General features: G+C 71.2%; 45 protein-coding genes (1 of these 45 running past the window's edge). 23 read left to right on the top strand and 22 right to left on the bottom strand.

Features of this window, described 5'->3' with window-relative positions; all coding sequences use genetic code 11:
• Positions 1-395: 395 nt before the first annotated feature.
• Positions 396-1640, bottom strand: a complete 1245-nt coding sequence (locus tag ACWEFL_RS05305; RefSeq protein ID WP_451707689.1) for a cytochrome P450 family protein — start codon at positions 1638-1640, stop codon at positions 396-398.
• A 230-nt stretch (positions 1641-1870) separates the two neighbouring features.
• Between ACWEFL_RS05305 and ACWEFL_RS05300 the strand changes: the two genes are divergently transcribed.
• Both ACWEFL_RS05300 and ACWEFL_RS05295 read left to right on the top strand, forming a co-directional pair.
• Positions 1871-2428 (top strand): TetR/AcrR family transcriptional regulator, encoded by a 558-nt coding sequence (locus ACWEFL_RS05300; protein WP_451707687.1) that lies wholly within the window; start codon positions 1871-1873, stop codon positions 2426-2428.
• A gap of 55 nt (positions 2429-2483) precedes the next feature.
• A complete protein-coding gene (locus ACWEFL_RS05295) occupies positions 2484-2834 on the top strand; it encodes a hypothetical protein (protein WP_451707685.1) in 351 nt (116 codons plus the stop codon).
• A 64-nt stretch (positions 2835-2898) separates the two neighbouring features.
• Here the strand turns inward: ACWEFL_RS05295 and ACWEFL_RS05290 are convergent, their stop codons facing one another.
• Positions 2899-3885 carry an AraC-like ligand-binding domain-containing protein gene (locus tag ACWEFL_RS05290; protein ID WP_451707684.1) on the bottom strand — a complete coding sequence of 329 codons (987 nt, stop codon included), beginning with the start codon at positions 3883-3885 and terminating at the stop codon, positions 2899-2901.
• Positions 3886-4311: 426 nt separating this feature from the next.
• The gene (locus ACWEFL_RS05285; RefSeq protein WP_451707681.1) at positions 4312-5961 is read right to left on the bottom strand and encodes a purine-cytosine permease family protein; all 1650 of its coding nucleotides are present in this window, start codon (positions 5959-5961) and stop codon (positions 4312-4314) included.
• 625 nt (positions 5962-6586) lie between these two features.
• Here ACWEFL_RS05285 and ACWEFL_RS05280 point away from each other — a divergent pair.
• The 3 genes from ACWEFL_RS05280 (at position 6587) to ACWEFL_RS05270 (ending at position 9823) form a co-directional block, all read left to right on the top strand.
• Positions 6587-7081 (top strand): RidA family protein, encoded by a 495-nt coding sequence (locus ACWEFL_RS05280; RefSeq protein ID WP_451707679.1) that lies wholly within the window; start codon positions 6587-6589, stop codon positions 7079-7081.
• 96 nt (positions 7082-7177) lie between these two features.
• On the top strand, positions 7178-7921 hold the full coding sequence (locus ACWEFL_RS05275; protein WP_451707677.1) for a FadR/GntR family transcriptional regulator: 744 nt from the start codon (positions 7178-7180) through the stop codon (positions 7919-7921).
• A gap of 294 nt (positions 7922-8215) precedes the next feature.
• A complete protein-coding gene (locus ACWEFL_RS05270; RefSeq protein ID WP_451707674.1) occupies positions 8216-9823 on the top strand; it encodes a gamma-glutamyltransferase family protein in 1608 nt (535 codons plus the stop codon).
• 197 nt (positions 9824-10020) lie between these two features.
• Here the strand turns inward: ACWEFL_RS05270 and pstS are convergent, their stop codons facing one another.
• The 10 genes from pstS to ACWEFL_RS05220 all read right to left on the bottom strand — a co-directional run bounded on the left by pstS (position 10021) and on the right by ACWEFL_RS05220 (position 23268).
• On the bottom strand, positions 10021-11142 hold the full coding sequence (gene pstS, locus ACWEFL_RS05265) for a phosphate ABC transporter substrate-binding protein PstS (RefSeq protein ID WP_451707672.1): 1122 nt from the start codon (positions 11140-11142) through the stop codon (positions 10021-10023).
• A 334-nt stretch (positions 11143-11476) separates the two neighbouring features.
• Positions 11477-11710, bottom strand: coding sequence for a hypothetical protein (locus tag ACWEFL_RS05260; protein WP_451707669.1), 234 nt, complete (start codon positions 11708-11710; stop codon positions 11477-11479).
• Positions 11711-11935: 225 nt separating this feature from the next.
• A complete protein-coding gene (locus tag ACWEFL_RS05255) occupies positions 11936-13465 on the bottom strand; it encodes an amino acid permease (protein WP_451707668.1) in 1530 nt (509 codons plus the stop codon).
• Positions 13466-13519: 54 nt separating this feature from the next.
• Positions 13520-14515 carry a hypothetical protein gene (locus ACWEFL_RS05250; protein ID WP_451707665.1) on the bottom strand — a complete coding sequence of 332 codons (996 nt, stop codon included), beginning with the start codon at positions 14513-14515 and terminating at the stop codon, positions 13520-13522.
• A 1044-nt stretch (positions 14516-15559) separates the two neighbouring features.
• Positions 15560-16348 carry an ABC transporter ATP-binding protein gene (locus ACWEFL_RS05245; RefSeq protein WP_451707664.1) on the bottom strand — a complete coding sequence of 263 codons (789 nt, stop codon included), beginning with the start codon at positions 16346-16348 and terminating at the stop codon, positions 15560-15562.
• On the bottom strand, positions 16345-17370 hold the full coding sequence (locus tag ACWEFL_RS05240; RefSeq protein WP_451707662.1) for an ABC transporter ATP-binding protein: 1026 nt from the start codon (positions 17368-17370) through the stop codon (positions 16345-16347). Before ACWEFL_RS05240 ends, ACWEFL_RS05245 begins: the two co-directional genes overlap by 4 nt.
• A complete protein-coding gene (locus ACWEFL_RS05235) occupies positions 17367-18329 on the bottom strand; it encodes an ABC transporter permease (RefSeq protein WP_451707660.1) in 963 nt (320 codons plus the stop codon). Before ACWEFL_RS05235 ends, ACWEFL_RS05240 begins: the two co-directional genes overlap by 4 nt.
• A gap of 59 nt (positions 18330-18388) precedes the next feature.
• Positions 18389-19354, bottom strand: a complete 966-nt coding sequence (locus tag ACWEFL_RS05230) for an ABC transporter permease (protein WP_451707658.1) — start codon at positions 19352-19354, stop codon at positions 18389-18391.
• Positions 19355-19369: 15 nt separating this feature from the next.
• Positions 19370-21208: an ABC transporter substrate-binding protein gene (locus tag ACWEFL_RS05225; RefSeq protein ID WP_451707655.1), complete on the bottom strand. Its 1839-nt coding sequence runs from the start codon at positions 21206-21208 to the stop codon at positions 19370-19372.
• Positions 21209-21276: 68 nt separating this feature from the next.
• Entirely contained in the window at positions 21277-23268 is a 1992-nt protein-coding gene (locus ACWEFL_RS05220) for a S9 family peptidase (RefSeq protein WP_451707652.1), read from the bottom strand.
• A gap of 116 nt (positions 23269-23384) precedes the next feature.
• Between ACWEFL_RS05220 and ACWEFL_RS05215 the strand changes: the two genes are divergently transcribed.
• The 3 genes from ACWEFL_RS05215 to ACWEFL_RS05205 all read left to right on the top strand — a co-directional run bounded on the left by ACWEFL_RS05215 (position 23385) and on the right by ACWEFL_RS05205 (position 27455).
• Positions 23385-24356 carry an Lrp/AsnC family transcriptional regulator gene (locus ACWEFL_RS05215; protein ID WP_451707650.1) on the top strand — a complete coding sequence of 324 codons (972 nt, stop codon included), beginning with the start codon at positions 23385-23387 and terminating at the stop codon, positions 24354-24356.
• A complete protein-coding gene (locus ACWEFL_RS05210; RefSeq protein WP_451707649.1) occupies positions 24353-25816 on the top strand; it encodes a M20/M25/M40 family metallo-hydrolase in 1464 nt (487 codons plus the stop codon). Before ACWEFL_RS05215 ends, ACWEFL_RS05210 begins: the two co-directional genes overlap by 4 nt.
• 139 nt (positions 25817-25955) lie before the next feature.
• Positions 25956-27455 carry an acyltransferase family protein gene (locus tag ACWEFL_RS05205; protein ID WP_451707647.1) on the top strand — a complete coding sequence of 500 codons (1500 nt, stop codon included), beginning with the start codon at positions 25956-25958 and terminating at the stop codon, positions 27453-27455.
• Here ACWEFL_RS05205 and ACWEFL_RS05200 read toward each other — a convergent pair.
• On the bottom strand, positions 27368-29218 hold the full coding sequence (locus ACWEFL_RS05200; RefSeq protein WP_451708100.1) for an APC family permease: 1851 nt from the start codon (positions 29216-29218) through the stop codon (positions 27368-27370). The two genes, ACWEFL_RS05205 and ACWEFL_RS05200, sit on opposite strands and share 88 nt — an antisense overlap.
• A gap of 822 nt (positions 29219-30040) precedes the next feature.
• On the opposite strand from ACWEFL_RS05200, the gene ACWEFL_RS05195 reads away from it, so the two are divergent.
• Positions 30041-31627 (top strand): serine/threonine-protein kinase, encoded by a 1587-nt coding sequence (locus tag ACWEFL_RS05195; RefSeq protein WP_451707645.1) that lies wholly within the window; start codon positions 30041-30043, stop codon positions 31625-31627.
• Between the two features lie 298 nt (positions 31628-31925).
• Here the strand turns inward: ACWEFL_RS05195 and ACWEFL_RS05190 are convergent, their stop codons facing one another.
• On the bottom strand, positions 31926-33371 hold the full coding sequence (locus ACWEFL_RS05190) for a glyceraldehyde-3-phosphate dehydrogenase (RefSeq protein ID WP_451707642.1): 1446 nt from the start codon (positions 33369-33371) through the stop codon (positions 31926-31928).
• 471 nt (positions 33372-33842) lie between these two features.
• On the opposite strand from ACWEFL_RS05190, the gene ACWEFL_RS05185 reads away from it, so the two are divergent.
• Entirely contained in the window at positions 33843-34406 is a 564-nt protein-coding gene (locus ACWEFL_RS05185) for an RICIN domain-containing protein (protein ID WP_451707640.1), read from the top strand.
• A 191-nt stretch (positions 34407-34597) separates the two neighbouring features.
• On the opposite strand, the gene ACWEFL_RS05180 is transcribed toward ACWEFL_RS05185, so the two are convergent.
• On the bottom strand, positions 34598-35218 hold the full coding sequence (locus ACWEFL_RS05180; RefSeq protein WP_451707637.1) for a TetR/AcrR family transcriptional regulator: 621 nt from the start codon (positions 35216-35218) through the stop codon (positions 34598-34600).
• Between the two features lie 157 nt (positions 35219-35375).
• Between ACWEFL_RS05180 and ACWEFL_RS05175 the strand changes: the two genes are divergently transcribed.
• From ACWEFL_RS05175 to ACWEFL_RS05165, 3 genes are all read left to right on the top strand, one after another.
• Positions 35376-36395 (top strand): aldo/keto reductase, encoded by a 1020-nt coding sequence (locus tag ACWEFL_RS05175; protein WP_451707634.1) that lies wholly within the window; start codon positions 35376-35378, stop codon positions 36393-36395.
• A gap of 12 nt (positions 36396-36407) precedes the next feature.
• Entirely contained in the window at positions 36408-37148 is a 741-nt protein-coding gene (locus ACWEFL_RS05170; protein WP_451707631.1) for an SDR family NAD(P)-dependent oxidoreductase, read from the top strand.
• A 123-nt stretch (positions 37149-37271) separates the two neighbouring features.
• Positions 37272-40649, top strand: coding sequence for a S8 family peptidase (locus ACWEFL_RS05165; RefSeq protein WP_451707629.1), 3378 nt, complete (start codon positions 37272-37274; stop codon positions 40647-40649).
• A gap of 364 nt (positions 40650-41013) precedes the next feature.
• Here the strand turns inward: ACWEFL_RS05165 and ACWEFL_RS05160 are convergent, their stop codons facing one another.
• Entirely contained in the window at positions 41014-41559 is a 546-nt protein-coding gene (locus tag ACWEFL_RS05160) for a maleylpyruvate isomerase N-terminal domain-containing protein (RefSeq protein WP_451707626.1), read from the bottom strand.
• A gap of 386 nt (positions 41560-41945) precedes the next feature.
• On the opposite strand from ACWEFL_RS05160, the gene panD reads away from it, so the two are divergent.
• The 3 genes from panD to ACWEFL_RS05145 all read left to right on the top strand — a co-directional run bounded on the left by panD (position 41946) and on the right by ACWEFL_RS05145 (position 43513).
• Positions 41946-42362 carry an aspartate 1-decarboxylase gene (gene panD, locus ACWEFL_RS05155; protein WP_451707623.1) on the top strand — a complete coding sequence of 139 codons (417 nt, stop codon included), beginning with the start codon at positions 41946-41948 and terminating at the stop codon, positions 42360-42362.
• Between the two features lie 81 nt (positions 42363-42443).
• A complete protein-coding gene (locus ACWEFL_RS05150) occupies positions 42444-42794 on the top strand; it encodes a GNAT family N-acetyltransferase (protein WP_451707621.1) in 351 nt (116 codons plus the stop codon).
• A gap of 83 nt (positions 42795-42877) precedes the next feature.
• Complete coding sequence (locus ACWEFL_RS05145; RefSeq protein ID WP_451707618.1) at positions 42878-43513, top strand: aspartate/glutamate racemase family protein; 636 nt, start codon at positions 42878-42880, stop codon at positions 43511-43513.
• A gap of 485 nt (positions 43514-43998) precedes the next feature.
• Here ACWEFL_RS05145 and gndA read toward each other — a convergent pair whose 3' ends face one another.
• Positions 43999-45441 (bottom strand): NADP-dependent phosphogluconate dehydrogenase, encoded by a 1443-nt coding sequence (gndA, locus tag ACWEFL_RS05140; RefSeq protein WP_451707615.1) that lies wholly within the window; start codon positions 45439-45441, stop codon positions 43999-44001.
• A gap of 308 nt (positions 45442-45749) precedes the next feature.
• Here gndA and ACWEFL_RS05135 point away from each other — a divergent pair, with 308 nt between their 5' ends.
• Positions 45750-47081, top strand: coding sequence for a transglycosylase family protein (locus ACWEFL_RS05135; protein WP_451707613.1), 1332 nt, complete (start codon positions 45750-45752; stop codon positions 47079-47081).
• Here the strand turns inward: ACWEFL_RS05135 and ACWEFL_RS05130 are convergent.
• Entirely contained in the window at positions 46983-48164 is a 1182-nt protein-coding gene (locus ACWEFL_RS05130; protein ID WP_451707610.1) for a DMT family transporter, read from the bottom strand. The genes ACWEFL_RS05135 and ACWEFL_RS05130 overlap by 99 nt on opposite strands.
• A gap of 207 nt (positions 48165-48371) precedes the next feature.
• On the opposite strand from ACWEFL_RS05130, the gene ACWEFL_RS05125 reads away from it, so the two are divergent.
• From ACWEFL_RS05125 to ACWEFL_RS05110, 4 genes are all read left to right on the top strand, one after another.
• Positions 48372-49160, top strand: coding sequence for an IucA/IucC family C-terminal-domain containing protein (locus tag ACWEFL_RS05125; RefSeq protein ID WP_451707608.1), 789 nt, complete (start codon positions 48372-48374; stop codon positions 49158-49160).
• Positions 49161-49170: 10 nt separating this feature from the next.
• Positions 49171-50334, top strand: coding sequence for a glycogen synthase (gene glgA, locus ACWEFL_RS05120; protein ID WP_451707605.1), 1164 nt, complete (start codon positions 49171-49173; stop codon positions 50332-50334).
• A 385-nt stretch (positions 50335-50719) separates the two neighbouring features.
• Positions 50720-52183: an SDR family NAD(P)-dependent oxidoreductase gene (locus tag ACWEFL_RS05115; protein WP_451707603.1), complete on the top strand. Its 1464-nt coding sequence runs from the start codon at positions 50720-50722 to the stop codon at positions 52181-52183.
• Positions 52184-52677: 494 nt separating this feature from the next.
• Positions 52678-52851 carry a hypothetical protein gene (locus tag ACWEFL_RS05110; protein WP_451707600.1) on the top strand — a complete coding sequence of 58 codons (174 nt, stop codon included), beginning with the start codon at positions 52678-52680 and terminating at the stop codon, positions 52849-52851.
• A 224-nt stretch (positions 52852-53075) separates the two neighbouring features.
• Here the strand turns inward: ACWEFL_RS05110 and ACWEFL_RS05105 are convergent, their stop codons facing one another.
• The 3 genes from ACWEFL_RS05105 to ACWEFL_RS05095 form a co-directional block, all read right to left on the bottom strand.
• Complete coding sequence (locus ACWEFL_RS05105; protein WP_451707597.1) at positions 53076-53429, bottom strand: DUF6087 family protein; 354 nt, start codon at positions 53427-53429, stop codon at positions 53076-53078.
• Between the two features lie 158 nt (positions 53430-53587).
• On the bottom strand, positions 53588-54994 hold the full coding sequence (locus tag ACWEFL_RS05100; protein WP_451707594.1) for a lipase maturation factor family protein: 1407 nt from the start codon (positions 54992-54994) through the stop codon (positions 53588-53590).
• Entirely contained in the window at positions 54994-55521 is a 528-nt protein-coding gene (locus ACWEFL_RS05095; RefSeq protein WP_451708097.1) for a DUF1990 family protein, read from the bottom strand. The genes ACWEFL_RS05100 and ACWEFL_RS05095 overlap by 1 nt, the downstream gene beginning before the upstream one ends.
• A gap of 240 nt (positions 55522-55761) precedes the next feature.
• Here ACWEFL_RS05095 and ACWEFL_RS05090 point away from each other — a divergent pair, with 240 nt between their 5' ends.
• On the top strand, positions 55762-57030 hold the full coding sequence (locus ACWEFL_RS05090; protein ID WP_451707591.1) for a DUF6777 domain-containing protein: 1269 nt from the start codon (positions 55762-55764) through the stop codon (positions 57028-57030).
• Between the two features lie 57 nt (positions 57031-57087).
• On the top strand, positions 57088-57671 hold the 5' portion of the coding sequence (locus tag ACWEFL_RS05085; protein WP_451707588.1) for a SpoIIE family protein phosphatase. Its footprint extends 1525 nt past the window's final position; the window shows 584 of its 2109 coding nt (coding positions 1-584); its start codon is at positions 57088-57090; the stop codon falls past the right edge of the window.

The raw sequence follows: 57671 nt of genomic DNA, 5'->3' as shown, positions 1-57671 counted from the left end.
AACGTTCCACCGGCCGGGCGGCCCATGCGCGCCGGGGCGGGGGAGGGCCGTCCGCTCCGGGAGGAGTGGTGGTGGTCTCGCGCAGTGCCACACTTCCGCTTTCCGAGTCGACCGGCGACGGTCACGGGCGCGGAGAGTTCAAGCGCCCCGTGGAGCGGCGGACCCCTCGGACCGTACGGCCGGGAGGACCCGCCCACGGCCACACCAACGCGACCACCCGCCGGGGAGTCGCGCACCGGATCGGGCTGGTCGCGCGGGTGCGCCGGGCGCCCCCGGAGCGCGGTACGGGGAGGCTGTGCCGCGGGGCGCGTCCCGTGGCGCGGGCGGTCCTTCCTGCCGCCTTGTCCCGGTCGCCGAGACGTGGTCGGGCCGCTGTCGTCACCCCGTGGGCGGGGTCAGTCGGCGGTAAGGGACCGAGGGCCGAGACGGACGGGCAGTTCGGTGATGTCGTTGCCTATGAAGGAACGCTGTGGCCGGATGTGCTCCGGGGCGACGGCGAGCGCGAGGCCGGGGAAGCGGCCGAACAGGGCGGGCAGCGCCACTTCGGCTTCGAGGCGTCCCAGAGGCGCTCCGAGGCAGTAGTGGACGCCGTGCCCGAAGGCGAGATGCGCCTTGTCCTCGCGGCCGGCGTCGAAGGCGCCGGGATCGTCGTGGACGCCGGGGTCACGGCCGGGTGCCCCGAACGCGATCAGCATCGACTCGCCCGTCCGGATGACCACTCCCTCGCCGAGATCGATGTCCTGGGTGGCCCAGCGCATCGGCATATGCATGACGGAGGAGTGCAGTCGCAGGGTCTCCTCGACGACCTCCGTCCACGGGGTCGCTCCGGAGAGGACCGCTTCGAGTTGTTCGCGATGGGTGAGGAGTTCCCGTACGGCGTTGTCGATGAGGGAGATCGCGGTCTGGCTGCCCGCGCCGATCATCAGGAACAGCGTCGAGATCAGCTCCTGTTCGCTGAGGCGGTCCGCGTCCTCTTCGCGTGCGGCCAGGAGAAGGCTGGTCATGTCGTCACCGGGGTCGCGGCGTTTGGCGTCGATCAGAGCCCGTACCAGGGTGAGCAGGTCCTGGTTGAGGGCGGCGGCCTCCTCCGCGGTGGCTCCGGTGTCCGCGACGGCGCCGAAGCTTCGTAACATCGCGGGCCGCTGCTCCGCCGGGACCCCGAAGAGATCGCAGATCACCCGGGTCGGCACCTCGTGCGAGAATCCGGCCCGGAGATCGAGAGGTTCGGCGTCGCCCCGTGCTTCCAGCGCGTCGAGCAGACCGTTGACCACGGCCTGGATCCGTGGACGCATGGCCTCGATCCGCCGAGGGGCGAACGCGGGTCCGACGAGTTTGCGGAGCCTGCGGTGGTCCTGGCCCTCGGCATTGAACATGGACTCGACGTCCACCCAGGGGAAGAGCCAGCCGACGGCTCCGGGCCGGTAGCCGGGTACGGACTTGCGGGCGTCGCGGGAGACGCCCGGGTGCGTGAGCAGGCGCTTGATGACATCGCCTCGGGTGACGGACCAGGCCACGACGCCTTCGGGTAGCCGGACCCGCACCGCGGGCCCGGCCGCGCGGAGCCTGTCCACCTGCTCGTACATCCTCCGGCCGCCGCCGCTGTCGAGCGTCACGGTGTCGCGGGTGCCGGGACTGGTCATGGTGTACCTCCCGTGGCAGTGATGAAGGTCTGGGGGCGTGCCGGGGCGGGGCGTGCGCCGTTCCCCGTGAAAAGCGCCGTTTCCCATGAAAAAGGAGGGGTCGGCACCGCGCCAGACGCGCGAACCCGATTCCCCGACCGCGCCGGAGCCGCCCCCTTCGATGACCGTGGGACCGAATTAAGGAACGATTGTTCTTGACTGATCGTTCCTTAATTGTCTACGGTCGTCTCATGGGTCGCCCAAGAGGTTTCGACGAGGCCGAAGTGGTCCGTTCGGCGGCGGAGTTGTTCGCCGGCCGGAGCTACGACGGCACTTCCATCGATGAACTGGTCGCTCACCTCGGTGTGCACCGCAACAGCCTGTACAAGACGTTCGGCAGTAAACGGGGGCTCTATCTGGCCGCGCTGCGATGGTCGCTCGAGTCCGAGATCACCCCCCTGTTCGACCGCGTCGCCGGATCCGGGCGTCCCGTCGACGGAGTGCGCGAGGCCCTCGCCGTCCCGGCGACGGCGGCGAGCTTCGACCTGCTGCTGCTGGCCGCGGTCGAACGAGCCCCGGCGGACCCCGAGGTGGCCGGCCTGGTGAGCCGGGCGTTCGACGCGCTGGACCGGGCGATCGGCGCATCCGCCCGCACGGACGACGACACCGGCCACACCGACGCCACGGCCGTGGCGACGGCGCTCACCGCGGCGATCCTCGGGCTCCGGATCCGGGCCAGGGCCGGATCCGCGCCCGACGCCCTCGCCGGGGCGGGCGCCGCACTGGCGCACCGCCTCGACCGGAACTGAACCCCCCTCTGAAGCTCTACGGACCCTCCGACAGCTCTACGGACATGGAGTCGACATGGCGCAGGTCAGCATCGACGGCGACAATCTGCTGGTCGAGATCGAAGGGCTCGGCAAGTTCTGGGCCCTCAAGAGCCGACTGGTCATCCCTCTGGCCAACGTCCGGGGAGCGACCATCGATCCCGGCATCGTCAGAGAGCCGAAGGGACTGCGGTCGCCCGGTACCCACTTCCCCGGCGTCATCGTCGCCGGCACCTTCCGCACCAAGGGCGGGCAGGTCTTCTGGGATGTCCGCGACCCGGCCAAGGCCGTGGTCATCGAACTCGCCGACGAGCGGTACACCCGCCTCGTCGTCCAGGTCCAGGACCCGCGTGCGACGGTGGCGCTCATCGAGCGGGCCACCCTGTGAACCGCACCGGCGCCCGTGTGGGTGCCGTTCACGGGGTGCCCCGCCAGGCTCGCCGTCGCCCGGTTCAGCATCCGTCCCCGGGCTCGGGGCGTCTCTCGCGGGCGGTACGACGGTAGTCGCTGGGGGGAAGCCCGTACGCGGTGCGGAAGGCGCGGGTGAAGTCGGCGGGCCGGGGGAAGCCCCAGGCCGCGGCGATGGTGTGGATGGGGGTGGCCGCGAGGTGGGGCGCGGTGAGGTCGCGGCGGGCGTGTTCGAGGCGCCGGCGGCGGATGTGGGCGGCGACGCTGGTGCCCTGGTTCCGGAAGTGACGGTGCAGAGAACGGAGGGAGATGTGATGGGCCGCCGCGATCAGGTCAGGCGTGAGACCGGGGTCGCCCAGACGGCGGTCGATGAAGTCCTTCACCCGCAGCATCAGCGCATGCGGGTGCGCCTCGGCCGGTGACGGAGCGGGCGCGTGATGCGCCAGGAACGCGGTCGCCAGATCGAGGGTGACGTCCGCCAGCCGGGGGATGTCCGCTGGGGTGTAGGCGGACGCGTCGTCCGCGAGCTGGGCGACGAACCGGGTGAGCAGGGCTCCCGTGCCGCGCCGCGCCGGCAACCGTGTGACGAGCAGCCGGTCGACGGCCGCCGGGGGCAGCGGGACGAGGGCTCTGGGGAGGATGATCTCCATCATGGTGGTGCGGCGCGTCGGCGCGAGCACTCCCCGGTGGGGGTGCGACATGCTGTACAGCAGCATGTCGCCCACGCCGATGGACGCCTGCCGCTCCTCGTCGTCGACCCCGGCCGTTCCGGTCCGCACGAAGGACAGGAAGTAGAGCTCGGGGTCGGACTGCCGGATCTGCTTGGCGGTACGGTGCGACCGGACCTCCGGGGAGTCGAACTCCGATATCCGCACCGGCCCCAGATCGAGTAGCCGCTGCGTGGCCCGGAAGTCACCCGTGCGGTCCGTCCACACATCGACGGGCGCATGGCTGGAGCAGACCATCGCCCGCCAGCTCTCGAACCGGTCCCGCGCCGGTAACTGATCACCCCGGAACACCGTCTCGATCACCGCTCCCCCTTCTGCCCGCCCGGCGACGCCGGGCCGATGGGCACGACAGGACTCCGGAAATGAAATCAGGGGAAATGAAATCAGGAAGCCCGACGACGGGCGGGGGAGCGGCGGACCGGACGACCGGAAGCGAGCGGTCGCGTGGGCGGCGTGGCGTGGCGGATACGGAGGAGGGGGCCGGGCGGATACGGAGGAGAGCGGCCGGGCGGACACCGAGGAGGGGCGGGCCGGGTGAGGCGGCGGTGGGCGGCGTGGCGGCGGGGGCGTCGGCCCACCGAAGTGGTCGACGCCCCCGCCGCCGTCACCGGGTGTCCCGACCGGCGCGGGCGGGCTCGATCCGCGGACCGTGCGGCCCATCGGCCGTCCGCGTTCCGCACACCGGCCGCCTACGGCCTCCCACCGGTCTGGCGGGAACCGGACCCGAGGTCAGAGCTTCCCGGCACGCGCCGACCCGGCGGAGGCGGCACCGCTTCCGGCGGCCCTCGCCTGGGCCAGCGCCGCACGGCGGAATCCACTGCTTCGGCCGGCGCAGTCGGCGCAGATCGCCGGGCTGCCCTCGACCGACGGATCGCGGTCCATCTCCGCCGCGATGTACGAGTGGTCGCAGCGGTGGCAGCGAACGCGTGCCTCCCAGATGTCTTCCACCTCGTCGCGGGGGTCCTGGCCGCGGTTCAGCACCGGTGAGCCGGCGTTACGGGTGGCCAGCCAGTACAGCACGACACTGAGGACCAGGGTGACCGGTGAGGACCAGGTCGTACCGAAGGTGCCCGTGTTCTCGAGGATCACGATGCCGGTGAGCGACGAGATCAGCCAGACCACCGCGCCGGGCGCGAAGGTGGCGACCCGTCCGGGCCGGAACTCGGGCAGACCGTCCCGGTCGATCCCGCGCGTCCGCGCCAGGTGCGTCAGCATGATGCCGACCCAGGCGACGACGAACGCGCCCTGCCATGCCAGCGCGGTGAGCACATAGCTGAGCACATCGGTCAGCATGATCAGATAAGTGACGACGCTGGCCAGCGCGAGGGCGGCGACGCGAGGCACGCGGATGTGGAAGAGCCGGGCGACCGCGGACTCCAGGTTGGTGGAGGCGACGTAGTAGTTCGCGGTGTTGATCCGTGACTGGGTCAGCCAGACCACACCGAGACCCCAGGCGCCCATCAGGGCCACGATGGTGTCGCCGATGGCCGTCTTCGTGGGCGAGCCCGCGTTCTGCGCGACCAGCACCAGGAAGATGCCGATGAGACCGTTGACGAAGTAGCAGAAGAAGTAGAAGACCGGACCGAAGGTGACGACACCGTGGTACCGGGCGTCCTTCGGCTTTCCGAAGCGCGCGAAGTCGATCGTGTACATCATGAACACGAACACGCCCAGGTACACGAAGAACGCGTAGAGCCAGCCGGGCGCGCCGAGGTCCGGGGCGACATCCGGGGTGTAGCTCAGCCAGCCGGACGGCGGGTACTCCCTGACGGCCAGCACGACGACGATGATCAGACCGGTCCAGTACAGCGGCAGCAGCGCTCCGTTGAACTTGTCGAGCCACCGCCGTACGCCGCCGATCACCATCGGCACATTGGTCAGGATCGCGATCGCGTACCAGACCTCGATGTTGAGGGCACCGGTGTAGGAGTGCAGTGCGTGGGCGATGACCGAGCCCTCGAAGACCGCGTAGTAGATCGCGGTCGCGGCCAGGACGAGCGGCGCGAGGATGGAGCCGACGTAGCCGAAGACCCGCTGGGAGATCAGGGCCACCGTCAGGCCGGTGCGCGCCGCGTAGACGGAGAAGACGTAGTTGACCGCTCCGAAGCAGGCGACCGCGAGCAGGATGCCGATGAGCGCGTTGACGGTGCCCACGGTCACGGCCAGGGTCGCCGCCGTGACCAGGTAGAACATGCCGCTGACCAGGGCGTACCAGGCCATGGTCAGCGACAGCCGGCCGCTGCGCCAGGTGAGCGGGACGATATGCGTCGAGTAGTCCTCGTTCGCGGCTTCCTTGACCACACGAGGGTCGTCGGTGAAGGAGATGTCCAGTGGGGCCAACGGGGTGGGGGGAGAGGCATCCGGGCGTGGAGAAGTCACGGGGAGTCCTTGATGACAGGCCGCCTGGGGAGAGCGGAAGGGAAGCGTCGTGCGGGACGACACGGGGGCGGCTTGGTCGAGCCCGAGGCTCTCTCCGGCATGGCGGCCTCGTGCGGCCAAGGTGAGCTGCGCCGCCCCCGCTTGTCAACGGTCTCGCCTGAAAATCTGCCGGAGACAACGGAAAACATCGTTTAAACCCGTTCCTGACTGCGCATTTCGTCGTGCGTGCGGAAGTGGGTCGTTCTGCGATGGATGCGATCGGTGTGGACCAGGTCCCCGTGCGTGTGTGGTCGTCGGCGCGGTCGGGTCGATGCGAAGGTCGGCGGGCCCGGCGTTGCCCGTGGCGGAAGTGCGCGGGGGTGTCGGCGGATGTCCGTGGTGAACGCTTCGCCGGGGCTGTCGCGAGGGTGCGGGGGCGGCTTTCGGTGGGGGATCCGCGGGGCTGTGCCGCGCATGGGCGGACGCCTCGCCGCCCCCGGCTTCTGCCGCCGCACACCGCGCGTGGTGGCATGTCGGGGGTTGACAGCTGGGGAATGCATGCAAACAATGAGCCCAACTTGGTCGGACCATCTGACTATCTTGGCCCACCGGCAGGGCCCACGTGATCACTCGAAGGCATAGGCACATGGCTCAAACTGATCCCGAGACCCGCGTTCGCGAACTCGGTCTCGTCATCCCCGACTTCTCCGCCCGGCCGTACTACGGCGGCGACTACGGGTCGATGAAGCCCCACCACATCAGCGGCAACCTCCTGTTCCTGGGCGGCCACACCGCGGACGACGCGGACGGCAACGTACGCCACCCGGGCCGGCTGGGAGCGGATCTCACCGTCGAGGAGGGCTACGAGGCCGCCCGGCTGACCGGCCTGAACTGTCTGGGCGGCATCCGTCTGGCACTCGGTTCCCTCAATCGGGTGCGGTCCCTTGTACGCTCACTTTGTTTCGTCGTCAGCACCCCGGAGTTCGAGGACGTGCACAAGGTGTCATCGGGCGCGACCGATCTCTTCCGGGATGTCTTCGGCCCCGAGGCGGGGCTGGGCGGTCGTGCCACCATCGGCGTGATGAGCCTGGCCAGGCGCAGTTCCTTCGAGAACTGGCTCACGGTCGAGATCGACGACTGAAACCTCCCGCGGCCCACGGTCGCCGCCCGACCACGGTGGGCGGCGACCGTGCGGCGCGGGACCACCGCCCACCCGACCGACAGGAAAGGCCCTCCGGTGCCCGTCGACTGGACCCTGATCGCTCCCGAGGCCACTCTCGGCCCGCACCGGCTCGCCGGGCGTCTCCAAGGGCTCATCGAGGAGGGGCGACTGGCTCCCGGCGAGCGCATCCCGGCCGAGCGCGAACTGGCCGGGCAGCTCCGGATTTCGCGCGCTTCCGTACGAGAGGCGCTGCGGGAACTCGAACTGCGCGGGCTGGTGAACCGCAAGCCCGGCCGGGGCACCATCGTCACGGACACCACCCGCCCGGATCTGCACCCCCGCCAGCTCGGGGACATGAACGACGCGGCGCGACTGGTGCACGAGGTGATGGATCTGCGCTCGGCCGTGGAGCCGCCCGTCGCGGCTCGGGCTGCCGTCCGAGCCACCGCGAGCGACCTCCAGCACCTGGCCGAACTGCTGTCACAGGCCGAACTGGAGCGGGACCGGGACAATCTGGCCGCGCTCATCGAACTGGACGGCGCGTTCCACGTGGCCGTCGCCAAGGCGGCCCACAACCCCATGCTCACCCGGCTGCTCGAAGCCACCAACGAATGGGTCGGCCCCTCGCGCGACCCCCAGTACCAGAGCACCGAACGTCTGGTGGCCTCACTGCGCGGCCACCGACGCATCCTCGCGGCGCTCATCGGTCATGACGGCGACGCCGCCGCGCAGGCCATGGCCGACCACCTCAGCGAGGTGCAGGGCATGATCATCGACACCCTCGGCCGCGGAGCGCACGATTCCGCCGACACCGCCTGACCGGGCACTCCGCCCGACAGAGCACCCGCCGGACAGAGCACCCACAACCGGCAGGGCGGCGGCCGCCGGGGCCGACGGCGCGCGGAGCACACACGTCCGTGCGCGCCGCCGTCACCGGGCCGCACGGCCCGCGCACCGCCGTGGTCCGTGCGGCCCCCGCGCCGGGTCACACCGAGTGCGAGAAGCAGTTCCGTGTCGATCGCGTTCGGCACGACCCCACCGCCCGTATCCATCACTCCGTTCCCGCCGCACCCGCTCTACCGCCCGAACTCGAAACCCAGGAAAGCCATCACCATGTCCGCAGCAACGCCCCCGTCCGACCGCATCCGCCCCTACGGACTGGCCACCCCGCACGCTCTGGCCACCGGCGCGGGTGACGCCGTACGGAGAGAAGGGGGCAACGCCGTCGACGCGGCGCTCGCCGCGGCGATCGCGTTGACGGTGGTCTATCCGCACCAGTGCGCCGTGGGAGGCGACCTCATCGCCCTCGTCGCCCTGCCCGACCAGCGGATCGTCGCGGTCAACGGCAGCGGCGCGGCACCTCGTGGCATGGACCCGGACTCGCTGTCCGGGGAACGTATGCCGGTGACGGGACCGCTCACCGTCACGGTCCCCGGAGTGGTCGCCGGCTGGGCCACCCTCTCCGAACTCGCCGGCCGCCTGCCCTGGCACCGCCTGTTCGCGGAGGCCGTCGCGTACGCCCGTGACGGCGTCCCCACCGCGCCCGGCGTCGCCACGGCACTGCGCGAGGAGGCCGCGACGCTGACGGCCGACGACGGCATGCGCGCCGTCTTCTTCCCCGACGGCAGTCCCCTCGAAGCCGGGGTGCCCATGCGTCAGCCCGCGCTCGCCCGGTCCCTGGCCCAACTCGCCGCCGAGGGACCGAGCGCGCTGTACGAGGGGTCGCTCGGCGCCGGAATCGTCAGCAGGCTCCGAGAACTCGGCTCGCCCATCACCGCGGACGACCTCGCGGCCCACGCGACCGAACTGACCGAGCCGCTGTCCGCCTCCTTCCGCGGCGAGGAGTACCTCACCGCGCCTCCCAACTCCCAGGGCATCCATCTCCTCCAGGCCCTCGGTCTGATCGAGCGGATGCCCGGCACCGCCGAACTCCTCGGACGCGACGCCCATCTGACGGCACGCGTCTTCGACGCCATCACCCGCGACCGGGACCGGTGGCTGGCCGACCCCCGGCAGGTCCCCGTCCCGGTCCGCGAACTTCTCGGCGACGCCCACCTCGACGCACTCGCCGCCGAGATCCTCGACGGCCCGGTCCCCACCCCGCAGACCGGACCCGTGCCGCGTGCCGCGGCCGCACGCCCCAGCGGGGACACCGTCGCCGTGGTCGCCGCCGACGACGAGGGATACGCGGTCTCCCTCATCCAGAGCCTCTTCCACAGCTTCGGCTCCGGCATCATGGATCCCGGAAGCGGCATCCTGCTGCACAACCGCGGCTCGTTCTTCGACCTCGCCCCCGGGTCGCTCAACCGGCTCGCCGGGGGACGGCGGCCCGCTCACACCCTGATGCCGGTGCTCACACGCCGCGACGGATTCATCACCGGTGCGCACGGCACCATGGGCGGCAAGGCCCAGCCGCAGATCCACGCCCACCTGGCGCTGCGCCTGCACTCCGGAGACGATCCCGCGACCGCGCTCGCCCGTCCGCGCTGGGTGGTCGGCGGCCTCGGAGTGGACGAACCCGCGGGTGTCGCCTCCGTCGAGAACGGGGTACCCGGCGAGGCGGTCGCGGCGCTGCGCGGCAGCGGCTACCGCACCAGCATCTGCGCCGATCTGGACGAGCAGGTCGGACACGGGCAGCTCGTTCGCCGTACACCGCAGGGCTCCGTCGCCGCGGCCACCGACCCGCGCAGCGACGGAGCCGCGACCGCCGTATCCGGCTGACCGCTCCACACCGGTCGCGGCGCACCGGCTCCTTCGACGGGCCGGCGGAGGCCGACGGGCAGACCGGCCCACCGGGCAGACCGGGCCACCGGGCGGACCGAGCCGCGCGGCACGGGACCGACCGCCGTCGGCCCCGCGCGCCGGTCAGGACGGGCCGGCCCCGCGCGCCGATCAGGACGGGCCGGCCCGGCGCGCGGTCAGGACAGGGAGTCGACGACCGTCCTGACCTGCGCGCCCATCTCGTCCGGCAGCGCCGCGTAGTGAAGGCCCGCGAGGGCGCTCTGGCCTTCGGCGCTCGCGGTGTAGGAGAGGAAGGACTTCAGCGCGGGCAGGGCCTCGGCCGTGGTCCCCTTGTCGCAGACGATGACGTAGGTCATCTGAACGATGGGGTACGCGCCCGGCGCACTGGTCCGGTAGTCGAACTCCAGCCCCATGTCCTTGCCGCGGCCGGTGATCCGGGCCGCCGCGATACCGGCGGACGCCGTCCGTGAGGAGACGGCCACGGGCTCGGCCGCACCCGTGTCGAGGCGTACGGTCGAAAGCCGCTCCGACGCGGCGAAGGACAGCTCGAAGTAGCCGATGGCGCCCTCGGTACCGCTGACCTGTGACGCGACTCCACTGGATCCCGCCGCGGAGTGGCCCGCCCTGGCCTGCCACGCCTTCTCCTTCGGATACGGCCAGTCGCGCGGCGCCGCAACGGCGAGATAGGAGTTGAGGTTCTGCGTCGTGCCCGACTCATCGGAGCGGTGCACCGCGACGATGGGCGTGGGAGGCAGCTGGACTCCCGGATTCAGACGCTTGACCGCCTCATCGTCCCACCTGGTGATCTTCAGGTCGAAGATCTTCGCCAGGGTCGGGGCGTCCAGGACCAGGCTGTCGACTCCGGTGATGTTGTAGCCGATGGCGATGGGGCCGCTCACCATCGGCAGATCGATGGCTCTGCCGCCTTGGCACACCTCGCCGGAGATCTCGACCTCTTCGGGCGTGAGCGGGCTGTCGGAGCCGCCCATGACGGTCGCGCCGCGCAGGAACTGCGCCACGCCGCCGCCCGAACCGATGGGAACGTAGCGGATCTTCACCCCCTGGCAGACCTGCTGGTACTCCTCCATCCAGTACCGCATCGCGTTCTCCTGCGCTGTGGAGCCCGACGCCGCCAACTGCCCCCGCTCCGCGCACACGATCCGGTCGGCCGCCGTGCGCTCGGGCGCGGGGTCGTCCTCCGAGGCGCCCAGCCCGCATGCCGTCAGCAGCAGGAGCCCCGCCGCTGTTCCTCCCGCATTGAACAGCTGTTTGCGCGGAGTTTGCCGATAGTGCGCCATGCGTTCCCTCCCAGCAGGTCAGGGAGTAGATGCTCTGTCATGCCGGGCGCGTCTGTCGTGGCGCGGAGATGAACATCAGGGGTCGTTCTGTCTTCACCCGGATAGCGTGACGGTGACATGCGCCCTCCCTCGAGGGGCGGCCGTGTCGACGGGCGGCCGGAGAGACGCGTACGTCATGTCTCGCCGCCGTGCTCCACGCGGCCTCCCTCGTCCCGCTGGTGCTGTTCGTCCAGGCGGACGCGCCCGTGTACGCGACGCCGGCGGCGGCCGGGGCGGGGCTCCGGTGAGGCGCCCCCGCGCACCGGGGGACACGCCGGTGAACGCGTCCGGCCGCTCACGGCCCCCGGTAGTCCTCGCACACCACCGGCTGAAGCCTGGCCACCAGCCGGAAGAACTCCGCCTCGTTGCCCGCCATGCCCAGGACGTCCAGCGCCTCGTCGGCCTCGGCGATCGGCGCCGTCAGCAGTGGCAGCGCCGACAGGGGCCTTCGCGTGTCGGCGAGGACCGCGCGGGTGGCGCTGAGCAGCCGTACATACGCCTGCGCCGCCGCGAGTTCGGGATCGTTCATTTCGGCTTCCCCCTTCGGAAGGTGTCGGACCGTCAAGCATCTCGCGCGGCACTGACAATCGACCGCCGACGGCTCGACACCGCCCCTGGCCAGGCGCTTTCGAGGTCCGGCGGTCTCCGTACGACGGGTTCGCGGAACCCGCGCGCGCTCGGGGGCGCGATGACACGACAGCCGGGGCCGGATCCATTCGGCGGGACCGGCCCCGGCTGTCGTACAGGGGGAGCGTCAGACGATCTGGTCGGTGAGTTCCGCCTGTTCACGGGCGGATCCGTACGCCTGCGGAGTGCCGTACGAACGGCGCGCCACGAACCACCAGACGGTCGCCAGGGTGAGGACGGCGACCAGCGCCACGGAGGCGTAGTTCATGGTGTCGACGGTGACCGGACTGGACTGCGGCAGCAGGAAGAGAACGGTCACACAGACCACCCACACCACGGCGATCCATCCGATGGGCTTGCTCCACTTGCCCAGAGTCCACGGCCCCGGCTGGAACCGGTCGCCGGCCCGCAGTTTGAGATAGACCGGGATGATGTAGGCGGGTGTGATGCCGATGACGTTGATCGCGGTCACCGCGCCGTAGGCCGTCGTGGACCACAGCGACGGCAGGGCCAGCAGCGCGGCGAAGCCCACCGAGAGCCACACCGCGGGCACCGGGGTCTGCGTCTTGCTGCTGACCTTGCGCCACAGGGCCGAACCCGGCAGCGCGTTGTCGCGGCTGAACGCGAAGACCATCCGGCTCGCCGCGGCGACCTCGGCGTTGCCGCAGAAGAGCTGAGCCACGATGACCACCAGCAGCAGCGCCGTGGCGCCGCCCGTGCCCAGCGCGTCCAGCAGAATCTGGGCGGGCGGCACACCGGTCGAGGTGTCCTGGGTGCCCGCGTAGTCCTGGATGGCGAAGGTCAGACCCGCGAGCAGGGCGAAACCGGCGATCCACGAGACCCAGATGGCCCGGACGATGCCCCGCGCCGCGGTGACGGACGCGTTGGACGTCTCCTCCGACAGATGCGCGGAGGCGTCATAGCCGGAGAACGTGTACTGCGCGAGCAGCAGGCCGATCGCCGCGACGTAGATGGGGTTCTCCCAGCCCGTGCCGTTCACGAACTCGGTGAACACGAACTCCGGGGACTGGTGGTTCTTCGGAACGATGGCGAGCGCGCCGACGATCACCGCCACACCGCCGATGTGCCACCAGACGCTGATCGAGTTCAGCACGCTGACCAGCTTCACGCCGAAGAGGTTGAGGGTGGCGTGAAGAAGCAGAATGCACAGGAAGATGATCATCGTGGAGCCGGGTGTGGGATCGAATCCCCACTGGAGGTTGAGGAACGCACCCGTGAACAGGGCCGCGCCGTAGTCGATACCGGCGATCGCGCCCAGCAGACCCAGCAGATTGAGCCAGCCCGTGTACCAGCCCCACTTGCGTCCGCCGAGCCGGTCGGCCATGTAGTAGAGCGCGCCCGAGGTCGGGTAGGCGCTGGTCACCTCGGCCAGCGCCATGCCGACGCACAGGACGAAGAGACCGACGCCCAGCCAGCCCCACATCATCACCGCGGGACCGCCGGTGTTCATGCCGAAGCCGTACAGCGTCATGCAGCCGGAGAGGATGGAGATCACGGAGAAGCTGATGGCGAAGTTGCCGAAGCCTCCCATACGGCGGGCGAGAACCGGTTGATAGCCGAGCTCGCGCAGCCGCTCCTCCTCGTCGATGGGTGGCTGTTTGTCCGAACCCGACCATCTTGGCGGGGATATGGACATGGTTGAACCTCCGAGGGGCAGGTGGGTAGTGCACTGATCGTTTCGGTGGTGCGGTCAGTAGCCCGCGTCTCGCGCGGCGGTGAAACTGCGGCTCCGGGCGCGGAGGAAGATCTCCTCCGCCGTGCCCGGGTCGGCCGGGTTCTGGGAGCGGTACTGCCAGGGCGGAGCGGTGAAGTACGAGCCCAGCGCGTCGAACACCCGGGCAGCCTCGATGAACCGGCCGGCGCCCCAGAGGGCATGGGCCAGATGGTTGAGATCCAGCAGCGAGGACTCGATCGGGTTCGTGTGGTCGAACCAGCCTTCCAGGGCGAGCATGGCCTCCCGGATCGCGTCCTCGGTCACCCAGTGCAGATCGAGCGCCCGTTCATGGCCTCTGTCCCGGCGGTAGCGCTCCACCCGGACATGCAGCGGCAGCACCAGCAGCGCCGAACCCGCGGGCGCGGCCGAAGCCGCCCACTGGACGAAGTTGACCGCCTCCGACAGATGACCGCCCGCTCTGCGCGCGTACACGAACTGGAGCATCCGGTGGTACGCCTCGCGGTTGAACGGGTCCCGCTTGTGCGCCTCGGCCAGCAGCCCCCACGGCCCGGGGAACAGCATCGGGCCGGGGGGAACCTGCCGGTGCTCGTCGAGACGCTGCTTCTCGTCGAGTTGTGCCAGCGCCAGCAGGCAGACCCAGGGCACCGGGTCGTCGGGCGCGTGATGGGCCGCGATCCGGCATGCCTCCCACGCCTCGTGCCACAGCTCCTGGGTACGCGGGTGCTCCTCGCGGTGCGCGCGCAGGGCGCGCTCGACCGCGACCCGGCACTGCATCACGATCGCCGCGAGGGAGTCGGGCTCCTCCGTACGCCATGCCTGAACGGTGTCGGAACCCGCGGCCACGGCCGCGAGTACCTGCGTCCGCTGGGTCCACAGTCCCCAGCCGGGGGTGGAGTTCAGCAGATTCCGCATCGACAGCCAGCGACCGGTTCGTAAATCCTGCATGGCCGTACGCAACTCATTGTCGTGGCCGGCTGGGTGGTAGACCGGGCGGAACTGTTCCTGAGCCATCAGCTGGCCGCCGCCCCCGCCGGCCTGCGCCGGAGTGAATGTCTCAAAGTGATCGTCATGGGTCCTCTTGGGACGGTGGGGGGCCGATTCAGTGGGCGGCGAAGCAGCCCCACTGCTGTTTGCGCGCCGATCTTACTCAACAAGACGCATACGACAAGAAGTTGAAGCGGAACGGTCACCAGGCGAGACGGCCATGGGGTTTACCGGCGCATTTGACCGTTCCTTGACGGACGAGTCTCTCCTGATCCACTCTGTGCTGTCATCAACTGCCGGGGTGTTCCTGACGCTTCATTGACGGTCGAGCGGTCATCCCGATGAAGGGCCGATGGCCGGTGTCAAGAGCCCGTACTCGCCGTCGGCCGGGGCGGACCGGGTGTGTGGCCCTGGCAGCCGGCCTCGGGCGCGGGGTGGTCGCGACCGTTCGCAGCGGTGAATCCGCGAGGGGATCGGAGGGCGCGAGGGAGGCGGATCCATGGAGTACCCCTCTCCTCCGTCGCCGGTACCGGAGGCCGGGCGCCGGCCGAAGTGGGGGAGCCGTACGCCTCCGTGGGGGTCCGCCGATCGGGACGGAACCGTGCTCGCGGGGTCCGGGCGAACGGCGGGCCGCGCTCCGGGGTCATCCTCCGGCAGAGTCGGCGACCGGCGTCCGTATATACCTGAATGCGCCCGACTCGCCCAATGTGAGAGTGATTTGACGAGACTCTCCGGACCTTCCCCGAGTTGCGGCCTGCTCTACCCGTCATGGCTTGTATGTGCCGTGAGCCGACCCGGCAAGGTGTACTGGCCACCGGTGAGGGTCTCGGTCGATCAACCCTCTGACCGGCGCTTCTGGCGCCAGTGCCGTGACAGCGGGCGGCGTGCGATTCCCCGTTCACGACCGCGCAGGCCCGCCTTCACCACGCCCGCCGTCTCCGGTCGCACCGATCAACGCGTGTCCTGAGTTGTCGATGTCGACAGAATCGCCGCAATGTCAACGAATTTCGGCCAACCGGGAACGCGTTGTTCTGGCGCGCCGAATCCGCCGCGGCGACGCGGAACGCGACCTCAGCCGCGCGGTGCCGGTGCCGCCGCCAGGAGTTCGCGGGTGTAGGGGTGCCGCGGCGAGCCGAGGACGTCCTCCACATCGCCGTACTCGACCATCTCGCCCTGATGGAGGACCGCGACCCGGTCGCACAGGGCCCAGGCCAGGCCCACGTCGTGGGTGATGAACAGCAGGGCGATGCCCTCCTCCCGGCGCAACTCCGCGAGCAGTCCCAACACCTGGGAGCGGATCGAGACATCCAGAGCGGAGACCGGCTCGTCGCAGATCAGCGCCTCGGGGCCGAGGGCGACCGCGGCGGCGATGACCACGCGCTGGCGCTGGCCGCCCGAGAGCTGGTGCGGATAGCGGTGCCAGTAGCGGTCGACGGGGGCCAGCCCGCAGCGCTCCATGGCGGCGACCGCGAGGGCGGTGCGCTCCTCGCCGGGCGTGCCGATGCCGTGGACCTCCAGCCCCTCGAGCACCTGCGCACCCACCGTCCGGCGCGGGTTGAGGGACTGGTACGGGTCCTGGAAGACCATCTGCACCCTGCGCCGGAAGGCGGGCCCGCGCGGCCCGGTCAGCGGCTCGCCGCGGAACCGGAGGGTGCCGCGGCTGGGCTGCTGGAGTCCCGTCAGCGTCCGGCCCAGGGTGGACTTGCCGCTCCCCGACGCCCCGACCAGGCCCAGCACCTCTCCCTCGGCCCAGGTCAGACGCACATCGCGGAGCGCGTCGACGGATGTGCCGCGGGTCCGGCCGCGGCCGGGGAAGGACACTCCGAGGCCCTCGGCCTCGAACAGCGGATGCTCGGTCATCGTGCGCTCTCCGGGGTCATGTTCGGCGGCCAGGGGGCGAGATGGCAGCGGGCGGTGTGACCGCCGCCGGTGTCCGCGCGGAGGGCCGGGTCCGTGGTGCGGCACCGGTCCTCCACCCGGTGGCAGCGCGGGGCGAAGGCGCAGCCGGGCTCCGGCGCGGCCGGATCGGGAGGCGTGCCGGGGATCGGCGGCGGCAGCTCGCGCGGGCCGCCGACCACCGGGAACGAGGCCAGCAGCCGCTGGGTGTACGGGTGTGCGGGCGCGCCGTAGACCTCGTCCACCGTGCCCGTCTCGACGACCCGTCCGCCGTACATCACGGCGATCCGGTCGCAGGTCTCGGCGAGGACGGAGAGATCATGGGTGATCAGCAGCACCGAGAGATCCAGCTCGCGCCGCAACTCGTCCAGGAGCTCCAGGATCTGGCGCTGGGTGATGACGTCCAGCGCGGTGGTCGGCTCGTCGCCGACGACGAGGTCGGGTTCGCAGGCGAGTGCGAGGGCGATCATGAGCCGCTGGCGCTGACCGCCGGAGAACTCGTGCGGATAGGAGCGGATCCGCGCCGGGTCGAGCCGTACCTGTGTGAAGAGATCACGGACCCGGGCATCGGCGGCGGTCCGGTCGAGTTCGGGACGGTGCAGGCGGACGGCCTCACGGATCTGGTCGCCTACGCGCATCACCGGGTCCAGGGCGTTCATCGCGCCTTGGAACACCATGGAGACGCGCCGCCAGCGCACGGCGCGCATGCCCCGCGGCGACAGGGTGTGCAGCGGGCGCGGTCCGCGCTCGGTGTCGAGGTGGAGTTCACCGCCGGTGCGCACCAGGCCGTCGGGGAGCAGGCCCAGCAGGGCCAGCGCGGTCGTCGTCTTGCCGCAGCCGGACTCTCCCGCGAGCCCGAGGGCCTCACCCCGGTAGAGGTCGAAGCCGACGGAGTCGACGATTCTCGCGGTGTGCAGATCCCGGCGTACGACCGTCAGATCCCGGACCGAGAGGAGGGGACGGGTGGTGGTGGACGGGGGTGTCATCGCTGCTCCCTGAGGCGTGGGTCGACGCGGCTCTCGACGGCGTGGCCGAGCAGGGAGAACCCCAGCACGACGAGGGTGATGCCCAGACCGGGCGCGAGGAAGTAGCCCCAGGCCCCGGCGCTCATCGCTCCGGCGTCCTGCGCGGACTGGAGCATTCCGCCCCAGGAGAAGCGGTCGGGGTCGCCGAGGCCGAGATAGGACAGGGTCGACTCGGTGAGCACCGCCAGCGCGACGTAGACCACGGCGTTGGCGAGGACCAGCGGCATCACATTGGGCAGGATCTGGGTGCGGATCACCCGCAGGCGTCCGGCGCCCAGCACCACGGAACGTTCCACGAACGCCCTGCGTTTGAGCGACATCACCTCGGCGCGCACGATCCGTGAGGTGCCGGCCCAGCCGAAGAGCCCGATGACCAGGATCAGTACGCTGGTGCGGCCCAGCGGGAGGTCCGCGGCGCGGTTGCCGAGCAGGCTCGCGGCCAGCACCGTCACCGGGATCATCGGCAGCACCAGGAACCAGTCGTTCAGGACGCTGAGCACCCGGTCGACCCAGCCGCCGAAGTACCCCGCCGCGATGCCCACGGCGGTGCCGATCACCGAGGACACCAGGGCGGCCGTGAAGCCGACCAGCATGGTGTCCTGGGTGCCGAGGATCAGCTGGGAGAGCAGGTCGCGTCCGTTCTCGTCGGTGCCGAGCCAGTGCGCCGCGCTGGGGTCGGCCAGGATGTCCGACGAGAAGGATCCGGCGGCCTTCGGATCCTGGGGTGCGAGCCAGGGCGCGAAGACGGCGACCAGCCCGAACACGGCGAGCAGCCCGGCGCCGATGGCGCCCCGCCGGTCCCGCAGCACGGGCCGGACGGCCTCGGCGGCGCGTGCGCCCAGCCCGCCGCGTCCCTCGCCGAGGAGCCGCCGGGCGGTGGCGCGATGCTCCTCGGTCGCTGCCAGGGTGGATGCGTTCATCGGCTCCTCCGTCATGCGCGGCTTCTCCGTCGTGCGCGGTTCCTCCGCCATGGGCGCCATCAGTCCCGGATCCGGGGGTCGAGCCTGCCGTACAGCAGATCGGTGGCCAGGTTCATCGCGATCACCAGGGCGGACGAGAGCAGGAACAGGCCCTGCAGCATGGGGTAGTCCTTGCCGTGGATGCCCTCCATGGTCAGCTGGCCGATGCCGGGCCAGGAGAACAGCGCCTCCACCGTGATCGCGCCGCCGAGCACGAAGCCCAGGTTGAGCCCGATCACGGTGACCACGGGCAGCATGGCGTTGCGGACGATGTGGCGGCCGCGGACCGCGCGCGGGGTGAGCCCGATGGCGCGTGCCGTCAGCACGTAGTCCTCCTGCATGGTGTCCACCACGGCGCTGCGCATGTTGACCGCGTACTGGGCGAGGAGACCGAGGGTCAGCGTCGCGACCGGCAGCACGGCGTGCCGGGCCGTGTCGGCGAAGGCGTCCCAACCGGTGGCGGTCGATCCCGGAGTGGAGGCGAGCCCGGTGGGCAGGAGCTGCCACCCCTGGGCGAAGACCGCGATCAGCACCATGCCCAGCCAGAAGCTCGGCATGGAGTACAGCACCACCGAGCCCTGGGTGAGCACGGTGTCGCGGGTGCGACCGCGTTTCCACGCGGCGAGCAGGCCGATCCACGGGCCGAGCAGCGAGGCCAGCACGGTGGAGACCCCGACCACGATCAGCGTGTTGGGCAGGGCCTGGAGCAGTTCCTCGCTCACCGGACGGTTGGTGATGAAGGAGGTGCCGAGGTCCCCGGTGAGGGTGTCCTTGATGTAGCGGACGAACTGGGTCCATTGGCTCTGGTCCAGGCCGCGCTGCTCGATCAGGGCGGCCTGCGCTTCCTCGGTGAGGTTCGGATTGCGGGCCAGATCGTGCTTCGGATCGCCCATCGCGCGGAAGATCACGAAGTTGAGCACCAGCACGAACGCGAGGGTCCCCAGTGCGGTGAGGACACGGCCGGCGAGGCGGCGGAGGGTCGTCATGTCGTCGCTCCCGCGCTACTCGTCGGTCCAGTCGCGGACCTCGGCGGGGCGGGTGCCCTGCCGACGGCCGAGCAGATAGCCGCCGGCGGCCGTGAGCAGGGCGAGCGCCAGCCAGGCCGGGGTGCTCAGGCTCGTGCCGGAGGACGCCGAGGCGGAGGCGGTGCCCGGCTGCGGGCCCGGCCGCAGCCCCGTCAGCTGGAGCCAGTTGGCCCCGAAGGGCACACCGGCGCCGGTGCCGGGGGAGGGCTGGTACCCGTGCCAGGTGTCGTTGCGGGTGAGCACGATGTCGGCGGAGAAGACCGTGGGGATGTAGGGCAGGTCGGTGAGGGCGATCCGCTGGGCGTCCTGCATGGCGGCGACGCGCTTCGGCAGATCCATGGTGCGTACGGAGGCGAGCGAGGCCGCGTCGTACGCCGGGTTGGAGTAGTACGAGTCGGACCAGGAGTTGCCGGTGCGCAGCACCTCCAGATTGAGGTCGGGGGTGACCTCGCCGCTCCAGGCCCAGTAGAAGGAGTCGTAGCTGGGGGCGTACTTTCCCTTCACGGTGCTCGGGTTGTAGACCGTGTTGTTGAGCGCGTCCTCGGTCACCACGCTCATATCGATGGTGATGCCGATCTGCGCGGCCCAGGCCCGGATACGGCGGACGGCGTTCTGGTCCTGGGTGGAGGTGGAGCGGACGAGCATCTCGAACTCGGCCTTGACGCCGTCCTTCACACACGGCTTGCTCTCGCAGTTCCAGCCGCCGGCCTCGAGGATGGCGCGTGCCTTGGCGGGGTCGTAGCCGTAGCCGACCTCCGGGTCCTCGGCGAAGCTGCGGTAGTACGGCGTGTAGTAGGGCGAGATCAGCCCGTCGGCGGGCAGGTTCTGTCCGGCGTAGATGGTCTTGGAGAGGTCGGAGCGGTCGATGCCCCAGGCCAGCGCCCGGCGGATGGCCGGGTCCTGCACGACGGCGGTCTTCACGTTCTTCGCCGGTCCGGAGCAGGCTCCGGCCCCCTTCGGCGGACAGGAGTTGAAGGCGATCTCGGAGAAGCCGGGCGCGGGGGCGCTCCAGACCTTGATGTCGCGGTCGGTCTTCAGCTTGGCGACCCAGCTGCTGTCGCCGTCGGCGACCATGTCCAGGCTGCCCAGCTTGATGTCGCGCAGCGCGGCCTCACTGGCCTGGTAGTGGACGAACAGCAGGCGTTTCATCGCCGGGGGGCTGCCCCGGAAGGACGGGTTGGCGGAGAGGACGGTGGTGCCGCCCTTGTCGTACGAGGTGAGACGGAAGGGCGCGGTGGTCACCGCGGGCAGAGGGATCGGCGCCTTGTCGAGCGAGGCGATCGGGTACTTGCCGAAGATGTGCTCCGGCAGGATCGGAATGGCCGCGGACTCCAGCCGGGCGTCCGGCTCGGAGAGCTGGAGCACGACGGTGTGCGCGTCCGGCGCGGTGACCTTCTCGATGTTCTCGACCGTGCCGCGCAGCACGTTGGTCTCGTTGGTCAGCGCGGCCTGATAGGTCCACTTGACGTCGGCGCTGGTGAACGGCTTGCCATCGGACCAGGTGATGCCGGACCTGAGCTTGAAACTCCAGGTGAGACCGTCGGCGGAGGTCTTGTACGACTCGGTGAGGGAGTTCTCCAGGTCCGGACGGCCGTCCGAGGTGCGGTAGTTGAGGAGCAGGTCGTAGCCGAGCAGGCTGACCGTGTTGGAGACGGCGTTGAGCTGCCCGTAGGGATTGACGCTGTCGATCGGCTGGGAGTGGCCGATGCGGTAGTCGCCGCTGCTCGCGGCCGCGCTCGCGGCGGATTTCGGCTCGGGACTCGGGGGCGGGGAGGCGGCGGTCGTCGCGAGGGTGAGCCCCACGACGATCGGCACGGCCCATCTCAGGGGCGGGCGAATTCTTCGGAACTCTGCGGCGCGGGACATGGTGGCGCTGGCCTCTCTCACTTGCTGTCGAGGGGAAGGTGGGTGCCGAACCAGTTCAGGAGCCGCCGGTGGCGGTCCAGACGGCGGTCGAAGCGCCCGGTGCCCTGATACAGATGGCTGGACTCGGGATAGAGCACATAGCGCACGGTCCGGCGCAGCTTCCGCAGCGCCAGGAACAGTTGCTCGTTGTCGGCGGCCGGGCAGCGCAGATCGTCCTCCGCCTGGAGCATCAGCAGCGGAGTGCGGATCCGGGACGCGAGCCGCAGCGGTGACGCCGCCCAGAGCCGGGCCGCGCCCTCCTCGTCCAGCGGGTCGCCCATGCCGGAGGCCGCGCCGTAGGACGGTCCGATGTCGCAGTTGGCCCAGACGGACACCTGGTTGCTGACCCCGTTCTCCGCCACGGCGGCGGCGAAGCGGTCGCTGGTGGCGATCAGCCAGTGCGTCAGGAACCCGCCGTACGAGAGTCCGCAGACACCGAGGCGGCCGGCCGTCGACCTTCCGGTGGCGAGCAGATGGTCCGCGACCGCGTGGACGTCCTCGGCATCGGCCCGCCCCCAGGCCCCGTGGAGTCCGGCGACCCAGGCGCTGCCCCGGTCGGTGGAGCCGCGAGGGTTGGGCAGCGCCACCCGGTAGCCGGCCGAGGCCAGCAGCAGCGCTTCGAGGTTGGGCAGGGGACCCCACTGGCCGGTGGGCCCGCCGTGCAGGGACAGTACGGTGGGCAGCGGCGCGGACGGGTCGGAGCCGGGCGGATGCAGCAGGCGGACCGTGACGGGTCCGGCCGGGCCCGGTGCCTCGATCCGCTCCACGGCGGGCAGTTCGCACCCCTCCAGCCAGGCGGAGCCGACGGTGGTGAGCCGCCGGGCGGGGCCCTCGTCGTCCAGCGCGTACACCTCCGGGGCGGATATCGCGCCGGGCGGCACCAGCACGGCGGCGGTCAGCGTGCCGTGCCGCGCCAGCGAGGCGACCACCGTGCCGGGCTCCGCCAGCGGACGGCCGGTGACCAGGTCGTACGGGAGCACACCGTCGTCGTGGGCGACCGCGGTGACCTCGGCGGCGTCCTCGGGCTCGGTCCACCAGTCGTGCAGATCGCTCGGGCCGTCCAGGTCGCCCACCCACCGGTCCGCGTACCGCGGCAGCAGCCGGACGCAGCTCTCCGCGGCCGGGTCGATGTGGAAGACCTGCGGCGGGTCCTGGTCCCTCGGGTCGGCCACCGCCCGGCCGATCACCGTGAGCGTGCCGTCCGCGCGGACGTGGTGGCGTACCACGCCTCCGTCCAGCGCAGTGATCCGGCGCAGACCTTCGCCCGTCGCCGTGTCGGCGGGCGCCTCGGGCCGCACTGCGTGCACCTGCGGGCAGGGAGCGAGGTCCGCTTCGGGGCCGGAGTCGGCGAGGACGTACACCGCGCCGTCCGGGCCGACGCGGGGGCGGGAGACCGGGCGGGGGCCGCCGGTGAGCCGCCGCGGCCGGCCGTCGACGGGTACATGATGCACATGACGGGGGTGGAGCAGCAGGCCCTCGCCGTCCAGGCGCCAGCCGGCCCGCTCCAGGACCCGGCAGGTCGGCGGTTCGCCGTCGGTGTCGTGCGGGGGGTCCTCGCGCCGTTCCTCGGGAGCGTGCTCGTCCTCGGCCAGTACGGCGAGCCAGTCGCCGTCCGGACCCCAGTCGAAGTCCCGTACTCCGCGCGGGAAGTCCGCCACCCGCCGAGGCTCCCCGCCGGGCAACTCCAGCAGATGCAGCTGGGAGTCGCGGAGGAAGGCCACACGCCGGCCGTCGGGGGAGAAGCGCGGATGGGTGTCGCACCACGGGCCGTCGGTGAGCACGCGCGCCCGGCCGCCGGCATGGGGCTGCGCCCAGAGACCGATCCGGTCCCGTCCGCCGACCACCGTGCGCCGGGTGAACACGACCAGCCCGCCCTCCGCGCCCGAGTGGACGGCGAGTCGGCCGATCGCCGCCTGGGTGTGCAGCAGCTCGGGAACGAACGGGCCGCGCGGCGTGCCGGGCGAGGTCATCCGGGTACTCCTCTCCTCGGTTGTCGTTGGATTGCGCACACTTTGCCACTACATCCATATTCAGACAAGAGATCGCTTGAGATTGATGGAATCAGACACGTAAGATTCTGACTGTGATGGAACCAGACAGTCTCGATTCTCTCGATCGGCGTATCGTCGCGGCGCTGCAGATCGACGCCCGGCTGCCCTACGGCTCACTCGCCCAGGCCCTGGGCGAGGTGGAACGCACGGTCGCCCGCCGGGTCCAGCGGCTCGTGGACGCGGACGCCCTGCGGTTCACCGCCTTCGTCGACGAGTTGCGCACCGGTCTCGGGCAGTCGGTCAACCTGCGGATCCGAGTGGAACCGGGGAGCGCCGACCAGGTCGCGCAGGCCCTCGCGCTGCGGACCGACACCCGCTGGGTGGCCGTGATCACCGGTGAAGCGGATGTCTCCTGCGAACTGGTGGCCGACGGGCGCGCGGCGCTGCACCGCGTGGTCTCCGAGGAACTGCCGGCCATCCCCGGCGTCCGCAGCACGCACAGCTACCCGGTGCTGCGCCACCTCAAGCCCACCACCGCCTGGCACGCCGGACTTCTGACGCCGAAGGAGGCCGAGGCGGTGTCCTCGGGCCGAGCGGCCGCACCCGACTCCGGTGTACGGGTCGAGCTGCAGCCCAGCGACCACCGGCTGATCGAGCTGCTGGTCGAGAACGCCCGCTACAGCTGGGTCGAACTGGCCGAACGCCTCGGAGTGGTCCCGGCCACGGCCAGGCGCTGGACGGAGCGCCTGCTGGGCAGCGGCGCGGTGGCGCTGCGCGCCGAGATCGAGCCCGAACTGCTCGGCTACGCGGTCGAGACGGAACTGTGGCTGGAGACGGCGCCCTCCGCGATCGAGCCGACCGCCGCGGCTCTGGCACTGCACCCGGCCGTCCGCTACTGCGGTGTGGTGGTCGGCGGCCAGGCCGTCAACATCCTCGCCGTACTCCCGGCCATGGACGACCTCTTCGACTTCCAGGTCGAGGTCCTGGGCCGGCTTCCGGGGCTGGTCCGCTGCGAGGCGACCCTGGTCACCCGAGCCCACAAGCGCGGATTCGTGGTCAAGCGATGAACCCCGGCGCGACCGAACTCGGCACCACAGACCTGGGCACCACAGGCCCCGGCACCACGGGCCCCAGACCGGCGGGCCCCGGCGGGGAGGCGCCCGGCGCGACGGATCCCGGCGTCGTCCCCCCTCCCGTTCCCACGGCAGGGCCCGAGACGACGTACCCCGGTACCCCGGACGCGGTCGCCCTGCTCACCGACCTGATACGGATCGACACCTCCAACCCCGGTGACGGCAGCGGGCCCGGAGAACGCCGGGCGGCCGAGTACGTCGCCGAGAAGCTCGGCGACGCCGGACTCGACCCGGTCTACCTGGAGTCCGCACCACGGCGCGGCAATGTCGTCCTGCGCATCCCCGGCCAGGACCCCACCCTCCCCGCTCTCCTGGTGCACGGCCATCTCGACGTGGTGCCCGCCGACCCGTCCGAGTGGTCCGTGCCGCCCTTCGCCGGGGAACACCTCGACGGCGCGATCTGGGGCCGGGGCGCGATCGACATGAAGGACATGGACGCGATGATGCTCGCCCTGGCCCGCTCCTGGGCCAGGACCGGCAGGCGTCCGCGCCGGAACCTGGTGTTCGCGTGGATGGCCGACGAGGAGGCGGGCAGCGCGCTCGGCTCCCGCTACCTCACCGAGCACCACCGGGACCTCTTCGACGGCTGCGCCGAGGCGATCAGCGAGGTCGGCGGCTTCTCGATGGAGATCAGCCCCGAACGCCGGCTCTATCTGGTCGAGACCGCCCAGAAGGGGCTGCACTGGCTGCGCCTGGTCGTGGAGGGCAAGCCCGGCCACGGCTCGATGCTGCATACCGACAGCGCGGTGGCCGAACTCGCCGCCGCGGTGACGAGGATCGCCGCCCACCGCTGGCCCCTGGTGCTCACCCCCACCACCCGGGCCTTCCTGGCCGAGGCGGCGGAGGCGTTCGGCGTGCCCTTCGACGGCGATTCCCCCGACCCGGCCCAGGTACTGGAGTGCCTCGGCCCGCTGGCGCGGCTCATCGGCGCGTCCCTGCACCACACCGCCAATCCGACCAGGCTGACCGCCGGGTACAAGACCAATGTGGTGCCCGGACACGCCTCGGCCGAGATCGACGGACGCTTTCTGCCGGGGCTGGAGGACGAGTTCGACCGGTCGCTCGCCGAACTCGCCGGACCGAGGGTCAGGCTGGAGACCATCGAACGCGACATCGCGGTGTCGGCCCCCTTCGACACCCCGCTCGTGTCCGCCATGACCGAGGCGCTGCTCAGCGAGGACGAGGGGGCCAGGACCGTCCCCTACTGTCTGTCGGCGGGAACGGACAACAAGTCCTTCGCCGCGCTCGGCATCAAGGGTTACGGCTTCGTCCCCCGGCGGCTGCCGCCGGGTCTGGACTTCTCGGCGCTCTTCCACGGCATCGACGAGAGGGTGCCGGTCTCCGCCGTCGACTTCGGCATGCGCGTCCTGGACCGGCTGCTCACCCGGTACTGACCGGCCTCCGACGCCCTTGTGTCCCGGTCGCCGGAACGGCCGGCTCACCGGCGGTCACCGGGAGAACCGTCGCCGACGCGCGGGGAACCGGGTCCGGCCCGCCCGGTGAGCGTTCCCCTCCCGCGCGATCATCGAAGGTGTGAGGACGGAACGGAACCGCTGCGTGGATCTGCTGCGGGTCTGCGCCATCGGCGCGGTGGTGCTCGGCCACTGGCTGCTGGTCGACGTCACCTACCGCGACGGTCTGCTGTCGGGTCTCGACGCCCTCGACTTCGTCGGCTGGGCACGGTGGGTGACCTTGCTCCTCCAGGTCATGCCGGTCTTCTTCCTGGTCGGCGGATACGCCAACGCGGTCTCCTGGACGGCCCACCGGGAGCGGGGCGAGGACTGGCGGTGCTGGGTACGCGGCCGGGCAGCGCGGCTGCTGTGGCCGACGGCGCTGTACGTCGCGGTGTGCGCGCTCGCCGTCGTCACGGCCGGGCTCGCCGGTGCGGAACCGTCCGTACTGGCCCTCGCCGGCTGGCTGGTCGCCCTGCATCTGTGGTTCCTGCCGGTCTATCTGCTGCTGATCGCCCTGACTCCGGCCCTGCACGCGGCGCACCGGCGGTGGGGCGCCGCGGTGCCGGCGGCGATGGCGCTGGGGGCCGCGGGGGTGGACGTGCTGGTCCTGGGACCGCGTCTGCCCGTGGTCGGCCTCGCGAACTATCTGCTGGTGTGGGGGTCCATGCACCAGTGGGGGTTCGCCTGGCAGGACGGCTCGCTTACCACCCCCCGGTGGCGGTGCCGTGCCCTGGCGCTGGCCGGCGGGGCGCTCCTCGTCGCGCTGGTCGGCTGGGGCCCCTTCCCCGTCGACATGATCGGCACGGGCGCGCGCGTGGGGAACACGACCCCGCCGTCGATCGCCCTGCTGGCGTTCGCCGCCGCCCAGACCGGTCTCCTCCTCATGGCCGAACCCGCCCTGCGGCGGCTCCTCGCCCGCCCCCGGCTCTGGGCACGGGTCTCCCGCCTCAACCGCGCGGTCATGACCGTCTATCTGTGGCACATGGTCCCGGTGATCGTGGTGGCACTCGCCTTCTACCCCACGGGTCTCGCCCCCCAGCCGGCCATCGGATCCGTTCCATGGCTGGCCCTGCGCCTGCCCTGGCTGGTCCTCCTGACCGCCGTCCTCGTCCCGCTCACCCTGGCTCTCCAGTGGGCGCAGCGCCCGCTCCTCCTGCTGCCGGCGGGGCTGGGCGCCGCGGGCTGGTGGTCGCCGGTGCTTCTGCTCTGCGGTCTGGGAGCCGTCACTCCGGCCCTCACCGTCCTCGCCGCCCGCGGCTTCGCCCCGGCCGGACATCTCGCCGCGTACCCACTGACGTTCTACGCCCTGGGGCTCCTGGCCGTGATGTGCTCCGGGCGGCCACCGCCGGGACGTGCCAGCACCGGGGATCCGGAGGTGCCGGGGGACTCCGGAGCGGCAGCGCGTACGGCCGACCGGCCCGGACGTCCGGCACGGTGGGCCGCTCGACGCCGGGCCAGGCACTACGGCAGCGCTCGAAGGCGGGCCAGGCGCTACGGCAGATGGAAGGGAACGGAGGTGACGACGATCTTGGGGAGCGGGCGCAGGGCGTGCCGCAGACGTCTGGCGGTGCGGCTGTGAAGGAACTGGTGTCTGCGGTGCCGGGTGACGATCTCGGGGACGATGACGGTGAGCGTGAGGTCCGGATGCTGCCGGTGGAGGGCTTCGAGGTAGTGGACCAAGGGGGCGACGACGGCCCGGTAGGGCGAGACGAGGATCTCCAGCGGGAGATGGTCGCCCCACAGAGTCCAGTAGCCGCGGAACCGGTGGGCCTCGTCCTCGGAGAGGCTGATGTGGAGGGCGAGGACGGGCTGTTGGAGTGAGGCGGCGTAGGCGAGGGTGCGCATGCTCGCGAGGTCCAGGGTCGCGATGGCGACGACGGACAGATGCTGGACCTCCTCGGGGAGTTCCTCGCTCTCCTGGTCGGTCCCGGTCCGGCCGGGTCGCTGCTCGGGCGGTACGGGCGGTCTCCGTGCCGGGGGCGGCCCCGCGATGACGTGCGCGGGCACTTCGATGGCGTGCGGATGCAGTTGGAGGGCCGCGCGGGCCGATTCGTAGTGCCGACGGATCCCCGTGGTCACGGCGAGGAACAGCGCGACGGCGACGATGGCCACCCAGGCGCCCGAGGTGAACTTGCTGATGCCGGCCGTGATGAAGACGACGGCGGACAGGAGTCCCCCGGTGGCGTTGAAGACCAGGCTCTTGCGCCAGTGCCGGTCGCGCAGCCGCCACCAGTGGACGACCATTCCGGCCTGCGAGAGGGTGAAGGCGAGGAAGACCCCGACGGCGTACAGCGGGATCAGCGCCCCGGTCTGGCCGTTGAACGCGACGAAGACCAGGGCCGCGGTCAGGGAGAGCAGGACGATGCCGTTGCTGTAGGCGAGGCGGTCGCCCAGGCGCATGAAGGCGCGCGGCGCGTATCCGTCCCGCGCGAGGAGGGACAGCACGCGGGGGAAGTCGTTGTACGCGGTGTTCGCGGCCAGCAGCAGGATCGCGGCGGTGGCCGCCTGGATGAAGACGTACATCCATCCCGAGCCGAAGCTCAGGTGCGCGAGTTGGGAGAGCACCGTCTCGCCGGCGCTGGGCACGACCCCGGTGAGGTGGATGAGGACGACGATTCCGGCGAACATCACGATGAGGAGACCGACCATCCAGCTCAGGGTGGTGCGGGCATTGCGCCACTCGACGGGGCTGAACGCCGGCACGGCATTGGAGATCGCCTCGATACCGGTCATCGCCGTCGCGCCCGAGGAGAAGGCCCGCATGATCAGGAGCAGCCCGACGGTCTCGGTGACGGGCAGGGGCGGGGCGGTGTGCGGCCGGAAGTCCTGGCCCGCCGAGTCGGCGAGTCCGCCGGCGATGAGCGCGAACATGGCGGCGATGAAGGCGTAGGTCGGTGCGGCGAAGAGGATGCCCGCCTGCCGGATGCCGCGCAGATTGCCCGCGAGGAGCAGCACGATCACTCCGACGCCGATGGGCACGGCCTCGGGGGCGAGGGACGGAATCGCCGAGGTGATGGCCGCCACCCCGGAGGCGATCGACACCGCCACGGTGAGGACGTAGTCGGTCATCAGCCCGGCCGCGGCCACGAGGCCGGGCACCCGGCCCAGGTTGTCGCCGGCGACGATGTACGAGCCGCCGCCGTGCGGATAGGCCCGGATCGTCTGACGGTACGACAGTCCGACGGCCAGCATCAGGAAGACGATGGTCCCGGCGACGGGGAACGAGTAGGCGAGCCCGGCCGTGCCGGCCAGTACGAGGACGGCGAGCATCGCCTCGGGGCCGTACGCGACCGAGGAGAGCGCGTCCGCGGACAGCACGGGCAGCGCCACCAGCTTGCGCATCCGCTCGGTCACCATGGCGGAGCTCTTCAGCGCCGCCCCCACCAGTAACCTCCGGGCCAGGGCCCCGGCCCCCGTCGGCCGCTCGGCGGACGGTTCCTGAGCCTCGGCCCGCTCCTCCGCGGAACGCGGCCCGAGCGGAGGAAGGGGCACCAGACGCCCGAACCGGGCCGGACGGATCTCGTGCGGAGGCGGGAACCGCCCCAGATCGGGATCCACGGGCAGGGCACGGCGCCACACCTCGGGAGCCGCCAAGACGCGCCCCCACGCACGCCCCACCCGGCGCAGCACACGCACCTGTTCCTCGTCCAGACTCGGCAACTGTTCGGCCGGGCCGGGCGGGCCGACCGCGCCGGGGCCTCGACGCCTGCGCGTATCCGCCACAGCACGCAGTGTCGCCGATGGCGGAAGACCGGAGCGGGACCGACATGGCCCAGGTGGCCCGCGGTCCCCCCACCGGGGCAGGGCCTTCGGCCCACGGTCCCAAGGCCGGCCGCGCGGCCCCTGGTCCGAAGCGGGAGACGGGAGGAACGGAAGCAGGGCCGCAGGCGGGCGCTCCGTGACTCCGACAGGATCGAGGGGGCTCGGCAGTACGTGTGCCGGTCGGCGCCGGCGCTTCTCGGGGGCGGGGACCGACGGTGCCGCCTTCTCCGTCTGCTCGCTCCGGGACAAGTTCCGTACCTGATTCCGCCTTCGCCGGGAATCCGCGTCAGGGCCGGTTCCGGGGGTGTTCGTGCGTACTAACATGGCGCGGTCCCGCAGCGTTGGCAGGGTCGGCGAGGTCTGCGGAGCCGGTGGGGTGTGTGGGGCGGGGGAGTGGTTGTGGTGGTGGGTGTGCTGGGTTCGGGGGATCCGGACCGGATCGGGGACTACCGCTTGCTGGGGCGGCTGGGCGAGGGGGGTATGGGCCGGGTGTATCTGGCCCGGTCGGTGCGGGGCCGGATGGTGGCGGTGAAGACGATCCGTGCGGAGTTCGCGCGGGTGGCGGATTTCCGGCGGCGTTTCGCGCGGGAGATCGACGCGGCGCGGAGGGTGGGGGGTGAGTGGACGGCTCCTGTTCTGGACGCTGATCCGGAGGCCGCGGTGCCGTGGGTGGCGACGGGTTTCGTGGCGGGGCCGGATCTGTACCGGACGGTGGCGGTGGAGTACGGGCCGCTGCCGGAGGCGTCGCTGTGGGGGCTGGCGTCGGGGCTGTGCCGGGCGCTGGGGGACATCCACGGTGCGGGGCTGGTGCACCGGGACCTGAAGCCGTCGAATATCCTGGTGACGATCGGCGGTCCGAGGGTGATCGACTTCGGGATCGTGCGTGCGCTGGAGGCTTCCACGGCCGGGGGGCTCACGGCGACGGGTTCGGTGGTGGGTTCTCCGGGTTTCATGTCGCCGGAGCAGATCCGGGGTGAGCCGCTGACCGGGGCGAGTGATGTGTTCAGTCTGGGTGCGGTGCTGGTGTTCGCGGCAACCGGCCGTCTCGCGTTCGGGACGGCGGACGCCGGTGTGCACGCGCTGATGTACCGGGTGGTCGCCGAGCCGCCGGATCTGACGGGGGTGCCCGAAGCGCTGGCCGGCCTGGTCGGGAGGTGTCTCGCGAAGGAGCCCGGTGACCGGCCCGGACTCGCGGAACTGCGGGCGCATCCGATGGCCGGCGGCGAGGTCACCGGCACCTGGCTGCCGCCGGAGGTCCTGGCGATGCTCGGCCAGGAAGCCGTCCGTCTCCTGGACAGCGAGGACCCCGGCAGCCCGATCCTCTCAACCGCACCCGCCCTCCCAGGCAGGCCACCGCCGTCCGCACCCGCTCTCCCGGACAGGCCGGCGGCGGCCCCGGAGGCATCCCCGCCGACCGCCACGGCGACACCGGCGCCAGTGCCCGGAGACGGTCCGGTGATGGACCCGGTGACGCCTGGCCGGTCGACGGACGGCGAACCCGCCGCGTATACGGCGGATCGGCCTTCGGCCACCATCCCCGAACTGCCCGCACCGGCCGCCGTGCCCGACCGGCGGCGGGGTCGGCGGAGGCGGCGTGCCGTTGTGGCTCTGGTCGCCCTCGGAGTGATCGGCGCCACGCTGATCGGTTTATGGCAGTGGGTTCAGAGCCAGTACTTCATCGGCGTGGACAGCGGTCGTGTGGCCGTCTACCAGGGTGTCAGCCAGAACCTCGGATGGATCTCCCTGTCCGAGAGGCGCGTGGTGTACCCGGAGATCGAAGTCAAGTACCTCCCCGAGTTCCAGCGCCGGAACCTCGAAGAGACGATCGCCGCGGACGACCTCGCCAGCGCCGTCGCTCGGGCCGAGAGCCTTGGCATCCAAGCGTCCGCGTGCAAGAAGGGTCTTGCGGACCGTGAGGGTGGAGGGAGCGGGGCTCCCTCCACCCTCACGGAGGAGGAAGCGCGGCTGCTCAACCTGTGCGAAGGGTGAGAGAACCGGCATGCCCTCCGGCGGCCCGTGCCGCTTCCACCTCTCCCCGCCCTCCTCGTCGCGACCGCTTCCGAACCGCGCGAGGCGTGCCCGCGTCCCAGGCGCACCCCGTGCCGCCCTGCCCACGGGGCGTACGCGCACGGAGCCCGCGGTCTGTCTCGTATGCCCGGCTCACCAGGACACTTCCGCTGCCGGTGGTGAAAGGCGGTGGGAGGGCGACCGGACGGCGGTCGGGATCGACTGCCGACCCCACCCGCCGTCCCGTCTGCCGGGATACCGGATCCGTGGCGCGCCGGTGTCAGTCCGTCGGGGCCGGATACGTCGGGTACTCCACGCCGGAGACGTGCTGGACGACCCGGATGACCTGGCAGGAGTAGCCGAACTCGTTGTCGTACCAGAGGTAGAGGATCGCGTTGTCGCCGTCGACCTTGGTGGCGCCGGCGTCGACGATCGAGGCGTGGCGCGAGCCGATGAAGTCGCTCGAAACCGCGTCGGGGGCGCTGGTGAAGTCGATCTGGCGCTTGAGCGGCGAGGTGAGCGACACCTTGCGGAGGTGGTCGAGGACCTCCTCGCGGGTGGTCTCGCGCGCGAGCCGCAGGCTGAGGATCGCTATCGAGACGTTCGGCACCGGAACGCGGATCGAGCTGCCGGTGATCTTCGCCTTGAGGTCGGGCAGCGCCTTGGCGACCGCGGAGGCGGCGCCGGTCTCGGTGATGACCATGTTGAGCGGCGCCGAACGGCCGCGGCGGTCCGCGCCGTGGTAGTTGTCCAGCAGGTTCTGGTCGTTGGTGAACGAGTGGACGGTCTCCACATGACCGCGGAGGACGCCGTACTCGTCGGCCATCGCCTTCAGCGGCGGGACGATCGCGTTGGTGGTGCAGGACGCGCAGGACAGGATCTGCTCGTCCGGTTTGATCATGTCGTGGTTGACGCCGTGGACGACGTTGGGGACGTCGCCCTTGCCGGGCGCGGTCAGGACGACCTTGGCGATACCGGGGCGGAGGTGCTTCGACAGACCCTCGCGGTCGCGCCACCGGCCGGTGTTGTCGATGAGGATGGCGTCCTTGATGCCGTACGCCGTGTAGTCCACCGACGTCGGGTCGTCGGAGTAGATCATCTTGATCTCGTTGCCATTGGCGACGATCTTGCCGTTCGCCTCGTCGACGCTGATCGTGCCCTGGAACTGCCCGTGGATGGAGTCACGGCGCAGCAGCGAGGCGCGCTTGACGATGTCCTGTCCGGCGCCCTTGCGGACGACGATGGCACGCAGCCGCAGTCCATTGCCGGAGCCGGCCTTCTCGATCAGCAGGCGGGCGAGGAGCCGGCCGATGCGGCCGAACCCGTAAAGGACGACGTCACGCGGCTCGCGGCGTGCGATCTTGTCGGCACCCGTGGCGCCGGCGACGGCCTCGGCGGTGAACTCCTCCACCGAGAGACCGCGGTCGTCGGCCTTGTAGGTCGCGGCGAGCATGCCGATGTCGATCTGGGAAGGGCCGAGATCGAGCGTGGCGAGAGCCTGGAGGAACGGCAGCGTCTCGGTGACCGAGAGCTCCTCTCCGGCGATCTGGCGGGCGAACCGGTGGGTCTTCAAAATGCTGACCACCGACTTGTTCACCAAGGAGCGGCTGTGAAGCAGGATCGTGACATCCCGCTCCCGGTGCATCTTCCCGATCATCGGGATCATCGACTCCGCGATTTCCTCGCGGGTTTTCCAGTTGGTGAACGAGTCCTCAGTGACAGTCACAGGTATATCTTTCGAGCTAGGCGGCGCTCACATGCTAACCCTCCGCTATTTTGATCTTTCATCCGGACCACCTGGCGGAGTGCGGTGAGCCGGCCCGAGGCCGCATGGGTGCGGGGACGGCAGCCCGGACGGAGGCACGCCGCGTGATCCGGGAGCCGTTCGCATCCCGGCCGTCCGCCACGATGCGAGCCGTTCGAAGGCCCGTCGACAGGGCCCCGGCAAGGCCCCGGCCCGCACCCACGGTCCGCTCGCCCTACCTGGCCTGCCCCCATACAGGTGACCGCGCGGAACCAAACGTGGGTGAGGGGTGACTCCCTCCGCGGAAGGGGGGCGTGCGGAGGCATATCGCATATCCCGGACGCCTCCGGTGGCACCCGAGGTCCCGCCCGATCGCATGACTGCATTCAGTAGCGTCCCGATCACGGAAAGAGACGACGCTGCCGCTGTGCGGCAGCGGGATCGGAGGCGAACATGAAATCGTTCAAGCGGTTGGCCGTGGGCCTGGGAGCCGTCGCCGTCGGCGCGGGGCTCATGTCGAGCCCGGTCAGCCCGGCGGTCGCAGGCGAGTCGGCGAAAGCGGCGCCCCGGTCGATCGTCGCCCAGCAGTTCACGCTCCGGCTGGCAAGCGACCCGCGCCAGGTCGCCAATGTGCGGGGAGCCGCCGTGGAGGACGGTGTCCCGATCATCCAGTATCCGTGGTCGGGCGCGACCAACGAGCGCTGGGAAGCGGATTCGGCTCTGGGGGGCTACTACCGGTTCAAGTCCGTCAGCAGTGGCAAGTGCCTCAACGTCAGCGGAGGCGGCACCGCCAACGGCGCCCAGGTCATCCAGTACACCTGTGGCAGCGACGACAACGAGCTGTGGAAGTTCGTGCCCAAGGGCATCGGCTACCAGGTCGTCGTCAAGTCCAGCGGCAAGTGCCTCAACGTCTCGGGAGGAGTGGGCGTCGGACGTTCCCTCATCCAGTACGACTGCACCGCTCAGGGCGCGCCCAATGACGTCTGGCTGCCCGTCTGGGAACCCGACAACCTCTGACCCTCGTCCCGCATAGCGGCCCGCCCCCCGTCGGTCCCGAACGCGCGCCACCCCACGGCCCTGGCCGGAGAGTGGGTACGCGGCGGACCGGCGGGGGCTTCGTGTCATGTCGGGCCCCCGCCCTACCGAACCGGCGGGCTCTCGCCCGTTCGAGATCCCTCGGTCGAGACCTGCGTCGGTCGAGACCCGCGTCACCCGTCCGCGACCTCCCGGGGCGGGACATCGTGCGGGAGGCGCAGTCCTGCGATGAGGATTTCGGTCAGGCGATGCGCGTCGTAGCCGGAATCGCCGTCCGCGCCGATGCAGAGGTTGCCGACTCCGCGCATGAGTTCGTAGGCACTGATGTCGGAGCGGATCTCTCCCTCGGCTGCCGCGGCTTCGAGCAGCTGGGCGCAGACGGGCACGAGGCGGTCGAGGAAGTAGGCGTGCAGCGTGTCGAAGGCGGCGTCGTCGGACTGGAGCACCGCGGCGAGGCCGTGCTTGGTGACCAGGAAGTCGACGAAGAGGCCGATCCACCGTCCCAGTGCGGCATGAGGGGTCGGGTCGGTCGCCAGGAGCGTCGGACCGGCCTCGGCGCAGGCGTCGACCTGATGCCGGTAGACGGCGATGATGAGGTCCGCTCGTGTCGGGAAGTGGCGGTAGATCGTGCCCAGCCCGACGCCGGCCCTGGTCGCGATGTCACGAACGGGCGCTTCCACGCCCGACGTGACGAAGACCGCGGCGGCCGCGTCGAGCAGGGCCGCCTTGTTGCGCCGGGCGTCCTTCCGTTGGGGCTGGGCCGTGCGCTCCGCGCCCTGGTCGCTGTCGTTCACCGCGCTCCTTCGCCGTCATCACACTTGCCAAAGCGGAACAGTGTTCCGTATCGTTCTGGAACGAGGTTCCGTTTTGCTCATGATGTCAGAGCGGGAGCCTGGCATCCAAGCCACCCATCGCCACCACGTTCCACCCGCAATGAGGAGACGCACGGTTATGGAGTACCGCAATCTGGGCCGCACCGGTGTGCAGGTCAGCACCCTCGCGCTGGGCGCGATGAACTTCGGCAGGATCGGGCGCACCACCCAGGACGAGGTCACCGCCATCGTCGACGCCGCCCTTGAGGCCGGGATCAACCTGATCGACACCGCGGACGTGTACAGCGGCGGCGAGTCGGAAGAGATGGTCGGCAAAGCCGTCGCCGGCCGCCGCGAGGACATCGTGCTGGCCACCAAGGCGAGCCTGCCGATGGGCGACGAGCGCAACCGTCAAGGCGGTTCGCGCCGCTGGCTGGTCACCGCACTGGACGACAGCCTGCGCCGACTCGGTGTGGACCACGTCGATCTCTACCAGATCCACCGCTGGGACCCCCGCACCGGCGACGAGGAGACGCTGTCGGCCCTGACCGATATGCAGCGCGCGGGAAAGATCCGTTACTTCGGCTCCTCGACCTTCCCCGCCTACCGCATCGTGCAGGCACAGTGGGCCGCCCGCGAGCACCGCCTGAGCCGCTATGCCACGGAACAGCCCAGCTACTCGATCCTGCAACGCGGGATCGAGACCCACGTCCTGCCCGTGACCGAGGAGTACGGGCTCGGTGTGCTGGTGTGGAGCCCGTTGGCCTCGGGCTGGCTGTCGGGCGCGATACGCGAGGGCCGGGAGATCACCGGCCACCGCTCGGCGTTGATGCCGCAGCGCTTCGACGTCACCGTTCCCGCCAACCGGGCCAGGCTCGAAGCCGTCGAACGGTTGGCCGAGGTCGCCGACGAGGCCGGCCTGACCATGATCCAGCTCGCGCTCGGATTCGTGACCGCGCACCCCGGAGTGACCGGCGCGCTCATCGGCCCCCGCACGCTGGACCACCTGCACGCGCAACTCGCCGCCGCGGAAACCGTGCTCTCCGCCGACGTACTCGATGCGATCGACGCCATCGTGGCTCCCGGCACCGACCTGGCCGCGCACGAGAAGAACGACACTCCGCCCGCGCTGCTCGACCCGTCCCTGCGGCGCCGCTGATCGACCGTACGGATGGCCGCCGACGTCCTCGCGCGCTACGGCCGGGTGGACGTGCTCGTGAACAACGCCGGACGTACCCAGGTCGGAGCGTTCGAGGAGACCACCGACGGGGAACTGCGCGACCTGTTCGAACTGCATGCGTTCGGCCCGGCGAGGCTGCCCCGGGCGTTGCTGCCGCGGATGCGGGAGCAGGACAGCGGGTCGATCGTGAACATCAGCAGTTTTGGCGGACAGCTGTCCTTCGCCGGCTTCTCCGGGTACAGCGCGACCAAGGCGGCGCTGGAGCGACTGTCGGAGGGCCTGGCCGACGAGGTGGACCCCTTCGGCATCAAGGTGCTGATCGTGGTACCCGGCGCGTTCCGCATCAATCTGTTCGGCAGAGGCACGGCCTACTTCTCCGAAGAACACCCGGCGTACGAGGAGAAGGCGGGTGCCACCAGGAAGCGGGTGCGGGAGGGCGACGCCGCCCAGCCCGGAGACCCGGCGAAGGTCGCCACAGCGATCGGCCTGGGCATCACCAGCAGTCCGCGCCGGAGCCCGGCCCGTACGTCACGCGGCAGGCGAACGTCGCATGACCCGGAAGGCGAAACCGAAGAGCCCTCCATGGCTGCTGACACGAGCCCGGCGCACGCCGGCCGGGCGATGACGCCGACCAGACGCGCCGCGACAGTATCCAGAGCGCCATCGCATGGTTCACCGCGGACCGATTCCGCACCCTCTAGGCCCAACATGCCACTTCCGCAACGCTATTGATCACCCGTTACACGCTCGGCATACTTCGGGTTCCGGGGAGGGGGATACCAACAGACTTCCGAGTCGTCCCCGGCCGGAGGAACGAATCCCGTTCCACCGTGTGACCAGTCTCCAGGGGGAGATTTGCGCGGACAAGTGAAGAAGGCGTGCGTCGCCACCGTCGCCGCGGCAGCGGCCGTGGCGCTGACAACGGGACTGACCAGCCCGATGTCGGCGGCGGAGGAGCGCACGGGCAACCAGTCACCCGCGGGCGGCGACGCCCCGGGCAAGGGGCGGCCGGGGCCGGGTCCCCAGCAGCGTCTCACGCTGATCACCGGTGACCGCGTCGTGATCGACGCGAAGGGCCGGGTCGCCAGGATCGAGCCGGGCGAGGGCCGGAAGAACATACCCATACAGACCCAGACCCACGGCGGGCGCACCTACACGGTGCCCTACGACGCCCGGCAGTTGATCGCCGAGGGTCGGCTGGACCGGCGGCTCTTCGACATCGAGGAGTTGCGCAAGGCGGCGAACCTCCGGGGCGGCGGCAACGGCCTCCGGGCCATCGTCGGCTACGGCGGGGACGCGGCCGGGCGGGCCCGGACGGAGGTGCGCGGCACGGGCGGTACCCAGGTGCGGCGTGCCCTGGGGGCGCTGAACGCGGACGCGATCTCGACGCCGCGGCAGGACGCCGGGGAGCTGTGGTCCGCGCTCACCCGCACCCGTGGCGGCGGCGCGCGGACCACGGCGTCCGGGATCAGCCGGATCTGGCTGGACGGAGTCCGCCGGGCCACTCTGGACCGGAGCACCGCGCAGATCGGCGCTCCCAAGCTGTGGAATCGGGGCATCGAGGGACAGGGCGTCACGGTCGCCGTACTGGACACCGGTATCGACGACACCCATCCGGATCTGCGGACCCAGGTGGTCGGGGCGAAGAACTTCACCTCGTCCCCCGACACCAAGGACCGCGACGGGCACGGCACGCATGTCGCCTCCACCGTGGCGGGCACGGGTGCCAAGTCGGGCGGCAAGTACAAGGGCGTCGCGCCCAAGGCCAAGCTGCTCAACAGCAAGGTGCTGGACGACAATGGCGCCGGCGAGGACTCCGGCATCATCGCCGGCATCGACTGGGCCGTGGCCCAGGGCGCCCAGATCCTGAATCTCAGCCTCGGCGGGGGAGACACCCCGGAACTCGACCCGCTGGAGGCCCATGTCAACAAGGTGACGGCGGAGAAGGGCGTCCTGTTCGCGATCGCGGCGGGCAACTCCGGCCCGGGGTCGGGGACGGTCAACTCGCCCGGCAGTGCGGACGCCGCGCTCACCGTCGGAGCGGTCGACGACCAGGACAGGCTGGCCGATTTCTCCAGCGTCGGCCCGCGCGCGGGCGACGGCGCCGTCAAGCCGGACGTCACCGCGCCCGGGGTGGACACCACCGCCGCCGCGGCCGACGGCAGTACCATCGCCCGGCAAGTGGGGCAGAACCCGCCGGGGTACATGTCCATCTCCGGTACGTCGATGGCCACTCCACATGTCGCGGGCGCCGCCGCGCTGCTGAAGCAGCAGCATCCGACGTGGCGGCCCGCGGAGCTGAAGGGCGCGCTCGTCGCCTCCGCGGAAGGCGGCCCCTATTCGGTGTTCCAGCAGGGGTCGGGCCGTGTCTCCGTCGACAAGGCGGTCGGCCAGCGGGTGATCGCCGAGCCGGTGTCGTTGGGCTTCGGGGTGCAGCAGTGGCCGCACACCGACGATCTGCCCGTCACCAAGAAGATCACGTACCGCAACCTCGGCACCCAGGACGTCACGCTCGATCTGACGGTCACCGGCACCGGCCCGCAGGGCAGGCCCGCACCGGCCGGGTTCTTCACGGTCGGCACCCCCCGGGTGACGGTCCCGGCCGGAGGCACGGCGACCGCCGATGTCACGGTCAACACCCGTCTCGGCGGCACGGCCGACGGGGCCTACTCGGCCGTGGTCGTGGCGACCGGCGGCGGCCAGACCGTACGCACGGCGGCGTCGGTGGACCGTGAGATCGAGTCGTACGACGTCACATTCCGGCACATCGGACGCGACGGCAAGCCGAGCGAGAAGATGCTGAGCACCGTGGCACAGCCCGGCGGGAACCCCGCCCACTACGTTTCCGACCCTTCCGGCACCGCCACGGTGCGGTTGCCCAAGGGCCGCTTCATCGTGGACACCACGCTGGCCGCCGATCCGCTGGACTCCTCCAAGGGCTTCGACTGGCTGGTCCGTCCCCGGCTGGACGTCACCAGGAACATGACGCTCACCGTGGACGCCAGGGCCGCCAAGCCGGTAGACATCCGCGTGCCGGCCGCCAACGCCCGGCAGACAGTCGCCTCGGCCTACTACGAGGTCAACGACCCCGCCGACAACATTGTCAACTGGCTCCATTTCGACTCGTTCAAGAACATCCGCACACAGCACCTCGGCCCGCAGATCACCGACGGATCGCTGTCCCAGACCTGGACCGCGCAGTTCATGAGCGGGCCGTCCACCGAGTACGACGTCTCCTTCGGCGGCAAGACGAAGCAGCTGGCCACCGGCCTCACCAAGCGTTTCACGGCAAACGAGTTCGCCACCGTGAAGGCCGGTCTCGGCTCGTCGGCGAAGACGCCCGGCAAGGAAGGCGAGCTGCAGACTCAGGGAACTCTGCCCGGCATCGGGTTCTCGGTCCCGGGCGCCACGCGGGTCCGCCTGCCCGGAACGCGGACCGTGCACCTGTCCACCGGTGACGGGGTCCAGTGGGAATTCCAGTACTTCCAGCTCACCGGGCGGAACCCCGGTGATCGGACGCTCTTCGATGCCTACTACTCCATTCCGTTGAAGGTCTACCGGGCAGGGAAGACGTACAGCGAGACCTTCAACACCGCCGTCCACGCGCCCGCCCTCAGCCCGGGGACCGGGATCTTCCGCGAGGGCAACCAGCTCTGGGGCGATCTGCCGGTCTTCGCCGACGGGCAGGGGCACACCGGTTACTCGGACTACGCGTCCGTGCGGACCACGCTGCACCGGGGCACGACGAAGGTCGGCCAGAACGATGATCCGCTGATCGGCGCCGAGAAGTTCACGGTAGGGGCCCCGGCGGCGACGTACACGCTGAAGACCTCCGTCACGCGTGCGGCCGCGGTGGCCGCCGCCGCGAGCCGGATCGACGCGAGCTGGACCTTCCGGTCCGCCAAGCCCGCGGGCGACACTCCGGTGAAGGTGCCGGCCTCCGTGGCGCGGTTCGGCGCGAAGACCGGACTCGACAGTACGGCCAAGGCGGGCGCGACACAGCTCGTGCCGGTGACGGTGCAGGGCCCGGCGGCGGGCCGGAACCTGAAGTCGCTCACGGTCCATGTGTCGTACGACCTCGGCAAGACCTGGAAGAAGCTCACCGTGAAGAAGGGCGAGGTCACGGTGCGGAATCCGGCCAAGGGCAAAGGAGTGTCGCTCCGGGCGGCCTTTGAGGACAAGCAGGGGCACAAGGGGGCGGTGACGGTCTACAACGCCTACTTCGGCAAGTAGTAGACGCACAACACCTCGGGGCGGCCCCGCGGTGACCACACCGTCGTGTTCGGCGCCGTCCGTGACGCCCACACCCACGACGGCGTGCCGCTCGGGTTCTACGCAGGCAAGTTCAGCGATGTCCACCAGCACGGCCAGGAGACCGAGCACTGGTTCTTCTGATCCGGGAAAGTCCGCTCCCCGCGCCACGCGGGCTCTCGCTCGGAGGCGTTGGACGCTGCGGGCATCGGGGTCCCTGGCCGCTTGGAGCATTCCCCGGCACCGACAGCCATCATGGTGGCGTCCGCCACCGGTACGAGTAGGCCGACGACGGCGGGCCCTGGGACGGCGCATACTCCAGGGCCCGCTGTCCCTTTGACCGCGGTCACGTCGTGGTGGCCGGGCCGAACCCGGTCAAGGGCGGGCTCTCGGGCAGCCGCATCACCTCGCCCGCCCAGTGCGCGTCGGTCAGTTCCCGTGCCACTTCCGCGAAGCGGGCGGCTGCCGTGGACAGCCGCTGCCGGAGTTCGCCCGGGCCCTGTGCGGCCAGTTCCTCGATGTCGTGGTCACGGGCCTCGCCGGACGCGTAGACCGGAACCGTCCGCCCGCTGAGCAGCCCGTCGAGGGCGCGGGCCAGACCTTCGCCGTTGAGTGCGAGATGGGCCACCACATGGGCCCGGGTCCAGCCGGGGAGGACCGAGGCCGCCGACCAGTCGGCGGCGCTCAGCGCCTCGACCGTGCGGGCTGCTCTCAGATCGTCGTCAGCGATGAACGCGAGCTGTGGCTCGTTGCGCATGGGCCGATTCTGTCTGGTGGGACGGGCACTCGCCAGGGGCAGCAGGTAGCCGTCCACGATCCACTGGAGTTGCGACACGGAGGCGTCGAGGCAGGCACGCAGCGCCGCCCCCGACCACATCACAGCTGCGGCCACTCAGAGTCTTGTTCGGCCGTGGGTGCCGCCTCCCTAGGTCGGGCAGAAGGGGCTTGGGTCAGCTGATCCATGGCGGTGCGCGGCCCGGCTCCCGCTCGACCGCCTCCGTTCATGACCGCCGCCCAGGCCGCCGGAGTGACAGTGATCACCGACGCCCTTCGGAGGGTGCCGCGTAGGCTTGTGCCGTCGTCGGGGTGGGGTCCGGGGGAGTGGGTGAAGCTCTCCCGCAACCGCCTGACGATGCGTCAGGAAAGTCGGCGAGTGGTCAGTATGAATCCTGAGAGACTTGGGGAACGCTGCCCGAACCTGCGACTCGTTGTAAGGTGAGGCTATCGCCCTTGACCTGCAAAAACGCAGGCAGGGAGCCTACCTTCCGGAGTGCCCCGATGCTGCGCACCATGCTCAAGTCCAAGATCCACCGCGCCACCGTGACCCAGGCCGATCTCCACTACGTCGGATCCGTGACCGTCGACGCCGACCTGATGGCGGCGGCGGATCTTCTGCCGGGCGAGCTGGTGCACATCGTGGACATCACGAACGGCGCACGGCTGGAGACGTATGTCATCGAGGGCGAGCGCGGCTCCGGAGTCATCGGGATCAATGGGGCCGCCGCGCATCTCGTCCACCCCGGTGACCTGGTGATCCTGATCAGTTACGCCCAGGTCGACGACGCCGAGGCGCGCGCGACGGTACCCCGTGTCGTCCATGTCGACGCGGAGAACCGTATCGTCGAGCTGGGCTCGGACGCCTCCGCGCCCGTACCCGGCGGCCGCGCCGAGCGCAGCCCGCACGCGGTGAGCTGAGCCCTCGGCCCGGCCACCCGTTCCCGCGACGATCCGCACGATCCGCCGTTTCCGCCCGTACGACCGAAGGAGCAAGCCGTCATGTCCGACAAGCCCGAGTACGACATCCGTGACCAGCGGGCGAAGGGCCTGCTGGAGGCGTACGAGGACGGCCGGGTCACCGGACGCATCGCCTACTTCGTACTGGACCAGGACCCCGCCGCGCTGGTCGCGGTGCACACGGTGGTCGAGCCGGGGCACGAGGGGAAGGGGATCGCCGGCGCTCTCGTCCGTGAGTTCTACGCGATGGCCGACAGGGAGGGCGTCCCCGTCGTCCCGCTCTGTCCGTACGCCGCCAAGTGGGCCGAGCGGCACCCGGACGAGGCGCCCGTCGCGCCCGCGGCGCTGGTCGAGGCGGCGAAGAAGCAGCTGAGGGCGAATCCCCTCGGGTGAGCCCCGGAGCGAGAGCGTCGTGTCGCCCCGGCCGGGCGGCACGACAGCCCGTCCGGCGCACGCCCGCCGACTACCGTTCCCCCATGCTCGTCCTCCTGCACACCTCCCCGGTCCACATCCCGGTCTTCGACGCTCTGCGCGATCAGGACCATCCGGGCGCCGCACTGCGCCATCTCGTGCGCGAGGACCTGCTCGCCCGTGCCGTCGAGGAAGGGCCCGACGCCGTCGCACCGGCTGTCGCGGACGTCCTGACGCGGGCCGTCGCCGACGGCTCGGGAGCCGTCCTGTGCACCTGCTCGACGATCGGCGCGGTCGCCGAGGCGCTCGCCCCCGGACTGGGCGTACCGGTGCTCAGGGTCGACCGGCCGATGGCCGCCACCGCCGCGAGGTCCCGGCGGATCGTGGTGATCGCGGCGCTGCGCGGAACACGGGAGCCGACCGAGGCCCTGATCCGCGAGGAAACCGCGGGGCGGGAAGGCGTCGAACTGCGGACGGTCCTGGTGGAGGAGGCATGGGAGCGCTTCCTGGCCGGTGACCGCGACGGGTACCTCGACGCCGTCGCGTCCGCCGCCGACGCCGTACGGGACGCCGAGGTGATCGTTCTCGCCCAGGCATCGATGGCGGACGCCGCCGACCGTACGACCACGGCCGTACCGGTGCTGTCCAGCCCCCGGTCCGGTCTGCGCGCGGCCATGGCGGTGAGCGGAGGCGCTCGCTGACACGCTCGGCACGACGGGCACCGCCGCCCGTGTGGGCCGGGCACCCGCCCGGCCCGGCTTTCCCGCCCGAACGCGACCCATGGTGTGTGGATCCCGCGAGCGGGGGAACGCGGACGGGGAGACAGTGGGAACGCACCGACTCCGCACCTTGGAGGTCAGGCATGACCCAGCCCCCTGTACCGCCCTCACCCGTGCCGACGCCGGGACCGCCCGGTCCGACGCCGAGCCCGGTCCCCGAGCCCGTACCCCCGCCCCCGCCAGGCCCCGCGCCCGCGCCGGGACCGGCGCCGGACCCCATTCCGCGGCCACCGACGCCCGGCCCCGAACCGACGCCGGAGCCGGAACCCGCACCGGGCCCGGTCTGACAGCGCCCGGAGCCGCAACCGGAGCCGGAGTCCGCCCGGCAACGGGTGCCCGCCTCGGAGCCGTCCTGACGCGGGCCGGTTCCGGGCGCGGACCGGCCGCGCCCGGAACCGGAACGAACGTCAGCCGGACGCGATCTCCGAGCGGTCACCGCCCCAGAGGGTGTGGAACGAGCCCTCCCGGTCGGTCCGCCGGTAGGTGTGCGCGCCGAAGAAGTCCCGCTGCCCCTGGGTGAGGGCGGCCGGCAGCCGCTCCGCCCGAAGGGCGTCGTAGTACGCGAGAGCCGCCGAGAAGCCCGGCGTCGGCACGCCCTGCCGGGCGGCCGTCGCCACCACCTCGCGCCAGTCGTCCTGCGCCGCGCCGATCTCCGCCGCGAACTGCTTGTCCGACAGCAGGCTCGGCAGATCGCGCTGCGCGTCGTACGCCTCGCGGATCCGGTCCAGGAAGACCGCCCGGATGATGCAGCCGGCCCGCCAGATCGACGCCACCGAGCCGAGGTCGATGTTCCAGTCGTACGCCTCGCTGCCGGCCTGGATCTGGTGGAAACCCTGGGTGTACGACACGATCTTGGACGCGTACAGCGCCTGCTCGACGCGGTCGGCGAACCGGCTCGCCTCTTCCTCGCCGAGCGCCGAGGTCGACGGGCCGGGCAGCCCCCGCGACGCGCCGCGCAGATCCGCGTGCCCCGACAGCGAACGCGCGAAGACCGCCTCCGCGATGCCGGAGACGGGAACGCCCAGATCGAGCGCGATCTGCACGGTCCAGCGGCCGGTGCCCTTCTGCTCCGCCTGGTCCGTCACGATGTCGACGAACGGCTTTCCCGTCGCCGCGTCCGTGTGCGCCAGCACCTCCGCGGTGATCTCGATGAGATACGAGTCGAGACGGCCCGTGTTCCAGGCGCGGAAGGTCTCCGCGATCCGCGCGGGGGAGTACCCGGCCACCGAGCGCAGCAGATGGTACGCCTCGGCGATCAGCTGCATATCGGCGTACTCGATGCCGTTGTGCACCATCTTCACGAAGTGACCCGCGCCGTCCGGGCCGATGTGCGCGACCGTCGGTGCGCCGTCGTGCGCCCTCGCGGCGATCTTCTCCAGCAGCGGCCCCAGCGAGGCGTACGACTCGGCCGAGCCGCCCGGCATGATGCTCGGCCCGTGCAGAGCGCCCTCCTCGCCGCCCGAGATGCCCACGCCCACGAAGTGGATGCCGCGCGCCCGGAGTTCCTTCTCGCGGCGGCGGGTGTCGGCGAAGTGGGCGTTTCCGCCGTCGATGATGACGTCGCCCTCCTCCAGTAGCGGTGCGAACTCCTGGATCACGGCGTCCGTCGGCTCGCCCGCCTTGACCATGATGACCAGGCGTCTCGGGCGCTCCAGTGCCGCGACGAACTCCTGTGCGGACTCGGCCCCGATGAAACGGCCCTCGTCACCGAACTCCTCGACCAGCTCCCGTGTCCTGGCCTCCGTACGGTTGTGCACGGCGACCGTGAAGCCGTTGCGGGCGAAGTTCCGGGCCAGATTGCGGCCCATCACCGCGAGTCCCGTGACACCGATCTGGGCTGTACCACTCATTCGTGCTCCTGGAAGTCCGTCGGAAGTCCGTCTCCGCCCCCACTCATACGTACGGGCGGCCTCAGCCATTCATCGATCGGCGAGGCCGAGGAGTTCCCGGAAGTTCCCGGTCTCGCCTGAAGTGCACCCCCACGGGCGCGTCGGAAACCGGGGCCCATACGGCGCATTCGCCCCCTGTGCCTCGGTGCGCGGGGAGTGAGCACTTGTCATCATCCGGACCCAGCGTCTAGGTTGACCGCTTGGTACGTGACCTTTCCGTGATCTGAAGTTTCTGTGAACCGACCGTCCTGCTCAATGGGGGATTCCATATGGCCGCAACCGGGCGACACCGCCGATACCAACCGAGCCGCATCAATCGCGCCTCACTCACGGTGACCGCGGGCAGCGCCGGTATGGCTCTGCCGCTCATCGGCGCGGGGACCAGCGAGGCGGCGTCCGTGGACGTCTGGGAGAAGGTCGCGGCCTGCGAATCCACCAACAACTGGGACATCAACACCGGCAACGGCTACTACGGCGGGCTCCAGTTCAGCCAATCCACCTGGGAGGCGTACGGCGGCCGGGAGTACGCCCCGCGCGCGGATCTCGCCAGCAAGGACCAGCAGATCGCGGTAGCCGAACGGGTCCTCGAGGGGCAGGGCCCCGGCGCCTGGCCCAGCTGCTCGGTCCGTGCCGGGCTCACCCGGGGCGGGGACTCGCCCGACATCTCGCCCGAACGGGGCTCCGCCAAGGACGACGGCAAGAGCGCGCAGGGCGAGCACCGGGCGAAGCAGGCATCCCCGAAGCAGTCGGCCCCTCAGCGGTCCGCACCCCGGAAGCACCAGCAGAAGCAGTCGAAGGCGACTCCGACCACGGTGCCGACCCAGCGCGAGGGCTACACCGTGGGCCGCGGCGACTCGCTCTCCGGGATCGCGGCGGCGAAGGACGTCCAGGGCGGCTGGCAGAAGCTGTACGCGCAGAACCGCGAGGTCGTCGGCTCCGACCCCGATCTGATATACCCCGGCCAGCGGCTCGTCCTGCGGATGAAGGCACCCCAGCACCGCCCGTCGACCGCCGCACCGGGGACCGAGCGGGAGCGGACGGTCCCCGCGACCCCGCGTCAGGCCCCCAAGGCACCCGAACGCACCGCCCCGAAGGCACCGGAGAAGGAAGCCCCCAAGGCGCTCAAGAAGGCGGCCCCCAAGCCGAAGAAGCAGGCTGCCGAACCGGCACGGGCCGCGAGGTCCACCGTCTCCCGGTCAGGGCTCAGCGCACCCGTCGAAGCCTCCACCGGAACCCCGTACCGCAAGTCGGGATCCGCCTGGTCCAGCGGCTACCACACCGGAGTCGACTTCCCCGTGCCCACCGGCACATCCGTCAAGGCGGTCGCCTCCGGGCTGGTCGTCTCCGCGGGCTGGGGCGGATCGTACGGCTATCAGGTCGTGATCCGGCACACCGACGGCAAGTACAGCCAGTACGCGCACCTGTCGGCCGTCAGCGTGCGCTCCGGCCAGTCGGTCGACAGCGGCCAGCGGATCGCCCGCTCGGGATCCACGGGCAACAGCTCAGGACCGCATCTCCACTTCGAAGTCCGGACAGGTCCGGGGTACGGGTCCGACATCGACCCCCTCGCCTACCTCAGGTCGGGCGGCGTCTCGCTCTGAGCTTCTCGTCCGGCTCTCCGGAGAAAGGCACTCCCGAGCCCTGGCTTCCCGAGCCCGGCCCCCCGGGGAACGGCTCTCCGGAAATCGGCCCTTCTGCGGCACGCCGGCCGCGGAAGGGTCCGACGGCGAGCGGACCTCGGCCGGGCGATGTCCCGGCCCCGCGGGGTCCGTCGGAGTCGGCGTTCCGGACGGCGCGAGGATCTCGGGCGACCGCAGGTCCCCCGCGGGCGATTCGCCCGCTCCCGACTGCCTGCGCGAGGCGGCGAGCCGCTCCGTCGTCAGCAGGACGAGCCCCGAGGCCGCCAGGACCCCGAAGGCGGGCGCCAGTACGGTGCCCAGGATCCCGTACCGGAAGCCCTCGCCGAACATGGTGATGCCGACGGCCGCGGCCACCACCGGATTGACCACCGTGACCGTGGCCAGCGGAGCCGCGAGCCCCGCACCCCGGTACGACGCCTGGGAGAGCAGCAGTCCGCCGACGGCCAGCACCGCCACCGCGATCATGCTCGACCACTGGGCCAGCGGCTGCGACCAGATCCAGTCCACCACGACGGTCTTGGTGAACACCGAGGCGATGCCGAACGCCACTCCCGCGGACGCGGCCAGCAGCACACTGCGCAGAACGGGCCGGTGAATCGTCTGCGCCACCAGGAAGATCAGCGCGACGACCCCGAAGGTCGCCGCCGCGAGAACCCCACGCTGACCGGTGCCCAGAGAGTGCGCGCCGGCGTCCCCGCTCAGCGCCAGCAGCCCCGCGAGCCCGACCGTTGCCAGGATCGCGCCCTGCCACGCGGCGGCACCGGCCCTCCGCCGTACGAAGATCGCGGCCATCGGCAGCGCGAACACGATCGTCAGAGCCCCCAGCGGCTGGACCACGCTCAGCGGCCCGTAGGCCAGGGCGACCACATGCAGCAGCGCGCCGACGCCGTTCAGGGAGACGGCCAACCACCACCCGGCGTGGTGCAGGGGAGCGTACGGCCGGGCGGGCGTGGACGCGGCGACACGCTCCTGCACGATCGCCCCGGCCGCATAGGCGACCGCGGAGACCAGAGACAGAAGCACCGCCAGCATGAGGGAACTCATAGAGACCACGATCTCTCTGTTCCGCGCCCGCGTCGTCGTCCTTGAGCAGGGATTTGTTCGTACTGCCGACGGAGTACGAACGTAAGCCTAAAGTCCTATGCCCGGCTGTCGGCCAGGTCAGCGGAGGTGGGCGAGCGGGCCGACCGGGATACGGTGACCGGCGGGGAACCGAGGCGACTGACACGCGACAGGACGGTGAGCGGGGGCATGGACCTGCGGGATCAGGCTTCGATCGGCGGATTCTTCGCCCTGCGGACCGCGACGCCGGACCCGCGGCACGACCGTGACCCCGGCCGTGACCGTGCGGAGAGCCCAGGCGGCCAGGTGGCTGCCCCTGACATCACTCAGGGGCAGCCGCTCGCACGGCTCTACGCGGGCGAGGACGCGCCCCTCACGCTCCGTGTCGACACCGTCGCCGCCCGGCTCGGCGCGTCCGAGCGTCGCGTCGCCGCCTCCATCGCCCAGCTGGGGCTCGCCGCCCGGCTCTGGTCCATCGCCCTCGGCTCGGCCGCGCTGACCGGACGACTGCCCGAACTGGACCCCGAACGCCTCCACTGGGCCCCGGAACGCGGCTCGCCCGACGATCTGCTGCTGACCCGGCCGCGCTCGGTGCCCGCCGACGCCGCCGCGATCAGACGGACCGTGCAGTACGGCCATCTGGCGCCGCTCGCCGAAGCCTTCCGCCGGGACACGGGGATCTCCCCCCGACTGCTGTGGGGCAACGCGGGCTCGGCGCTCGCCGGAGCCGTACGCGAGATCCACTCCTGGTCGCACCGCGAGGGCAGACCCGAAGTCGCCGGGCGGGCGAGCGCACTCGCCGCCGAACTCTTCGCCCACCCCGATCTGTCCGGCACCGTCGAAGGACCCCGGATGCGCCGCACCAGCTGCTGCCTGTACTACCGCGCGGGCGGCGGGCTCTGCGGCGACTGCGTCTTCGACCGCCCGCCCGGCGGCCCGCCCCGGACGCAGTCTTCCCCGCAGCCCCCCGGTGGGTGACCATCGAAGGGTGAAGGTGGGACTGCTCACACGCGAGTACCCCCCGGACGTCTACGGCGGCGCCGGGGTCCATGTGGAGTTCCTCGCCCATGAGTTGAGGGCGCTGACCGAACTGGAGGTGCACTGCTGGGGTGAGGGCGAGGCCGAAGGGGTACTGCGCCATCGGCCGGCCGAGGGGCTCGCCGGAGCCAATGACGCGCTGCGCACCTTCTCCGTGGATCTGGCGATGGCCGCCGAACTGGCCGGGCGCGAACTGGTCCACTCCCACACCTGGTACGCCAATCTCGCGGGCCACCTCGCCAAACTCCTCTACGGCGTGCCGCATGTGATGACCGCGCACTCCCTGGAACCCCTGCGCCCCTGGAAGGCCGAGCAGCTCGGCGGCGGTTACGCTCTCGCCGGCTGGGCCGAGCGCACGGCGATCGAGGCCGCCGACGCGGTCGTCGCCGTCTCGCGGGGGATGCGGAACGACATCCTCGCCTGCTATCCGGCCCTCGACCCCGCCGCCGTGCGCGTCATCCACAACGGCATCGACACCCGCCTCTACCGTCCCGACCAAGAGACGACGGCACTGCAACGGATCGGCGTCGACCCGAACCGTCCCTACGTGCTCTTCATCGGCCGGATCACCCGGCAGAAGGGCGTGCCCCACCTGCTGCGCGCCGCCCGCACGTTCGACCCGGAAGCGCAGCTGGTGCTCTGCGCGGGCGCGCCCGACACGCCGGAGCTCGAAACCGAGTTCCGGGAGCTGGTCGACGAGCTGGACCGGATGCGGGACGGAGTCCACTGGATCCCCGAGATGCTGCCCCGCCCCCAGGTCATCCAACTGCTCACCCACGCGGCCGTGTTCGTGTGCCCGTCGGTGTACGAGCCGCTGGGCATCGTCAATCTGGAGGCCATGGCCTGCGGGACGCCCGTCGTCGCCTCCGCCGTCGGCGGCATTCCCGAGGTCGTGGACGACGGGCGTACGGGTCTGCTGGTGCCGTACGACGCCCGGCGCCCCGAAGCCTTCGAGTCGGCCTTCTCCCAGTCGGTGAACCGGGTGCTCGACGACCCGTTCGAGGCCACCAGGATGGGCGTGGCCGGACGTCAGCGAGCTGTGCGCGAGTTCGGCTGGGACCAGGTGGCCCGGCAGACGTACGAGCTGTACGAGGAACTGCTGGAGAAGGCGTGACGAGGCACGGCGGCAGCCGTGCGGCGGGTGTGCGCGGCAGGTGTGTGACGGCCGGGGCCGGCGTCGACCGCGACCAGCAGCCGTAACGCCGTCCCCGGAAACGGGATCCGCGCTACGGAGAACGACCGGCCGGATGCGTGCGGACTCCAGGGGCCTCGGCCGACCGCGAGGTCCAGGCGGCCCGGCTCCGGGACCGACCGCGAGGTCCAGGTGGCCCGGGACCTCGCGCGGCCGTGCCGGGCATCGTCACGGCGGGGGAGCCGTGGACCGGGGTGCGCGACCCTCATTTGGCCCACACCCGGCCGGGCCGTAAGGTTGCGCATTTGGAACCCGCAGAACGCGCGTGGACGCGCTCGTGCCCGCGCTCAAGGAAACGGCAAGGCTCATGACGGTGACAGAGGACAGTCCGGCGTACGGACCGGGGATCGACCCTGAGCGGCTGGCCGTCTGCCTGAGCGTGCTGGACGAACTGGACCGGCTGGAGGTCGACCACCCGGACGCGATCACCGTCCGCCGGGCCACGGCGGGGATCTACCGGACCGTGAAGCAGCGCCGTCGCCAGGAGCGGCGGGCCGCCAAGACCGCGCACGACAAATCGGTCACCGAGGCGACGGCCACCGGCTCCGCCGAACGGATCGACGACGAGACCGAAGGACTCCTGCCCTCGTCCTCCGTCACCGGAGAGATCGCGGGGATTCTCCAGCGCCCGCGCTCCTGCTACATCTGCAAGACCCGCTATGTCGAGGTCGACGCCTTCTACCACCAGCTCTGCCGCGAATGCGCCGCCGAGAACCGGATGCGCCGGGACGCCCGTACCGATCTGACGGGCAAGCGCGCCCTGCTCACCGGCGGGCGCGCCAAGATCGGGATGTACATCGCGCTGCGCCTGCTGCGCGACGGCGCGCACACCACCATCACCACGCGCTTTCCCAACGACGCGATCCGCCGCTTCAAGGCGATGCCCGACAGCGACGACTGGATCCACCGCCTCCGGATCGTGGGGATCGACCTCCGCGACCCCGCTCAGGTCGTCGCGCTGGCCGACTCCGTCGCGGCCCGGGGATCCCTGGACATTCTGATCAACAACGCCGCGCAGACCGTGCGCCGCTCCCCGCAGGCGTACCGCGAACTCGTCGCCGCCGAATCCGCCCCGCTGCCCATGGGCGAGCTGCCGCCCGCGCAGATCATCGGTACTTTCGGCAGTGGTGCCGTCGAGTCCGTGGCCGCGCTGCCGTCGGCGACGGGCGAGGGGCTGACCGCCGAGGACGTCACCGGTCTGGCACTGGTGTCCGGCTCGGCGACCCCGGCGCGTATCGAGGCCGGCACCGCGATCGACGCGGGCGGCCTGGTGCCGGACCTCCACGCCACCAACAGCTGGGTCCAGACCGTCTCCGAGGTCGACCCGGTGGAGCTGCTGGAGGTCCAGCTCTGCAACTCCACCGCGCCGTTCATCCTGATCAGCAGGCTCCGCCCGGCCATGGCCGCCGCCGAGGCCAAGCGGACGTACGTGGTGAACGTCTCCGCGATGGAAGGCGTGTTCAGCCGCGGCTACAAGGGCGCGGGCCACCCGCACACCAATATGGCCAAGGCGGCGCTGAACATGCTCACCCGCACCAGCGCCCAGGAGATGTTCGACTCCGACGGCATCCTGATGACCGCCGTCGACACGGGCTGGATCACCGACGAGCGCCCCCACCCCGACAAGATGCGCCTTGCGGACGAGGGCTTCCACGCACCGCTCGACCTGGTCGACGGGGCCGCCCGCGTGTACGACCCCATCGTGCGCGGTGAGGCCGGCGAGGATCTGTACGGCTGCTTCCTCAAGGACTACGCCCCGGCGAACTGGTAGCCCGACCGGGGCGGCGCGCGGCCATCGCGCCCCGGCCTTCGAGGCCGGCGTCTTCGGTGGCCGGAGCCTTCGGTAGCCGACCTCTTCGGTCGCCGCCGTGGATACGAAACGCGCCATTTCCCCGCGTACGAGACGACCGGGACAGCTCCGGCTTCCGTGGCCGGGATGGGTTCACCGTGAACTCATCCCGGCCACTGCCTTTGCTGCTCCATTCGGGTGGCGGCCCGTAGCGGCGCGCTGACCGGGCATCCAGGCCGTAAAGCCTGGTGCCCGCTCAGTTCGGTGGCCTGAAATGGGTAGAATTTCCGGCCCCATCGAGCATGCCCTTGCTCATTTGGTTACTCTGAGGGCCACGGACGTCTCCAAGGGACCCAAAAAACCTCCCTTGGCCGTCCTGGGACACGTCTGCAACCAGGCTGCGGTCCCGCCCGAATGCCGGCGCCACCGCGACCGAACGGCCCCTGTCCCAGTTACGCGACACAGAGGAGTGCGCGGTGACACCTGATGTGAAGAAGCACGAGACCCGGCCCCCGGAACGCACCGGCGAGCGGGTCACCCGGTCCGACGAACTCGGCAGCCTGGAAGTCTGGGCCCGGTCGGCCCCGATCCGGCTGGCCGGCTACGAGGATGACCTGGCCGAACCGCATATCCTGCCCGGAATCGACTGATCCGGTACGGTTCCGGACTCTTCGGTCCGGACCGCACCGCCGACCCGCCCGGCCCGGCCCCTTGGGAACCGGCCGGGCGAAGAGCCCGGAGCGTGCCCCCGCGGAGACCCGCGGGGGCACAGCCGTCCCCAAGCCCCGCATCGTGCTCCCCGACGGCCGCGCCCCCGGGCGCGGACCGCCTTCAGTGGGCCGCTACCGAGGTCGCCGCCCCCGGCCCGCCGAGGTCAGCGCGGGTCCGGCCGCGGCGCTCCGCGCTTGCGATGTCTCCCCGTCCCCGGGCCGGGGTCCGTACCGCCGTCCGCGGGGTCGACCTCGCCCTCGGCCGTCGGCCGTACCGTTTCCGGGGCGGTCTCCGGACAGTGCGGCTCCGGATGCAGCAGCCGCCTCGCCTCGGCGAGATTCCTTGCGATCGTGTGCAGCTCCCAGGCGTGCCCGTTCCAGCGCTCGACGGCGCGCGGCGCGTCCGGACGCAGATGCGCCCCCCTCGGTTCCCCGCGCCCCACGATCGGCACGGCGCGGAGCCTGCCGATCCTCGCGTCGCGGCGCTTCACCCAGTCCGAGAGCGGCTCGTCGTTCATCGTGCGTTCCCCATGGTCGGCTGCTGCTCCTTCAAAAGGGTAGCCGTAGCAGGGGAGTTGGGAATGCCCGGAATGGGTGGCCTTCGAGCGGCGGCGGCGACCGGCAGGGCCCGGCCGGCCGCCCCGCCCGGACCGAGGCCCCGCCTGCCCCGCCCGGATCAGCGCAGCCGGGTCGGCGGCAGGAACTCCCGCACGCCGTCGCGGTGCCACCACGCGCCGGTCGTCCGCAGCTCCCGCCAGGTCGTGTAGCGGTACCGCCAGATCCGGGCCCGCACATGAACCGGCGGAGCGTCGGGGAACGGATTGCGGCCGAGCAGCCGCAGGGTGTCCCGGTCCCCAGCCAGCAGCCGCTCCACGAAGGGGCCGAACCAGGAGCGGGCGTAGACGGGGGAGAGGGCGGCGAACCACATCATCCAGTCGAGCCGCAGATGGTACGGCGCGAACTGGCGCGGCAGCCTGCGGACATCCGTGGGCTTGCCCTTGAAGCCGTACTCCCGCCAGACCGTGCCCGCGTGCGGCTCTCTCTCGTCCGTGCCCTCCATCACCAGCTCGTGGCGCACCCGGCCCACCGTGCCGAACGCCCCGTAGGAGTTGACCAGATGGAACGGGTCGTAGGTCGTGTTCATCCGCTGCTCGCGCGAGACCAGATTGAGCGCGGGGTAGTAGCTGCGCACCACCACCAGCGCGGTGACGGCCATGACCACCACGGCGTACCAGAGCGGCGGGCCGGGCAGCCGGGGCGCGGACACGACGAGGGAGGTGTCCACGGCGGAGAGGGCGAGCACGATCGTCAGCCAGTTCAGCCAGGCGAAGTTCCCGGAGAGGACCAGCCACAGCTGGGTGCAGATGATCAGGCCCGCCGCGACGCTCGCGACCGGCTGCGGCGTGAAGAGCGCGAACGGCACCACCAGCTGGGTGACGTGGTTCGCCGCCACCTCGGCCCGGTGGAGTGGCCGGGGCAGCCGGTGGAAGAACCAGCTCAGCGGGCCCGGCATCGGCTGGGTCTCATGGTGGTAGTAGAGGCAGGTCAGATCGCGCCAGCACCGGTCGCCCCGCAGTTTGATCAGCCCCGCGCCGAACTCCACCCGGAACAGCACCCAGCGCAGCAGGAACAGCACCAGCACCGGCGGAGCCGTACGGTCATTGCCCAGGAAGACGGCGAGAAAGCCGGTCTCCAGCAGCAGGGACTCCCAGCCGAAGCCGTACCAGGTCTGTCCGACATTGACGATCGACAGATACAGCACCCAGAGCACGGCCCACCAGACCATCGCGACCGCGAGCGGCAGCCGGTCCGCCGCTCCCGCGACCAGCGCCGCCGACAGGGCGACCCCCGTCCAGGCGCAGAGCGCGAACAGCCGGTCGGAGTAGCGCAGTCGGAACAGGCCGGGAGCCCTTCCGGGCGGTGTGCGGCGCAGATACGCGGGCACCGGCAGCATGCCCCTCTCGCCGATCAGCGCCCGGAACTGCAGGGCCGCGGTGAGAAAGGCGACCACGTACACGGCGGCCAGGGTCCGCTGGAAGATCAGCCGGCTCAGCCAGTAGCCGCCGTCGCCGAACCACTCCATCACCTCCAGTATCGGTCGGCGGCCAGCCGCCGCACGGTGTCGCCCAGCCGTCGGGCGTACGCCTTCTGGAGGACGGGCACGAGCGGGCCGGCCAGCCGGGTGTACCAGCGCGCCGGACGGCTGAAGGCCATCACGGTGAACCACACCGAACCGTCGTCCCGGATGTCGACGACGAAGGACTCCTCACCGCGCTCGGGGTGCCCGTCCAGCGTTCCGTAGGCGAAACCCGTACGGTCCCGTCCGTACGACACCCAGACGATCTCGCAGGGCGCGGCAATCCGCAGCGGGCCCGGACCGGCCGAGACCTCGACCCGGACCCCGGCTTCGGCGCGCTCGGCCGTGGCCCGCAGCCGGACCCCCGACGCCCGGTGCATCCGCCAGGCGGTGACGGCCGCGCCCGCCGCCTCGAAGACCTCGCGCCCGCGGCCGATCCGGACCGTGTGGTGCAGATGGTGGTAGCCGTCCGGCATCGGGCCGAGGAGGGTGGCCCCCACCTCGGGGTAGGTGAGGGTGCGCCGGGCGGGCACGGCCGGCTTGGACGGCGCCCGGCGTCCGCGGGACGAAGCGGCGGCCGTCAGGCCGAGCCTCGCGATCCGGTCGACCAGCGCGGACACACCCATCACACCCCAGGGCTCGAACGGGATCGGCTCCCCTGCCCGCCGAGCGTATGCGCCCGATTGAACGCGTCCAAGTCGCGGCGGTGTCAGGAATCCGGCAGAACTTGAGGGGTCAGAAGGACGATCATGGTGCAGAGGCGGGAGAGGTTCGTGCGTCCCAAACGTTGTCGATGGTCCACTCGTCGCCGGTGGTCGTCCGCCGCCGCGCTGTCCGCCACCGCGTCCCTCGGAATCCTGCTCTCCGGGTGCGGCGACAGCCCCGCCCCGCCCGCGCCCGACAGGGACGAGGAAGTCCTCCTGCAGCCCGCCGTCGGCCAGGGCCCCGATCCCTACACCGCCACCACGGTCCGGGAACTGTACGTGCCCGCTCCCGCGCCCCTCGCGCTGCCGGCCCCCGAGAGCGGCCAGGCCACCCGTGGCCAGACCCTGCGCACCGTCTCCGGCGCCACGCCGGGCCTGTACGGGGGCACGCGCTTCGCCGGCAGCTGCGACGTCGAACGGCAGCTCACGCTGCTGCGCGCGGACCCGGCCAAGGTGCGCGCCTTCGCGGCGGGCGCGGGCATCGACCGTGAGCGCGTCCCCGGCTTTCTGCATGAGCTGACCCCCGTCGTCCTGCGCACCGACACCCGTGTCACCAGCCATGGCTTCAAGGGGGGCTCGGCCGTCGCGCGGCATGCCGTGCTCCAGGCGGGCACCGCCGTACTCGTCGACCGGCACGGCGCGCCGCGCGTCCGCTGCGCCGGCGGCAACCCCCTCACGTCCCCGGTCGCCGTCAAGGGCGCGGTGATCCACAAGGGCCGGCTGTGGAAGGGGTACCGGCCCGACCGGATCGTCGTCGTCAAGTCGACCCCGCGGGCCATGGGGCGCCTTGTCATCGTCGACGTCGCCCATGACACCTGGGTCGACCGGAGGACCGGCACCGACGGGGAGCAGGACAAGCGCCCCGAAGTGCTGCCGCCCGTCGTCCCCGACGACATCTACGCCTACCCGCCGTCCCAGACCCCCGCCGACCCGCCCGACCAGGAGAGCGACACCGGGACCGAGTCGCCGTCCCCGTCCGGCGATCCGGACGAGACCCCGGCCGATCCCGGTAGGCAGTCCGACGAGGGGACCGACTCTGGCAGACCGTCCGACGAGGGGACCGACTCCGGTAGGCAGTCCGACGAGGGGACCGACTCTGGCAGACCGTCCGACGAGGGGACCGACTCCGGTAGGCAGTCCGACGAGGGGACCGATCGCGACGCGCCCGGCAACGAGACCGACCCCGATGTGCCTTCCCGCGAAGACGCCGAGCGCGATGCGCCTTCCGGCGACGAGACCGATTCCGGTAGGCGGTCCGGCGAGGAGACCGACCCCGACGACGCCGACCCTCTCCTCCCCGAAAAGCGGTCGACGGGGCCGGACGACCACGAGGACTGATCGATGCGATCGCGCCACCCGGTCGAAGAATCCGACAAATGATGGCAGAGTGGCCCCATGGTTGATCGGGCAGCGGGGGCCCTGACGCTTCCCGACGACTGGCCGGCCGGACCGGACCGGAGCTTGACCCTCAATCGCATGGGCAGCTTCGACTGGGACCTGGCCAGTGGACTCATGCATCTGGACCAGCCCGCCCACCACGTCCTCGACATGCGGCCAGGCGAGTACGACGGCCGCCACGAGAGCCTGATCGCCCGGGTGCCCTCCGAGGACGCCGCCCGGCTGGACGCACTGGTGGCACAGGCGATCAAGAACGGCAGCGAGCACTACGGTGTGTACTTCCGCATCCGCCGCCGCGACGGCAGCCTGCGCTGGATGCACACTCAGGGCTGTGTGCGCCGTGACGGCACCGGCCGCCCCCAGCGCGTCATCGGCATCGTCCGCGACGCCACCGAGGAACTGGCCGGCTCCACCGCCCGTATCGCCGCCGACACCGAGCGGCGGTGGCAGACCAGCGTCGTCGAGTCCACCACCGCCGCCCTGGCCCGCGCCCGGACCGTGCAGGACGTCATCGATGTGCTCAAGGACGCCCGAGGCCCGGAGATCTTCGGCGCGACCAGTCTGGTCATGGGACTGCTGGA

It is taken from the genome of Streptomyces sp. NPDC004838 (assembly GCF_053600955.1).
This window is presented reverse-complemented; position numbering and strand designations above follow the sequence as displayed.

What these genes read in the sequence shown, in the direction of transcription:
- ACWEFL_RS05305 (WP_451707689.1), bottom strand. Translation starts at nt 1,640, where the DNA reads ATGACCAGTCCCGGCACCCGCGACACCGTGACGCTCGACAGCGGCGGC.
- ACWEFL_RS05300 (WP_451707687.1), top strand. Translation starts at nt 1,871, where the DNA reads ATGGGTCGCCCAAGAGGTTTCGACGAGGCCGAAGTGGTCCGTTCGGCG.
- ACWEFL_RS05295 (WP_451707685.1), top strand. Translation starts at nt 2,484, where the DNA reads ATGGCGCAGGTCAGCATCGACGGCGACAATCTGCTGGTCGAGATCGAA.
- ACWEFL_RS05280 (WP_451707679.1), top strand. Translation starts at nt 6,587, where the DNA reads ATGGCTCAAACTGATCCCGAGACCCGCGTTCGCGAACTCGGTCTCGTC.
- ACWEFL_RS05270 (WP_451707674.1), top strand. Translation starts at nt 8,216, where the DNA reads ATGTCCGCAGCAACGCCCCCGTCCGACCGCATCCGCCCCTACGGACTG.
- pstS (WP_451707672.1), bottom strand. Translation starts at nt 11,142, where the DNA reads ATGGCGCACTATCGGCAAACTCCGCGCAAACAGCTGTTCAATGCGGGA.
- ACWEFL_RS05260 (WP_451707669.1), bottom strand. Translation starts at nt 11,710, where the DNA reads ATGAACGATCCCGAACTCGCGGCGGCGCAGGCGTATGTACGGCTGCTC.
- ACWEFL_RS05255 (WP_451707668.1), bottom strand. Translation starts at nt 13,465, where the DNA reads ATGTCCATATCCCCGCCAAGATGGTCGGGTTCGGACAAACAGCCACCC.
- ACWEFL_RS05250 (WP_451707665.1), bottom strand. Translation starts at nt 14,515, where the DNA reads ATGGCTCAGGAACAGTTCCGCCCGGTCTACCACCCAGCCGGCCACGAC.
- ACWEFL_RS05245 (WP_451707664.1), bottom strand. Translation starts at nt 16,348, where the DNA reads ATGACCGAGCATCCGCTGTTCGAGGCCGAGGGCCTCGGAGTGTCCTTC.
- ACWEFL_RS05240 (WP_451707662.1), bottom strand. Translation starts at nt 17,370, where the DNA reads ATGACACCCCCGTCCACCACCACCCGTCCCCTCCTCTCGGTCCGGGAT.
- ACWEFL_RS05235 (WP_451707660.1), bottom strand. Translation starts at nt 18,329, where the DNA reads ATGAACGCATCCACCCTGGCAGCGACCGAGGAGCATCGCGCCACCGCC.
- ACWEFL_RS05230 (WP_451707658.1), bottom strand. Translation starts at nt 19,354, where the DNA reads ATGACGACCCTCCGCCGCCTCGCCGGCCGTGTCCTCACCGCACTGGGG.
- ACWEFL_RS05220 (WP_451707652.1), bottom strand. Translation starts at nt 23,268, where the DNA reads ATGACCTCGCCCGGCACGCCGCGCGGCCCGTTCGTTCCCGAGCTGCTG.
- ACWEFL_RS05215 (WP_451707650.1), top strand. Translation starts at nt 23,385, where the DNA reads ATGGAACCAGACAGTCTCGATTCTCTCGATCGGCGTATCGTCGCGGCG.
- ACWEFL_RS05210 (WP_451707649.1), top strand. Translation starts at nt 24,353, where the DNA reads ATGAACCCCGGCGCGACCGAACTCGGCACCACAGACCTGGGCACCACA.
- ACWEFL_RS05200 (WP_451708100.1), bottom strand. Translation starts at nt 29,218, where the DNA reads ATGCGCAAGCTGGTGGCGCTGCCCGTGCTGTCCGCGGACGCGCTCTCC.
- ACWEFL_RS05185 (WP_451707640.1), top strand. Translation starts at nt 33,843, where the DNA reads ATGAAATCGTTCAAGCGGTTGGCCGTGGGCCTGGGAGCCGTCGCCGTC.
- ACWEFL_RS05175 (WP_451707634.1), top strand. Translation starts at nt 35,376, where the DNA reads ATGGAGTACCGCAATCTGGGCCGCACCGGTGTGCAGGTCAGCACCCTC.
- ACWEFL_RS05170 (WP_451707631.1), top strand. Translation starts at nt 36,408, where the DNA reads ATGGCCGCCGACGTCCTCGCGCGCTACGGCCGGGTGGACGTGCTCGTG.
- panD (WP_451707623.1), top strand. Translation starts at nt 41,946, where the DNA reads ATGCTGCGCACCATGCTCAAGTCCAAGATCCACCGCGCCACCGTGACC.
- ACWEFL_RS05150 (WP_451707621.1), top strand. Translation starts at nt 42,444, where the DNA reads ATGTCCGACAAGCCCGAGTACGACATCCGTGACCAGCGGGCGAAGGGC.
- ACWEFL_RS05145 (WP_451707618.1), top strand. Translation starts at nt 42,878, where the DNA reads ATGCTCGTCCTCCTGCACACCTCCCCGGTCCACATCCCGGTCTTCGAC.
- gndA (WP_451707615.1), bottom strand. Translation starts at nt 45,441, where the DNA reads ATGAGTGGTACAGCCCAGATCGGTGTCACGGGACTCGCGGTGATGGGC.
- ACWEFL_RS05135 (WP_451707613.1), top strand. Translation starts at nt 45,750, where the DNA reads ATGGCCGCAACCGGGCGACACCGCCGATACCAACCGAGCCGCATCAAT.
- ACWEFL_RS05130 (WP_451707610.1), bottom strand. Translation starts at nt 48,164, where the DNA reads ATGAGTTCCCTCATGCTGGCGGTGCTTCTGTCTCTGGTCTCCGCGGTC.
- ACWEFL_RS05125 (WP_451707608.1), top strand. Translation starts at nt 48,372, where the DNA reads ATGGACCTGCGGGATCAGGCTTCGATCGGCGGATTCTTCGCCCTGCGG.
- ACWEFL_RS05115 (WP_451707603.1), top strand. Translation starts at nt 50,720, where the DNA reads ATGACGGTGACAGAGGACAGTCCGGCGTACGGACCGGGGATCGACCCT.
- ACWEFL_RS05105 (WP_451707597.1), bottom strand. Translation starts at nt 53,429, where the DNA reads ATGAACGACGAGCCGCTCTCGGACTGGGTGAAGCGCCGCGACGCGAGG.
- ACWEFL_RS05100 (WP_451707594.1), bottom strand. Translation starts at nt 54,994, where the DNA reads ATGGAGTGGTTCGGCGACGGCGGCTACTGGCTGAGCCGGCTGATCTTC.